Raw genomic sequence first — 45,870 nt, forward strand, 5'->3', positions numbered from 1 at the left:
GGGTGAGTTTGACCATTCCTTCCCCCCAATCCGGCGCCACCCCCTCCGTCGAAGCCGGGGCAGTTCCGCACTCCGGAGCCGAACAGCCGCGCACCTACCAGGTCCGCACCTTCGGCTGCCAGATGAATGTCCACGACTCGGAGCGGATGTCCGGCATGCTCGAGGCCGCCGGCTACGTCCCCGCGGAGGGCGACCATGCCGACGTCGTGGTGTTCAACACCTGCGCTGTCCGGGAAAACGCCGACAACAAGCTGTACGGAAACCTTGGCATCCTGGCACCTGTCAAGGCCGCCAACCCCGGCATGCAGATCGCCGTTGGCGGGTGCCTGGCCCAGAAGGACCGCGAGACCATCCTGAAGAAGGCCCCCTGGGTGGACGCCGTTTTCGGCACCCACAACGTTGGTGCCCTGCCCGCGCTCCTGGACCGGGCGCGGCACAACAACGAAGCCCAGCTGGAGATCCTGGAATCGCTGGACGTCTTCCCATCCACACTCCCCACCAAGCGTGATTCCGTCTACTCCGGCTGGGTGTCCATCTCGGTGGGCTGCAACAACACCTGCACCTTCTGCATCGTGCCGGCACTTCGGGGCAAGGAAAAAGACCGCCGGCCCGGGGAGATCCTCGCGGAGATCCAGGCGCTCGTTGACGACGGCGCCATCGAAGTCACGCTGCTCGGACAGAACGTCAACTCCTATGGTGTCGAGTTCGGCGACCGCCAGGCCTTCTCCAAGCTCCTGCGTGCCTGCGGGGACATCCAGGGGCTGGAACGCGTCCGCTTCACCAGCCCGCACCCGGCCGCGTTTACCGATGATGTCATCGCCGCCATGGCCGAAACGCCCAACGTGATGCCGCAGCTGCACATGCCGCTGCAGTCCGGCTCGGACCGGATCCTCCGCGCCATGAAGCGCTCCTACCGGTCCAGCAAGTTCCTGGGCATCCTGGACAAGGTGCGGGAACAGATCCCGCATGCGGCCATCTCAACCGACATCATCGTCGGGTTCCCGGGCGAAACCGAAGAGGACTTCCAGGCGACGCTGGACGTCGTGGAGAAGTCGCGTTTTGCCACCGCCTTCACTTTCCAGTATTCAAAGCGCCCCGGTACGCCCGCGGCCGACCTGCCGGACCAGCTGCCCAAGGCCGTGGTCCAGGAACGGTTCGAACGGCTCACCGCGCTGCAGGACCGCATCGCGGCGGAGGAAAACCGGAAGCAGCTCGGCCGCCGGCTCGAGGTCATGGTCACGGCGCAGTCCGGCCGGAAGTCAGAGGAGACCCACCGGTTGTCCGGCCGCTCCCAGGACCAGCGGCTGGTGCACTTCTCGGTTCCTGACGGAGCACCCGCACCCCGGCCCGGGGACCTCGTGACCGTGACCGTCACGGAGGCCGCAGCCTTCCACCTGGTGGCCGACCCGACGCTTGAGGACTACAGCCTGCGCCGGTCCCGCGCCGGAGACGCCTGGGACAGGTCCCAGGCCGACTCCTGCGGAGCCCCTGCTCCCGGTCCGGGCGCCGGAGCCAAGGGCGTGTCCCTCGGCATGCCGTCACTGCCGCTGCGCACCCGCTGACAGGTGGCTGCCCCGCCCGTCATCGCCGTCGTCGGTCCTACCGGCTCCGGCAAGTCCGACCTTGCCGTCAACCTTGCCCTGGAACTGGACGGTGAGGTCATCAATGCCGACGCCATGCAGTTCTACCGCGGAATGGACATCGGCACCGCCAAGATCAGCCCGGCCGAACGCAGGGGGATCCCGCACCATCTGCTCGACATCCTGGACGTGACCCAGGAGGCGAGCGTCTCGGACTTCCAGCAGCAGGCCCGCGAAACCATCGGTGCCATCCATGCGCGCGGCAAGCGGGCCATCCTGGTGGGCGGTTCAGGGCTCTACGTGCGCGCCGCACTGGACGTCCTCGAGTTCCCGGGCACGGATCCCCGGCTGCGCGCCCGGCTGGAGGCGGAGCACGCCGAACGCGGAACCGCCGCGCTGCTGGAGAGGCTCCGGGCCGTGGACCCGGTATCCGCGGAAAGGGTTTCCGACGCTCGCCGCATCATCAGGGCCCTGGAGGTGCACGAACTCACCGGCCGGCCCTTCAGTTCCTTCATGCCCCGGCGGGAGTACTATCAGGCGGCAACCCAGGTGGGCCTTGCCGTGGACCGGGAGGTACTCCGGGAGCGGTTGGGAGCGCGCGTGCACCGGATGGTTGATGCCGGCCTGCTGGACGAGGTCCGGCGGCTCGACGCCCGGGGCCTGCGCCAGGGCAAGACAGCTTCGCGCGCACTTGGCTATTCACAGTTCCTGCGGGTCGCGGACGGACTGTCATCCGTTGCTGACGCTGCGGAGGAAACCATCATCGCCACCCGGCAATTCGCCAGACGCCAACTGACCTGGTTCCGCGCCGACCCCCGCATCACCTGGCTGGACTGGCAGGACCAGGACCTGCCCGGAAAAGCGGCACAGCTGTGCGCCTAGGGCATGCGCCGGTTTCGGCCGCCGGAGCATCCGCCGCTACGCTTGGGACCATGAATGCTACCCCCGCAGAAACTCCCGGATCCGCCCTGCACGCGTTGAGCGGGCTCCGCTTTTCCAAGGGGCACGGCACCGGCAACGATTTTGTCCTGGTAGCCGATCCGGAAGGGACGCACGCTATCGGCGCAGACCAGGCCGCCGCGCTCTGCGACCGGCACCGTGGGATCGGCGCGGACGGCCTGATCCGGGCCGTGCCGTCCCGCTTCCTGCCGGAGGGCCGCGAACTGCTCAGCGACGTTCCCGGCGCCGAATGGTTCATGGACTACCGCAACGCTGACGGATCGCTGTCCGAAATGTGCGGCAATGGTGTCAGGGTCTTCGTCCACTTCCTCCGCACGGAGGGCCTGATCGACCTGCCCGACGGCGGCTCGCTCACCATCGGCACCCGCGGCGGGGTCAAAACCGTGGTCCGTACCGGGGACGGTTACGCTGTGGACATGGGGCCCTGGGAGTTCGTCTTCCCCGGCGAAGCCAGTGCCAAAGCCATGGACTCGCTGGTCACGGCCGAAGGGCTGGAAGTTGCCCGGCCCGCGCTGTCGGTCAGCATGGGCAACCCGCACACCGTGGTGGCCCTGGCTGAACTGTCCGAACTCGCGGGCACCCGGCTTTTCACCGCGCCAAAAGTCGATCCGGTACCCGCCAACGGAACCAACGTGGAGTTCGTGGTTCCGGCCGAGCCGCTGGTCCACGAGGGCGTTGGTTCGGTGACCATGCGCGTGCACGAGCGCGGGGTGGGGGAGACCCAGTCCTGCGGAACCGGTGCCTGCGCTGCCGCCGTCGCCATCCGCCATTGGGCCGGTGCGGAAGCCCCCGACGCCTGGCGGGTCCACGTTCCCGGGGGAGTGGTGGGTGTAAAGTTCTTCGCCGGCCCGGGCGGCCACGAGCATGTGGAACTCAGCGGCCCGGCCGTCATTGTGGCTAGCGGGACGCTTTCATAACTTTCAGGATCCGGAAGGACTTGGACGTCGACTCCCGGGTTACCGTGAAGGAGTCGTCAAGCTCGGTGGCCAGCCAACGCTGAAGCGAGTCCGACCCCAGGTTCTTCTGCACTACCAGCCACGCCGTGCCGCCGTCGGCCAGCCTGGGAAGCCACAGCTTGAGCAGGGCGTGCAGCTCATCCTTGCCGATCCTGATGGGCGGATTGGACCAGATGGTGTCGAAGCGGAGGCCCGGGTCCACGGCCTGGGGGGTGCTGGCGGCCACGTTGGACAATCCCAGCGCAGCCGCATTGTCATTCGTCAGTGCGATGCAGCGTTCGTTGACGTCCACGGCGTAGACTTTCGACCCCGGCGCACGCAGTGCCATGGTGAGGGCGATCGGACCCCAGCCGCACCCGATATCCAGCAGGTTGCCCTGGGGAGCCGGGTCCGGAACCTCGGCCAGGAGGACGGCCGTCCCCTTGTCAATTCCGTCCGGGCTGAAGATGCCCGTGGAGGTCTGGAGCCTGCGTGTCTCACCGGCCAGGTCGACGGTTAGCGGCTTTCGGGTGAAGGGGCCGGCGGGGGACGTGCTGAAATAGTGTGCGGACTCCATAACTGGCCAGAGTAGTTCCCCTTGCAGCGTAAAGGGAAACCGCGCAGGAGGCGCTCTGCTACGCTGAAAGGCATGTTCCTGATCTTCGAGTAGCCGGCACGGGCCACGCCCGTCCCGCAGCCTGTCCTCCAGCGACAGACCGTCCCCTCAGCGACGCAGGTTTCCACGCCTTCCGCTTGTGCACCGGCCAGGCCACCCCGTCTGCCCGGCCGCCGGACAATACTCGAAAGCCAGCATCCCGCTGCATTTCCCGCCATTCTCCGGCCTTTTCCAGCCCTGCCGCCAGCGTCCGGCGGCATCCCCGCGCCGGCATCGCAGCCGGCAGCAGATCAAACAGGAGAACTGCATGACCGCAGGCCGTCAGCCCAGCGCGAATACATTCCAACTTCCAACCAATCGGCACTATTCTGGAAGTGCCGAATCTTCAAAGGAGACCATGACCAGCCAGCCCAACACCGGTTCCGATCCAGCCGCCCAGGACATGAGTCCGCAGGAAATCCAGGCTGTTATCGACCGGATCCTCGCCAAGGACGTACCGGCCAAAAACGTCAGCACGCCCCGCGGTGAAGGCAGCGGCAATGGAAAAGCGGTGTTCGGAAGGGCGCAGGCAATTTCCAGCCTTGACGAAGAACATTCAACGTACGACGGCGACCAGCAGGACCTCGAGGAACGCCGTGCCCTGCGCCGCAGGGCGGGCCTTTCCACCGAACTTGAGGACGTCACCGAAGTCGAGTACCGGCAGCTTCGCCTGGAGCGGGTTGTCCTGGCCGGACTTTGGTCCGAGGGAACCCTTGCGGACGCCGAGAACTCGCTGCGTGAGCTTGCAGCCCTCGCCGAAACTGCCGGCTCCGAGGTCCTCGACGGGCTGGTGCAGCGCCGTGACAAGCCGGATCCCGGAACGTTTTTGGGTTCGGGCAAGGCGCAGGAGCTCAGGGACATCGTCATGGCAACGGGTGCGGACACGGTGGTGGTCGATGCCGAACTGGCCCCTTCCCAACGGCGCGCCCTTGAGGACATCGTCAAGGTCAAGGTCATCGACCGGACTGGCCTGATCCTGGATATTTTCGCCCAGCATGCCAAGAGCCGTGAGGGCAAGGCCCAGGTGGAGCTGGCGCAGCTGGAGTATTTGCTTCCCCGCCTGCGTGGCTGGGGTGAGTCGATGTCCCGGCAGGCCGGTGGCCAGGTGGGCGGCGCCGCCGCCGGCATGGGCTCCCGTGGTCCCGGTGAGACCAAGATTGAACTGGACCGCCGCCGGATCCGCACCCGCATGGCAAAGCTGCGGCGTGAAATTGCCGCGATGAAGCCTGCCCGTGAGACCAAGCGGGCCAACCGCCGTCGCAATGAGGTGCCTTCCGTTGCCATCGCCGGGTACACCAACGCCGGCAAATCCTCCCTGCTCAACCGGCTTACGGACGCTGGGGTCCTCGTGGAGAACGCCCTGTTCGCAACGCTGGATCCCACCGTCCGAAAGGCGGAGACTCCCGACGGCCTGGGCTACACCCTGGCCGACACCGTGGGATTCGTCCGTTCCCTGCCCACCCAGCTGGTGGAGGCCTTCCGCTCCACCCTCGAGGAGGTGGCGGACGCGGACCTGATCCTGCACGTGGTGGACGTTTCGCACCCTGATCCCGAGGGGCAGATCGCAGCGGTCCGTAAGGTCTTCAGTGAAGTTGACGCCCGCAAGGTCCCGGAGATCATCGTCCTGAACAAGGCCGACGCCGCCGATCCCTTTGTCGTTGAGCGGCTGAAGCAGCGCGAACAGCGGCACGTGGTGGTCTCGGCCCGCACGGGTGAGGGGATCCCCGAACTGCTGAAGCTCATCAGCGAATCGATTCCCCGGCCGTCCGTCCAGATGGACCTCCTCATCCCGTACGACCGCGGAGACCTGATCAGCAAGCTCCACGAGTCCGACGCCGAGATTCTGAGCGTGGACCATGTCGAGGCAGGTACCAGGACTGCGGTGAAGGTCCGGGAGGGCCTGGCGTCCGAACTGGAACCATTCGCCGTCAATGACTGAGCCCGCGGCGGGCGAAGCGGCGGCACAGACGCCCGGCGAGCAGTTCGTCATCGAACTGCTCGACCGGGCAGTCGCCGGCATGGGCGGACAGAGCCGCGCCGGACAACATGAGATGGCGCGGCAGGTGGCCCGGGCCATCGAAACGGGCGACCATCTGCTGGTCCAGGCCGGCACCGGCACCGGCAAGTCGCTGGCCTACCTGGTGCCGCTCATCGCCCACGCCCTGCAAAGCAACAAGCCGGCGCTGGTGTCCACGGCCACGCTGGCACTGCAGACGCAGATTGTGGGCAGGGACCTGCCGCGGCTGTTGAAGAACATCACGCCGGCGCTGGAGCGGCCCGTGAAGGTTGCCTTGGTCAAAGGGCGGTCCAACTACGTTTGCCGCCACAAGCTCGAAGGTGGTTTCCCCTCCGAGGAGCCGTCGGAAGGGCAGCTCTTCTCACTGGGTGAGGACACCAGCGTTCCGCACTTCGCCGCTGCCGTTGGCGGCCCGTCGTCGCAGCTCGGCAAGGAAGTGGTGCGGCTCCGCGAGTGGGCAGAGAAGACAACCACCGGCGACCGGGACGAGCTCCTGCCTGGTGTGACCGACCGGGCCTGGCGCCAGGTCTCCGTGACGTCCATGGAATGCCTGGGCGCCCAGAAATGTCCCCTGGCCGCAGAGTGTTTCAGTGAACTGGCACGGCAGGACGCGGCCGAGGCGGACGTTGTGGTGACCAACCATGCCATGCTTGCCGTCAGCGCTTTCGAGGGACTCGCGGTCCTGCCTGAATACGACGTCGTGGTGGTTGACGAAGCGCACGAACTGCAGGACCGGGTGACCGGCGCAGTCTCAGGGCAGCTTTCGGTCGCCATGGTCCACGCTGCCGCGGCCGGCGCCCGGAAGCACACTGCCATCACCGTTGACGCCTTGAACGCCGCCGCCGCCAATCTTGAGCTGGCACTCGCCGGGGCGCCAAGCGGCTTGCTGCCTAATGGCCTGAACGACGAGCAGCTTGACTGCGTGGATCAGTTGCGCGAGGCGTGCCGGGCCGCACTGTCCGATTCCAAGGGGGACAGCAACACCACAGCCGACGGCGGCCGGCAGCTCGCGCGGTCCCGCCTCATGCTTATTTTGGAACTGTGCGAGCGGCTCATCGCCGCCAGGGAAAACCGGGAAGTGGTCTGGTTTTCCCGCGTCAGCACATTCGATCCCGGACAGGGATACTCGCCGCCGGACGAGAACGCGCCGGTGCTGGTCAACATTGCGCCGTTGTCCGTAGCCGGAAGGTTGCGGGAGGGGCTCTTTGCGGGGCACACCGTGGTGCTGACGTCCGCTACCCTCGCGATCGGCTCGGCCTTCGAACCTGCAGCGGGGGGACTGGGCCTCCTGGGCGACGGGGCGCCCAGCTGGACGGGGGTGGACGTTGGGTCGCCCTTCGACTATCCCAAACAGGGCATCCTCTACGTGGCCGGCCACCTGCCCAAACCAGGGCGCGGAGTGTCTCCGGAGGCGCTGGAGGAACTGGAAGCGCTCATCAAGGCATCGGGCGGGGGCGCCTTGTGCCTCTTCTCCTCCCGCCGGGCGGCTGAAGAAGCAGCCGATGCCCTGCGGCCGCGGCTGGACATGACGGTCCTGTGCCAGGGCGAGTCGACCATGACCGCCCTGGTCAAGCAGTTCGCCGATGAACCCGACACGTGCCTTTTCGGGACCATGTCCCTGTGGCAGGGAGTGGACGTGCCCGGAGGCTCCTGCCGGCTTGTGGTAATCGATCGAATTCCGTTTCCGCGGCCGGATGATCCGCTCATGACGGCACGGTCGCGGGCCGTGGCACAGGCCGGCGGGAACGGATTCATGTCTGTGTCGGCCACACATGCCGCGATCCGGCTGGCGCAGGGGGCCGGCCGGCTGATCCGGTCAACGGGAGATAAAGGCGTGGTGGCCGTGCTGGACTCGCGGCTGGCCACCGAGCGCTATGCCGGTTTCCTCCGGGGCGCCCTGCCGCCGTTCTGGGCAACTACCGACCGGAGCAAGGCGCTGGCGGCGCTCAGCCGGCTGGGTGCCGACGCGTCGAGGTAACTGCGAAAGCCCGGAGACGGGCTCCGCAGTGCCCGCTGGAGCGTCGCCGGGACAGCCAGGTCCCCGGACATTCAGAGGGAGCGCAGGACAGAGACAACCTTGCCCATGATGGTGGCGTGGTCGCCCAGGATGGGTTCGTACTGGGTGTTCTGGGGGAGCAGCCACGTGTGGCCGTCGCGCTGCCGGAACGTCTTGACGGTTGCTTCGTCGTCGAGCAGCGCAGCAACGATGTCGCCATTGGCAGCGTCCGCCTGCCGACGGACCACCACCCAGTCACCGTCGCAAATGGCCGCGTCCACCATTGAGTCACCAGCCACCCTCAGCATGAAGAGTTCACCCTGGCCAACCAGTTGGCGGGGAAGGGGCATGACGTCTTCAACGAGCTGTTCCGCCAGGATCGGTCCACCGGCAGCAATCCGGCCCACCAGCGGAACCATCGCCGTATCGAGTGCGGTGGGCAGTGCAGCCACGGTGGCGCCACTCGAGGCAGCCTGCGGCGCGGGGGACGTGCCGCCCGCTTTGCCGCCGCCGTCCAGGGTGAGGGGCATCAGTACTTCCATGGCACGCGGCCGCTTGGGGTCGCGCCGGAGATAACCCAACTTCTCCAGTTGCGAGAGCTGGTGGGTCACGCTCGACAGGCTTGCCAATCCAACGGTGTCCCCGATCTCCCGCATGGAGGGGGGATACCCGTTCTCGTTCACTGAGCGCTGGATGGTTTCAAGGATCTTCTTCTGCCGGGGTGTCAGTCCCTTGGCGGTCCTCTTGGATTGCGGGGCGGTCCTGCCCCCGGCGGCTGCTGCTGCCATATTCGCCGTTGCCTTTCGCTTGCCGCCGGTTCTTCCGCTTTTGCTGTGCTGCAGCGCTGCCCGGAAGGACTCCCGCTGTCATTGTCAGACCCTGCTGTTCAACTTCAGTGGTGGTTGTTCTTTGGTTCAAAACTAGGCCAGCCACACTGCTTTTTCAAACATTTGTTCTAGCGAGTCTCGACATTGTTCGTTGATAAGTGCTAAAACTGAATCAAGCAAAGTTCGAATATGTGTTCTAACCAAGGCGCCAGTTATTCGAAGACGTGGCCGGAAAAGTTTCCGGCCGTCCCCGGATACCAGGCGTCGGGAGAACACCCGGGCAGCACGGCAGGTCCAGGAGGGCTCAGTTCATGTCAGCTATATCTCTTCACCAGGTTTCACTCCCGTCAGCACCCCTGCGGCTAACCCGCCGCGGCCGGATTGTCCTAATTGGCGTCCCGCTTGTTCTTCTTGCGGTGCTATTGCTGTCCCTGGCCGGCGTCTTCCATTCGCCCGCCAAGGCCTCCGATTCGGCCTCGGACCTGGCGGTCACGCCCACGCTCACCGTGACCGTGCAGCCGGGACAGTCCCTGTGGGCCATTGCCAGTGCGGTAGCGCCGGACCGGGACGCAAGGGACGTCGTGGCGGACATTGTCCAGCTCAACAACCTCAGGGCTGGGTCCGTTCTGCCTGGCCAGCAGCTGTTCGTCCCCACCCGTTGAGAATCCGCCTGTTTCGGGCGTGGTCTGCCCGGGACGAGTGGCCCGCCGCGGAGGGCGGAGACCCGTCACATTTTCCGGTCGTTGCCGAGGCAACTAAACTGTTCAGGTGAACGACCAGCTAGAACGTCTGAACCGGCTTCCCCTCCGCAGCAACCTTCGGGGCCTCACCCCTTACGGCGCGCCCCAACTGGACGTCCCCATCCTCCTGAACGTCAATGAGAACACCCATGGTGTTCCGGCTGACGTTCGGGCCGCCATCAGCGCCGCCGTCACGGAGGCCGCTGCAGGGCTCAACCGCTACCCGGACCGCGAGTTCACCAAGCTTCGGAAGGCTCTGGCGGAATACCTCGGACACGGCCTGGATGAATCCAACGTGTGGGCAGCCAATGGCTCCAACGAAGTGCTTCAGCAAATCCTCCAGGCGTTTGGCGGTCCGGGCCGGACCGCGCTGGGCTTCCCGCCCACGTACTCCATGTACCCCCTGCTCGCGAGCGGCACCGACACCCAGTACATCACCGGCGAACGCGGCGAGGGCTACGATCTCAGCGCAGAGTCAGCTGCCCGCCAGGTCCGGGAGCTGCAGCCGAACATCGTCTTCCTTTGCTCGCCTAACAACCCCACCGGCACCGGACTGGGGCTGGACGTTGTGGAAGCCGTCTACGACGCCGGCACGGACAGCCAGGCCATCGTCATCGTGGATGAGGCCTACCACGAGTTTGCCCACGACGGAACGCCCAGCGCCCTGACTCTGTTGCCGGGCAGGGAGCGGCTGATCGTATCCCGCACCATGAGCAAGGCCTTCGCCCTGGCCGGAGCGCGGCTTGGCTACATGGCCGCTGCGCCCGAGGTCACCGACGCCCTGCGGCTGGTACGCCTCCCGTACCACCTCTCTGCCATCACCCAGGCCACCGCGCTTGCCGCCCTGGAACACCGCGAAGCCCTGATGGCGGACGTACAGGACATCAAGGCCCAACGGGACCGGATCGTTGCCGAACTGACCAGGATGGGGCTCACGCCGGCTGCGTCCGACTCGAACTACGTGTTCTTCGGCGGCCTGGAGAATCCCCACCAGGTATGGCAGGAACTGCTGGATGCCGGAGTGCTGATCCGGGATGTTGGCATCCCCGGGCACCTGAGGGTCACTGCAGGTACTGAGGCGGAAACCACAGCCTTCCTTACCTCCCTGGAACGCATCCTTGCGGGCCGGGCCGCGCTTCGCGCCTAGACTTGATACTGCGGCGCTGGGCGCCCTGAACCACTTCTTCTCCCACTAAGGATCCTTCACCATGAGTCCAACCGGATCGAATACGGCCGCGGCCCGGACCGCCCGCATGGAGCGAGCCACCAGTGAGTCCTCCGTGCTCGTGGAGATCAACCTCGATGGAACCGGCGTATCGGACATCGACACCTCGGTGCCGTTTTACGACCACATGCTCACAGCCCTCTGCAAACACTCCCTGATCGACATGACGGTCAAGGCCACCGGCGACATCCACATAGATGTCCACCACACAGTGGAGGATGTGGCCATCACCTTCGGCGAGGTCCTGCGGACTGCCTTGGGCAACAAGGCTGGAATCCGCCGGTTCGGCGAGGCCACCGTGCCCCTGGACGAGGCCCTCGCGAACGCGGTGGTGGACGTCTCCGGGCGGCCCTACCTTGTCCACGGCGGCGAGCCCGCCGGCCAGGAGTACCACCTGATCGGCGGCCACTTCACGGGGTCACTGACCCGCCACGTCTTCGAAGCCATCACGCTGCACGCCGGCATCTGCCTGCACATGAACGTGCTGGCCGGCCGGGACCCGCACCACATCGTCGAGGCACAGTTCAAAGCCTTCGCGCGGGCCCTCCGCGCCGCCATCGAGCCCGATCCCCGCGTCGAGGGCATCCCCTCCACCAAGGGCGCGCTGTGAGCGGGCAGGTCCTCAAGGACGGGGCCATCATCGACCCCAAGGCGTCGCAAAAGCTGCCTTCCCCCGAGGGCAAGCCCACGGTCACGGTGCTGGATTACGGTTCGGGGAACGTCAGGTCAGCAGTGCGCGCCCTGGAACGGGCCGGCGCTGAAGTGATCCTGAGCGCCAAGCCGGAGGACGTCCTGAACGCGGACGGCCTGGTGGTTCCCGGCGTTGGCGCCTTCGAGACCGTGATGCGCGAGCTCAAGGCCGTGGATGGCATCCGGCTCATTGGCAGGCGTGTTGCAGGGGGACGTCCTGTCCTGGGCATTTGCGTTGGCCTGCAGGTCCTTTTCGAAGCCGGAGTGGAACACGGGACCGAAGCCGAGGGCATCGGCGAGTGGCCCGGCAAGGTGGAGGCCCTTCCCGCGGAAGTGGTTCCGCACATGGGCTGGAACACCGTCAAGGTTCCCGAGGGCTCCAAGCTCTTTGCCGGCGTCGAAAACGAGCGGTTCTATTTCGTGCACTCGTATGGCGTGCAGGAATGGAACTTCGACGTCATCCAGCCGCGGATGGCACCGCCCCTGGTCACCTGGTCCGAGCATGGCGCCCCTTTCATCGCCGCAGTCGAGAACGGCCCGCTGTGCGCCACGCAGTTCCACCCGGAAAAGTCCGGCGATGCCGGCGCACGCCTGCTCCGCAACTGGGTGGAAGGCCTGCGCAGGCCGGCCGGCACAGGGCCGGATTCCGGTGCAGCGTCAACCGACGCCGGCGGCGTCGCCTAGATGTGGTCCGTACTCCTGATGGGCCTCGCGGGTATCCTGATCGGCGGCGGGATCTCGTTCCGGCAGCAACGCAAGCCCCTGTGGACGCAGGTTGTGTTTTACGTCCTGGCAGCCATGTCGCTTCTCGCCGCCTACCTGCTGACACTGCCTGCCAGCTGACCGCCCCGTCGGCACGCCGGCCCTTGCCCGAACTGAAGAACCTACACCGAGGATGAGTATGACCACCGCACACGACCTGCCGGTCCTTGAACTTCTGCCAGCCGTCGACGTCGTCAACGGGCAGGCCGTCCGGCTGGTCCAGGGCGAGGCGGGCAGCGAGACCAGCTATGGCACGCCCCTTGAAGCTGCCCTCAACTGGCAGCAGCAGGGCGCCGAGTGGGTCCACCTGGTGGACCTGGACGCCGCTTTTGGCCGCGGTTCCAACGCGGACCTGCTGCGCGAGGTGGTGGCCCGGCTGGACATCAAAGTGGAGCTCTCCGGCGGCCTTCGCGATGACGAGACCCTGGAAGCAGCCCTCGACCTGGGCGTGGCCCGGGTCAACCTGGGAACCGCCGCGCTGGAGAACCCCGAGTGGACGGCGCGGGCCATCGACCGCTTCGGTGACAAGATCGCCGTCGGCCTCGACGTCCGCGGGACCACCCTCGCCGGGCGCGGCTGGACCAAGGAAGGCGGCGACCTGTGGGACGTCCTGGGCCGTCTTGAGGAGGCGGGCTGCGCCCGGTACGTGGTCACCGACGTGACCAAGGACGGTACCCTCCAGGGGCCGAATGTTGAACTCCTGCGCCAGATGGTAGAAAAGACCGGCAAGCCCGTCGTGGCATCCGGCGGTATCTCCAGCCTGGACGACCTCAAGGTTCTCCGCTCGCTGGTGCCCCTGGGAGTGGAGGGGGCCATCGTGGGCAAGGCCCTCTACGCCGGCGCTTTCACCCTGCCCGAAGCCCTCGACGTCGCCGGCCGCCGCTAGGCGCGGGGAAGCAGCCCGGCGATGCCCAGCTCCGAAGAACCGGTAAGCCCTCCGGCCCGCCGCCTGCCCGGTCATATAGCGGCGGCGCTGGCCGGCGCAGGCGGTGCCACGGATTCCGCGGGCCAGCCGTGGGCCGGCCGCAGCCTCGCCGGGGCTGACGCGAAGATCCACAACTTCGAGGACGACGACGGAACGGCCGACGCCGGGTACGTCGCCGCAGTTGCCGCGCTCCGTCAGGGGCAGGGCGACGAGGCGGGCGTCGTTGCCGCACTGGCCACGGCACGCGTCTTCATCCCCATCGTGGCCCAACTCGCCGAAGAGGCGGAAACGGACCACGGGTTGCACGGGGACAAACAGGCGGACATGGCGCTGGTGACGCTGAAGGCCGCCGATGGCAGGACCGCGCTGCCAGCGTTCACTTCTGCGGCCGCTCTGGCCGCGTGGCATCCGGAGGCCCGGCCGGTGGCGGTCTATGCCGCCCGGGCTGCGCTCTCGGCAGTCGCCGAAGGCGCCGAACTCCTGGTCCTCGACCCGGGTGCCGAGGTGACGTTCGTGGTGCGCCGGCCCGGCGTCTGGGCACTTGCCAAGCAGCACGGCTGGACCCCCTCCTACAGCGACCCCGAGCTGGCAGCCGAGATGGGGAACGCAGCCACCGGCTTCGCAGCCGTCCGGGGCGTTGAGCTGTTGCCCGGCAGGGGAGTGGCATCCAGGGCCGCCGACGGCTCCATAGTCCCTGGAGGTGGTACCGGGCCTGAACTGCAGGTGGTGCTGTACCTTGAGGACGGGCTGGACGCGGCCGGTGTCCAGGAACTGGTAGCCGGCCTGCAGACGGAGTGGTCCCGGAATGTATTGTTTGGGGAGCGCGTCGATTCCCTGGAAATCAAACTGAGGCGCGCTCCCGACTAGCCGCCAGCAGGACGGGTGATCCCCGCCAGGGCTGCGGCGCATCCTGAAGGACCGCTTTCGTGAATTTCGCTCTCTACCGGGAGTTGCTCTCCGTTCGGCCGATCCGCCGGCTGCTGCTGGTGGGCATCCTGGCCCGCATCCCGCATTCAGCCGCGGGCGTCCTGCTGACTCTGCACATCGTCCTCACCCTTGGCCAGGGCTACGCCGCAGCGGGCGCCGCAGCGGCCGTCATGACCATCGGCATCGCCTTGGGCGCGCCATGGCGGGGACGGCGCGTGGACACCGTGGGGCTGCGGACTGCGCTGATCCCTTCGGTCATCTCAGAGACGGTGATCTGGTCCATCGTGCCCCACGTGCCGTACCAGTGGCTCCTGCCGCTGGTCTTCGTGGGCGGCCTCCTCACCCTGCCCATTTTCAGCGTGGTACGCCAGTCCCTGGGCGTCTTGGCGGAAGGCGACCAACGGCGGACAGCGTTCGCCCTCGACGCCATCACCACGGAGTTTGTGTTCATGATCGGCCCGGCCGCCGGTGCCGTCGTGGCCACCAGCGGGCACACCACGGCGGGACTGACGGTGGTGGGCGTGGCCACGTCCCTCGCCGGGCTGTTCCTCATGTGGTTCAACCCGCCCACCCGCAGCGAGGGCCTGACGGTGGAATGCGCAGAAGACGAGCAGCATGCCGCCGAGGCCGCCGTGGTATCCACTGCACCGGCTCATGTTCAGGAAGCGGCCGCGGAACTGGCGCCGGCAGGCGCGGCCACCAGCGCGGCACAGGGCCTGAGGGGAAGGCTGGCCGGCGGGTTCGCCTGGTTCACTGCCACGGTCGCGGCGCTCTTCGCCGTTGCCGCCGGCGCGGGCATGGTCCTCAGCGGCACGGACGTTGGCATTGTCGCCGCCCTGGAAATAGGGGGCCACCAGAGCGAAATCGGCATCGTCTTCGTCTTCTGGTGCGCGGCGTCAGTGGTGGGCGGCCTGGTTTACGGCGCCATGCACCGGCCCGTTCCGCCCGTCATCCTGTTGCTTGGCATGGCAGCGCTGACCCTGCCCATGGCCTTCGCCCACGACACCTGGACGCTGGCCTTCATCTCCGTTCTGCCGGGCCTGCTCTGCGCACCCGTCCTCTCCGCAGCTTCCGAGAAAGTGGCCGACCTCGTATCGGAAGAGCGCCGTGGGGAAGCCATGGGCTGGTACGGCTCGGCGCTCACCGCCGGTGTCGCCCTTGGTTCCCCGCTGGCCGGGGTGTTCATTGACGTCATGGGCCCTTCCGGCGGCTTCGTGTCCGTCGGCGCCGCGGGGGTGGTGCTGTGCCTGGTGGGCCTGGCGCTCCAGCAGCGACGCCGCAAGGCCACCGCCTGATTTCCGCTATCGACTGCTCGCCATCGGTTCCCGACCCTCGCCGACGTGCACGCCTACCCACCGCCTGTACCCTCCGCGGAGAATTCCCGCGGGGAGAAACGACGACGGCGGGACGGCCTGCAAAAGGCCGTCCCGCCGTCGGGCGCTGCGTGGGGGAGTCCGTCCCTAGTTCACTGCCCCGGTGTACTTCTCACCCGGGCCCTTGCCCGGGGCGTCCGGAATCAGTGATTCCTCGCGGAAGGCCAGCTGGAGGGAGCGCAGGCCATCGCGCAAGGGTCCGGCGTGCTGGGAGCCGATTTCGGGTGCTGCTGCCGTCACCAGGCCTGCCAGCGCGGTGATCAGTTTGCGGGCCTCGTCCAGGTCCTTCAGTTCGGCTGCGTTGTCTTCAGCGGCGAGGCCAAGCTTCACCGCGGCGGCACTCATCAGGTGCACTGCGGCCGTGGTGATGACCTCGATGGCGGGGACCTCCGAGATATCCCGGATCTGTTGTGAAACGTCCGGGCCTGCGTCGCCGGGCTCGAAAACGTATGAATTACTGTCTGAGGTGCTCATACTGGTAAGCTTGACACAGACCGACTGGATGTCGTTATTTCAGGGATTGTCCCAAAACGATCAGGTTCCCAGCAGTGCATCACAGCGCTGACGGGAATTTTTTCTGTAGAATGGCATCCAGTTTGCAAGCGGAGTTCTCTCCCACCCGCGTCAGCCGCTGTCCCAGGTGTTCCTTTGGAACCTAGGGGGACGTAAGGTTGCCGGGTACCTGGTTGGCACGGCCCGGCATTTGCCGGTTTGTGCAGATGCGCCCCCCTGCGGGGTTGCTTCGCCAACCTGTTTGAGGCCTTCGATTGCTCCGGCAATTGGAGGCCTTCTCTGTTTGCCGGGACTCAACAACAAACACAGGAGCTTTAACATTAGCGAGCCAAGAATCAATGAGCGTATCCGCGTCCCCGAGGTGCGGCTGGTCGGACCTGCAGGTGAACAGGTAGGAATCGTCCGTATTGAGGATGCCCTGCGCCTGGCTGCCGAGTCCGATCTTGATCTCGTTGAAGTTGCACCTCAGGCGAAGCCTCCGGTGTGCAAGCTGATGGACTTCGGCAAGTACAAGTACGAGGCCGCAGTCAAGGCACGCGAAGCCCGGAAGAACCAGACGAACACTGTTCTGAAGGAAATCCGCTTCCGCCTGAAGATCGACACCCACGACTACGAGACCAAGCGCGGCCACGCCCTGCGCTTCCTCGGCGCCGGGGACAAGGTCAAGGCCATGATCCAGTTCCGTGGCCGTGAGCAGCAGCGTCCGGAGATGGGCATCCGCCTGCTTCAGCGCTTCGCGGACGACGTCGCCGAAGTTGGCGTGGTGGAGTCCAGCCCCCGTATTGATGGCCGCAACATGGTCATGGTGGTTGGCCCGCTGAAGAACAAGGCCGAGGCCAAGGCTGAAGCGCGGCGCGCTACGCAGCGTGCCGAAGCCAAGGCGCAGAACGAAGCCAAGGCTGCCGGGCGCGTTGACACCTCAGGCAAGGACCAGACCCCCATGACGCAGTCACTGGCGGACCTCCTGCCCGAAGGCTTCACGGTGTCCACTGAGCCGGAGGCCGCTGCAGAGGAGGCTCCCGTCGAGGCGCCGGTTGCCGCTGCTCCCCAGGAGGAGGCTCCGAAGCAGGAAGCCCCCAAGGCTGCTGCCCCGAAGCAGGAAGCCTCCAAGGCTGCTGCCCCGAAGCGGGAAGCTCCGAAGGCTGCCGCTCCGAAGGCGGCTGCACCGGCCGCCAAACCTGCGGCTGCCGCCACGCCGCCGGCCGCCGCGCCGTCGGCGCCGAAGCCCGCTGCTGTGCCGGCGCCGCCGAAGCCGGTGGCAAGGCCTGCCGCACCCAAGCCTGCTGCCCGCCCTGCCCCCAAGGCAGCGCCGAAGCCGGCCGGTAAGAAGACCAACTAGTTCACAGCTGGCGGAGGCTCCGTCCTCCGGCAGTCAGCAACCAGCATGCTGCCCGCAGGGGCCGCTGCGCGATAGAACTGCGGCCCCCGGGCCCGCAGAAACGTAAGGAGATCGGTTCCCATGCCGAAGATGAAGACCCACAGTGGTGCCAAGAAGCGCTTCAAGCTGACCGGCAGCGGCAAGCTGCGCCGCCAGCAGGCCAACCGCCGCCACTACCTGGAGCACAAGTCCAGCCGCCTGACCCGTCGCCTTGCCGGCGACAAGATCGTCTTCAAGGGCGACGCCAAGGTCATCCGGAAGATGCTCGGCATCTAGTTTCCAAGTGTTTTTTGGCGGGCCTTCCCCTGACGGCCCGCCACCTGCCAAACAGCCTTCTCAGGCCGCCGGACAACCGGCAACAGATGCTTGGGATCAGATTTTCGAAGGAGTACGCACGTGGCACGTGTGAAGAGGGCGGTCAACGCCCACAAGAAGCGCCGGGTTGTTCTTGAACGGGCGAAGGGCTACCGCGGACAGCGTTCGCGCCTGTACCGCAAGGCCAAAGAGCAGCTGCTGCACTCGTTTGTGTACAGCTACGGTGACCGCAAGAAGAAGAAGGGTGACTTCCGCCGCCTGTGGATCCAGCGCATCAACGCTGCTTCCCGCGCCAACGGCCTCACCTACAACCGCCTCATCCAGGGCCTGAAGGCCGCCGAGGTCGAGGTTGACCGCCGCATGCTGGCCGAGCTTGCCGTCTCTGACGCCAACGCATTCGCCGCACTGGTCCAGGTGGCCAAGGACTCCCTGCCGGCCGACACCTCCGCCAAGAAGGTTGCCGCAGCCTAGCAGCCGCTGCCGCCCCTCGCATGAGGGGCCAGTTCAGGAACCAGTGGCCGCAGCTACTACAGTTCTTGTATGAACGAAACCGGGCGCCCGCAAGATCTTCCACTGTCCAATCCCCGAGCCGATCGGGTGAGGGACGTGGCAAAGCTTGCAGGGCGCCCGGCCCGTTTAAAGCGCGGCCAGTTCCTGGCGGAGGGGCCGCAGGCTGTGCGTGAAGCGCTGAAACTACACCAGCAGCGGCTGTCAGCGGGCGCTCCCGGTGTGGTCACCGAGGTCTATGCCAGTGAAAGCTGCCTTGACCGGTTCCCGGAGTTCGAGGAGCTTGCCCAGGGCACCAACGCCCGGGTGGCCACCGACGATGTCCTGGCTGCCATGGCAGATACCGTGAACCCGCAGGGGATCGTGGCTGTCTGCCGCTTTGTGGACGTTTCCCTCGCAGAGGTGCTTGACGCCCGCCCACGCCTGATTGCGGTCCTCTGCCAGGTCAGGGACCCGGGCAACGCCGGCACGGTGCTTCGGGCGGCCGATTCCGCCGGCGCCGATGCCGTGGTTTTCACCGCTTCCAGTGTGGACATCTACAACCCCAAGGCTGTCCGCTCCACTGCGGGCTCGCTGTTCCACCTCCCCGTGGTGCTGGGCGCCGACCCGGCAGAACTTGCCGCCGACTGCAAGGCCCGCGGCATCGGCATTCTCGCCGCAGACGGCTACGGTCAGCTGGACCTGGACGTCCTGCAGGATGAGAGTGCCCGGCGCAGGCTGACCGGGGACGGGCTCCCATCCGCGTACGACCTCGCCGAGCCCACTGCCTGGTTCTTCGGGAATGAGGCGCAGGGGCTCTCCGACGAGGAGCTGGAGCTGGCGGACCACCGGGTGGCCGTCCCGGTATATGGCGCCGCGGAAAGCCTGAACCTGGGAACGGCCGCCACCGTGTGCCTGTACGCCAGCGCCCGCTCGCAGCGCCGTGCCGACGTCGCAGCGGGCGCGCCACACCCTGCGTAAGGGCGCACTGCGACGGTTGTTGGTCCGGACCTGAACCTCCGGTGTCGGCGCGCCAGATCGATTCCGGGCAAAGGAAAGGCCCCGGTTTTCCGGGGCCTATCGGTGATGTTTTTATACAGAACGGTCAGGGTGCGCGGCTGGCTTTTCCGCGTCCGGTGACTGCTCCGTAGATGCCGGCAACAATGAGGCCGCCGACGATAGCGAGAATCCAGGTGCCGAGGTCGAAGAAGGCAAGATCGCCCTTGTTGAACAGGAGGCTGCCAATCCAGCCGCCAACAATGGCTCCGACGACACCCAGGATGAGGCTGGTCACCCAGCCGCCGCCGACCCTGCCGGGCATAACGGCTTTAACAATGGCCCCGACAATCAGGCCCAAAATAATCCAAGCAAGAAAACCCATGTCTCCTCCTTATAATGACCGGGATTAATAGTCCCGATGAGCCTCAAGCTAACATAAGGGCCCCGCAAAGTCAGTAGCCCCAAAGGCGGCGTTGCCGCATCGTTAGGACCCGGTGGTGACCCAGTAAAAATGCCGGCCGCCGGCCCATGGTCCATGCACGGGCAGGTCAGGCAGTCAGTGGCCGTTTGCGTTCCAGCAGGCCGCTGAGGAGGGCGACGCCGAAACCGAGGACGGCGAGGACGGCGCCCACCAGCGCAGGGGCTACGAAGCCCCAGCCGAGTGCGATGACAAGGCCACCAAGGAACGCCCCCAAGGCGTTGGCGACATTGAGTGCGGCATGGTTGAGGGAGGAGGCCAGCGAGGGTGCGTCGGGCGAGGCGTCCAGCAGCCTGGTCTGCAGGGCAGGAATCAGCATGGAGCCGGAAGCTCCCACCACGAACACCATCACCATGGCGCTCCACTGCCAGTGGGCAGCCACCGCGTAGACCACCAGGGCCACGGCAATGGCAGGGAGGACCCGGTAGAGGGTGCCCATGACCGACCGGTCAGCCAGCCTTCCGCCCACGATGTTCCCTGCCACCATGCCAAGTCCGTACAGTGCCACCACAAGGGGCAGCAGGGCGGACGGGATGCCGGCCACGGCGGTCATGGTGTGGGCGATGTAGGTATAAGTGGCGAAGAAACCGCCAAAACCGACGATGCCCACAAGGAGCGCAAGCCACACCTGGAGCCGCTTGAGGGCACCGAGCTCGCGCCGGATGCTGGCATCCGGGTGCGCGTGCTGGAAGGGGACGAATCTCCAGACCATGGCCAAGGCCAGCAGGCCAATGGCGCCCACGAGGACGAACAGCAGCCGCCACCCGAAGGTCTGTCCCAGCCACGTGGCGAACGGCACGCCCACCACGTTGGAGACGCTGAGCCCGGCCATGACCATGGAGATGGCCCAGCCCCGCCGGGTGGGTGGAACCAGGGAAGCTGCGATGACCGCGGCGACGCCGAAGAACGCCCCGTGCGGCAGTCCTGCGGCAAAGCGCGAGACGAGCATCCACCCGTAGTCGGGGGCCATATAGGAACTAAGGTTGGCCACGGTGAAGAACAACAGGAGCCCCAGCGCCAGTTGCTTTCGGGGGAGCTTGGCGCCGACGGCGGCCAGCAGGGGAGCGCCAACCACCACTCCCAGCGCATACGCGGAGATCAGGTGCCCGGCTTCCGGCGTGCTGATCCCCAGCCCCAGCTCAACTTCCTTCAGGAGGCCCATCATGGTGAACTCGGTGACGCCGATTCCCACACCGCCCATTGCCAGGGCGAAGATGGCCATTCCGAGGTTGGTGGACTTGGCGGGGGCTGCCGTGGACGGGGAAATAACGCTGCTCATATGCCTGCTTCTCGTCAAGGGTGGATCTGGAACGGGGACGGATGCCACGGCAGTGGGGCGGGACGGTCCGGACAGTCTGGGAAACCCCTGGCAGGCAGGAGCTATTCCCGGCGCTCCGGCCGGACGGGCGTAAACTGACGTTCCTGGACCTTCCCATTGTGGCCCATAGAATGATCCGGTGACTGGACTGATACAGGTAGTGGGCGGAGCCGTGGTGGACAGTCTGGCGCGTCCGGAGACACTTCTGGTGGCTCGGCGGAGCGCGCCGGAGCACTTGGCAGGGCTGTGGGAGTTTCCAGGGGGCAAAGTGGAACCCGGTGAGGAACCCGAAACGGCCCTGAGGCGGGAGCTCGCTGAGGAACTCGGAATCGACGTGCGGCTGGGTTCCGAACTGGCTGCGGAAACAACGGACGGCTGGTCCCTCAACGAACGGGCCAGCATGCGGGTCTGGTTCGCCGAGGCCACCCGCGGCGAACCCCTGCCCCTTGAAGACCACGATGAACTGCGCTGGGTGGACCTGCGGGACCGGGACGCGGTCCTCGGCCTCCCCTGGATCCCGGCCGATTACCCGATCGTGACCGCCTTGCTGGACTCGGTAGCCGGAACGCTCCGGGAGCCCCTGCGCCTCGAATAGACTTCAAACCCGGCTGGTCAGAACAATGCGTCCTGGCCGGGCGGCCCTGGAGCGGCAGCGTCACAGCGGGAACCCCCGGACGCCGGGGCCGGAATGACGCCTGCCGGGTACTGGGCCTCCTCCACCCGGGGATCGTCCAGGTCCCGGTTGTCCAGGTCCCGGTGGCTGAAGCCGGAGGAATGTGAAAAGCCGTGGCGTGCCTTGAAGTAACGGACCCTGCCGGCCAGCCACATCCGGTATTCCTTAGACGCATATGAGCCGGTCCCGTACAAGCGCCGGTAACGGCCGGCCAGCTCGGGATGGTTGGCGGCGAGCCACTTCATGAACCAGTCCTTGGTTCCCGGCTTCAGGTACAGCGCCCCGGCGGTAACCCCGGTGGCACCGGCGGCCGCCAGGGAGCCGAACAGCGCATCGAGGGCTTCGTCGCTATCGGAAAGCCACGGGAGGATGGGCATGGCCATGACGCCGCAGGGCAAACCGGCTTCGCGGAGCCGGGACACCAGCCGGAGCCGTGCGCGGGGCCCGGGAGTGCCGGGCTCGATCGCTTCCGAGAGGGCCTCATCCGTCATCGCGAGGGAAATGCCGAGCCCCACCGGGACCTGCGTGGCAGCGCTCTTGAGCAGCGGAATGTCGCGCGCCAGCAGTGTTCCCTTGGTGAGAATGGACAGGGGAGTGCCCGACTCCGCCAGCGCATTGATGATTCCCGGCATGAGGCGGTACCGCCCCTCGGCCCGCTGGTAGGGATCGGTGTTGGTGCCCAGCGCCACCTGCTGGCGGGTCCAGGATGCCTTGTTCAGTTCCTTGCGGAGGACCTCCGCCGCGTTGACTTTCACCACCACCTGGCTGTCGAAGTCCCTGCCGGCGTCGAAATCCAGGTAGGTGTGGGTCTTGCGGGCAAAGCAGTAGACGCAGGCGTGACTGCAGCCGCGGTATGGATTAACCGTCCATTCGAACGGCATCTTCGATCCCGCCGGCACCCGGTTCAGGACCGATTTGGCGGTGACCTCGTGGAACGTGATGCCGGCGAACTCCGGCGTGGTGACGGAGCGGACCAGGCCGGCCAGCGGAAGCAGCGCCGGAGCGGCCGCCGCTGTGGGGTCGGGCGTGGGCACCAGGGCTTGCGCTTCCCATCTCATGCCTCCATTCGAAAACATGTTCGAATCGAAGTCAAGCCTGGCACGCTAGTGCCGCAACTCCCAAGTGACTGTCACTGTTGCCTCAACCCGGTTCAGGCCCGGTTCAACCGGGATGGACTCGGTGGCTGACGCCCGCTGCAGTCCCGCCACCGGTATGGGTCCCGGAGTGTGGTGCTGGTCTGCCATGGACAGCACCCTTCCTAGGGTGCCGGAGGCCAGGGCGGCGTACTGTCCGGCGGTGCGGAGCGCGTCCTGCCAGGCGGAGTCCCTGGCCTGTGCCCGGATTGCGGAGTCGTCGGAGAGGACCAGTTGCAGGCTGTTGAGCCGGGCAGAGTCCCCGGCCGCCGCCACGGCCCGGGAAACGATGCTCGATGCGCTGCCCATATCCCGCAGCCTCACCATAAGGCTGCCGCCAGCCACATAGCCCACGAGTTTCTGGCCTTCGCCGTCCCGCCAGGCGAGGTCCGCGCGGACGCTGAGCCCTGCAGACTGGATATCGGCGGAGGCCACGCCGCGGTCTCGAAGCGCCGCGCCCACTGCAGCCAGCGCCCCTCCGGCCGCTGCGAAGGCTTCCTCCACCGAGCCGGCGCGACACTCAACGCCTACGGAGACAAGCATCAGATCAGGGGCGGCTTCGGCCCATCCGGTTCCCGTCGCAGTGACCGTTCCCGCGCCGACTTCCACATGGGCGTCCCGGACCATCACATCCGCCTTCCCGCCAAGGGGTATCCGCCGGCGGCAAGCCCGGCCCGCCGCTCAAAAATGTTCGCCGTTCCCGGATTGCCGGCGCGCAGCACGGACCAGCCGGCAGCCGCCAGGTACAGCGGAATAAACGGCAGCCCCAGGCACCACGCATACTGGCTGCAGTGCCTTTCCTCATGCCCCAGGAGTGCCGGCTGGGACAACAGGTCCCGGGCTGTGCCGCGGCACAGCACCACGTTGCCCAGGGTGTAGGCCTGCGCAAATGGCAGCCGCCATCGGTATTCCGCGGCGATGATCATCCCGCGCGGTCCACGGCTGATCCGCGTCCGGGCAGCCAGGGCGACGGCGAGCCCGGCCAGGGTGCTTCCGTTGAGGAGGTTTGCTGCCCGCCTGAGCCGTTGGGCCGTCGTCGTGCCCTGAAAGGAACCCGCCCGCCGCCGCAAAGTCATGAGGCCATGGTAACCGGAGGGTTCAACTAGACTGGAGGGCAGTGGCCGCCGGTCCTGCCGGTGAGCCCTGACCTGGTCATTGAATGCCACTGACGTTCGGTATTCATCCATGACCTGCCGGCGACGGACGCGCCGCGCGGGACACCGCGCACGGTTGCCCCGACCGCCGGCAGCCACGACTCGTAGCTAAGAACAGTAGATGACTGAAACTTTGCCGGGCGCCGCCATTCCGAACCCCACGGATGAGGCCGCCATTAACGCCGCTGTAGACCAGGCCCTCACCGCCATCGCCGGTGCGGCCACTCTTGACGAGCTGAAGGCGGTGCGCCTTGCCCACAGCGGTGAGAAGTCCCCGCTCAGCCTTGCCAACCGTGAAATTGGCCGGCTGCCCAAGGACCAGAAGGCGCTCGCCGGAAAGCTGATGGGTGCCTCCCGCGGCAAGGTCAACAAGGCGCTCGCCGATCGCGCCGAAGTGCTGGAGGCTGAAAACGACGCACGGATCCTGGTGGAGGAAACCGTTGACGTCACGGCCGCCCCGCGCCGCCGCCGCGCCGGTGCCCGCCACCCGCTCTCCACCCTGCAGGACCGGGTTGCGGACATCTTCGTCGGCATGGGCTGGGAAATCGCCGAAGGCCCGGAGGTGGAATCCGAGTGGTTCAACTTCGATGCCCTGAACTTCAAGCCGGACCACCCGGCCCGGGAAATGCAGGACACCTTCTTCGTCGAGCCGCCCGAGGCGCACCTGCTGATGCGCACCCACACCTCCCCGGTACAGGTCCGTTCCATGCTGGAGCGCGAGGTGCCCATCTACGTGCTGTGCCCGGGCAAGGTGTTCCGCACCGACGAGCTGGACGCCACCCACACCCCGGTGTTCCACCAATTTGAGGGCCTGGCCATCGACAAGAAGCTGTCCATGGCTGACCTGCGCGGCACCCTGGAGCACTTCGCCCGGCAGATGTTCGGCGATGAGGCCCAGATCCGGCTGCGCCCGAACTACTTCCCGTTCACCGAGCCCTCCGCCGAGCTGGACATCTGGCACCCGGGCGCCAAGGGCGGTCCCCGCTGGATCGAGTGGGGCGGCTGCGGCATGGTCAACCCGAACGTGCTCCGCGCGGCCGGCATCGACCCGGACGTCTATTCAGGTTTTGCCTTCGGCATGGGCATCGAGCGGACCCTCATGTTCCGCAACGAGGTCGGCGACATGCGCGACATGATCGAAGGCGATGTACGTTTCAGCGAGCACTTCGGGATGGAGATCTAACAGTGCGTATCCCACTTTCCTGGCTGCGGGAATTCGCAGCAGTACCGGCCGGAGCAACGGCCGAAGACGTCATGGAAGACCTGGTCAAGGTCGGCTTTGAAGAAGAAGCCGTCCACCGTCCCACGGACACCCTCCAGGGCCCCGTGGTGGTGGGCCAGGTCCTCAGCCTGGTCAAGGAACCGCAGACCAACGGTAAGACCATCAACTGGTGCCAGGTCCGCGTAGTCCCCGAAGGCAAGGAACAGACCCTCACCGGGGACGGCATCGACCCGTCCGGCGTTCAGGGCATCATCTGCGGCGCGCACAACTTCGTTGAGGGCGACAAAGTGGTGGTCACGCTTCCCGGCGCCGTGCTGCCTGGCGACTTCCGCATCTCAGCCCGCAAGACGTACGGACACCTGTCCGCCGGCATGATCGCCTCGGTCCGCGAACTGGGCATCGGCGAGGACCACGACGGCATCCTGGTGCTGTCCCGCATCGGGCTGGACCCGGAAATCGGCACCGACGCGATGGAGCTCCTTGGCCTGTACGACCAGGCCGCGGAAATCAACGTCACCCCGGACCGCGGCTACGCCTTCTCCATCCGCGGCGTGGCCCGCGAATACGCGCACGCCACCGGCACCGCGTTCACGGATCCCGCATCCAAGGTCCAGGCACCGGCCGAACTGTCCGGCGGCTACGGCGTCAAGCTCAACGACGACGCCCCCATCTACGGCAAGGCCGGCTGCGACCGGTTCGTGGCCCGCACCGTCAGGGGCGTGGACGCCACCCGGCCCACCCCGCCATGGATGGTCTCCCGGCTCCGGCTCGCCGGCATCCGCTCCATCTCGCTGCCGGTGGACATCTCCAACTACGTCATGCTCGAGCTGGGCCAGCCCACGCACTGCTACGACCTGGACAAGCTCTCCGGCGACATCGTGGTGCGCCGCGCCTCCGCGGGAGAGAAGATCACCACCCTGGACGGCAAGGAGCGCACCCTTGACGCCGAGGACCTGCTCATCACCGACGACTCCGGCGCCATCGGCATCGCCGGCGTCATGGGCGGCGCGGCAACCGAGGTGAGCGATTCGACGTCGAACATCCTCGTCGAGTCCGCGCACTTTGACGACGTGTCCATCGGGCGGTCACGGCGCAGGCACAAGCTGCCGTCCGAGGCGTCCAAGCGCTTCGAACGCGGCGTGGACTGGCAGGTGGCGGGCATCGCCGCCCAGCGCGTGGTGGACCTCCTGGTGGAACTTGCCGGAGGCACCGCGGACGAAGCGGGAACCGACGTCGGGACCGCCCCGGACACCGTCACCATCGACCTGCCCGCCGGCTTCGCTGCCGCGCGGATCGGCATCGACTTCACTGAGCAGCAGATTGTGACGTCTCTCGAGGACCTTGGCGCCATGGTAGTGAAGAACGACGGCGGCTGGACCGTTACGCCGCCGAGCTGGCGGAGCGACCTTGAGACCAAGGACGACCTGACCGAGGAAATTGCCCGGCTGGTGGGCTATGACAAGATTCCCGCCACGCTGCCGGTGGCCCCTCCGGGCCGTGGCCTCACCCGCGTCCAGCAGCAGCGCCGCCGCCTCATCCAGGCACTGGCCGACGCCGGACTCACCGAGGTCCTGTCCTACCCGTTCGTCTCCAAGGCGGCCAACGACACCTTCGGCGTGGCTGATGAAGGAGGGGCGCGGGCCGCCCTCAAGCTGGCCAATCCGATCAGCGAGGAGCACGGCTTCCTGCGCACGTCCATCCTGCCCGGACTGATCGAGGTGGCCAAGCGCAACCACTCCCGTGGCTTCCGGGATCTCGCCCTGTTCGAATCCGGACTGGTGTTCCTGCCCGAGGGGACTGTGGGCACGGCCGCCATCCCGCCGCTGGGCGCCAAGCCTGCCGATGAGGTGCTTGACGGACTGTACGACGGTGTCCCGAACCAGCCGTTCCACATCGCTGCGGTCCTCACCGGCCACGATTCCCCGGCCGCCGCGTCCCACACGCCCCGCGCATGGGACTGGGCCGACGCACTGGACGTGGCCCGGCTTGCCGGCGACGTGCTGGGCGTTGACCTGGTGGTCAGCCAGGGCAGCCACCAGGCGTTCCACCCGGGCCGCACCGCCCGGCTGGCGCTGCGCACGGGGGAGACCGTTGGCTACGCCGGCGAACTGCACCCCAAGCTGCTGGCTGCCTCGGATATGCCCGCCCGTTCGGTGGCACTGGAACTCGATGCCGATGCCCTGTTCGAGGCCGCGCCCGACGTGATTGTGGCCCGCCACATCTCCACGTTCCCGGTGGCCACCCAGGACGTGGCGCTCGTGGTCCCGGCCGACGTGCCCGCCGACGACGTCCTTGCCGCCCTGCGGGAAGGCGCCGGCGAACTGCTGGAGGATGTGGCGCTGTTCGACGTCTATGCCGGCAAGGGCATCGAGGAGGGCAAAAAGTCACTGGCCTTCGGCCTGCGGTTCCGTGCTGCCGACCGCACGCTGACCGCTGATGAAGCCTCGGCGGCGCGTGAAGGCGCGGTTGCGCTGGCAGCCGAACGCTTCGGAGCTGTCCAGCGGTAGGCGGAGTCCCTACCGGACGCCAAAAGTCCCCGCAACCTTCGACGGTTGCGGGGACTTTTTGTTGGCCGGTGCCTACGGAACCAGCAGGACCTTCCCGGTGGTCTTACGGCCCTCAAGATCGCGGTGGGCCTGCCCGGCCTGGCTGAGGGGGTAGCGCGCGCCGATCCGGACCTTCAGGCTGCCGTCGGCAGCGGCGGCAAACACGTCGTCCGAGCGCCAGCGCCGCTCGGCCGCATCCCGCAGGTAATGGCCCACGGTGGGGCGCGTCAGGAACAGGGAACCCCCTGAGTTGAGGCGCTGCGGGTCAACCGGCGGGACAGGCCCGGAGGCTGCGCCGAACAGCACCAGCATTCCCCGGATCCGCAATGCGGAAAGCGAACCGTCGAAGGTGTCCTTGCCCACGCCGTCGTACACCACGTCCACCCCGGTGCCGCTGGTGATGTCCCTGACCTGCTCCGCAAAGCCGTCATAGCGCAGCACATGGTCTGCGCCGGCGTCGCGCGCCAGTTGCTCCTTTTCGTCAGTCGAGACCGTGGTGATGACTTCCGCGCCGCGCGCCTTGAGCAGCTGGATCAGCAGCAGCCCCACCCCGCCGGCCCCGGCATGCAGCAGGACTTTGTGGCCTGGCTCCACCTTGAACGTGGAGTTCATCAGGTAATGCGCCGTGACCCCCTGCAGCGGAAGGGCTGCCGCGGTGAAGACGTCCAGGCCTTTCGGGACCGGCAGCGCGGCGTCCTCATCGACCAGCGCGTAATCGGCGTAGCAGGCGATGCCTTCAGCGGTGGCAACCCGGTCGCCCACGGCGAAGCCCGTCACGCCGTCCCCCACGGCCTCCACAGTCCCCGCAGCTTCCGATCCGGGAGTAAAGGGGTAGGAAACTTTATAGGTGCCGCTGCGCTTGTAGGTGTCGATGAAATTGACGCCTGCCGCCCCGACTTTGATCAGCAATTGGCCGGGGCCCGGAGCGGGGGGCTCAACCTCCACATAGTCAAGGACTTCCGGTCCGCCTGCCTGCCGTGCGACGATTGCGTGCGTCATGGCTCTCCTTTCGCGGGTCCCGGCGTTTCCGGCCCCGGCTGCCGAGACCATCCTAGGGACACCCGCAGGCAGCGCGACAAGTGGGAGCCGCACGAAGCCAGAACGTTCATCATGCATAAATATCGGTAGGAATGCATAACTATTGCTGTATAGTCGGAGCATGACTATTTCTGTTGCGGTTTCGGGAGCCAGCGGCTACGCCGGGGGAGAGGTCCTGCGCCTCCTTGCGGGGCACCCTGGCGTGACCATCGGCGCCATCACGGCCCACAGCAATGCAGGTTCCCGGCTTGGTGAGCTGCAGCCGCACCTGCACGGGCTGGCCGACCGGATTCTCGAAGACACCACGGTGGCCAACCTCGCCGGCCATGACGTGGTCTTCCTCGCGCTGCCGCATGGTGCCTCCGCTGAAATCGCCGCCCAGTTGCCCGAAGGGACAGTGGTGATCGACGCCGGCGCTGACCACCGGCTCGAAGACCCTGCCGCCTGGGAAAAGTTCTACGGTTCCGCGCATGCCGGCACCTGGCCCTATGGGCTTCCGGAACTGCCCGGCCAGCGCGAAGCCTTGAAGGGTGCCACGCGCATTGCCGTTCCCGGCTGCTACCCGACGTCGGCCCTCCTCGCGCTGGCTCCCGGGTTCGCTGACCACCTGCTGGAACCCGACGACGTAGTGATCGTGTCCGCCTCCGGCACCTCCGGCGCGGGCAAGGCTGCCAAGGTCAACCTGATTGGCTCTGAAGTTATGGGCTCCATGAGCCCCTACGGCGTGGGTGGCGGGCACCGGCACACACCGGAAATCGAGCAGGGCCTGTCGAATGCGGCGGGGGAGAAAGTCACTGTTTCCTTCACGCCCACGCTGGCCCCGATGAGCCGGGGCATCCTGAGCACCGCCACCGCGAAGGTCAAGCCCGGCACCACCGCAGCGCAGCTGCGCCTGGCCTGGATCGAAGCGTACGAGGACGAGCCGTTCGTGCACGTGCTGCCCGAAGGCCAGTGGCCGACGACCAAGTCTGTCGTGGGTTCCAACCACGCGGCCATGCAGGTGGCATTCGACCCCCACGCGGGGCGTGTCGTCGTCACGTGCGTGATCGACAACCTGACCAAGGGCACTGCCGGCGGCGCCGTGCAGTCCATGAACATCGCACTCGGCCTGCCGGAAACCGCCGGCCTCAACCTGCAGGGAGTAGCCCCGTGACCATCACCGCACCCCAGGGATTCCGGGCCGCCGGCGTCACCGCCGGACTCAAGGCCTCCGGCAACCCGGACCTGGCCCTGGTTGTCAATGACGGGCCGTCCAAGGCCGCTGCCGCCGTCTTCACGAGCAACCGGGTGGCAGCAGCCCCCGTGCACTGGTCCCGCCAGGTAGTCTCCGACGGCCGCGTGGACGCCGTCGTCCTGAACTCGGGCGGCGCCAACGCCTGCACGGGGCCCACCGGCTTCCAGAACACCCACAGCACCGCCGAAAAAGTTGCCGAGGTCCTGGGCATCTCTGCGACCGACGTGTTCGTCTGCTCCACGGGCCTGATCGGCGAGCAGCTGCCCATGGACAAGATCCTTCCGGGCGTCGAGGCCGCAGCAGCGGCGCTCAGCACTGATGGGGGCCCGGCTGCCGGTACCGCCATCATGACCACCGACAGCGTGCCCAAGTCTGCCCTGTTCATCGGCACCGACGCCGACGGCCGGGAATTCAGCATCGGCGGCATCGCCAAGGGCGCCGGCATGCTGGCTCCCGGGCTGGCCACCATGCTGGTGGTGCTGACCACGGATGCCGACGTCCAGCCGGAAATGCTCGACGTCGTCCTCCGCGACGCCACCCGCGTTAGCTTTGACCGCGCCGACTCTGACGGCTGCATGTCCACCAACGACACCGTGGTTTTGATGGCGTCCGGCGCCTCGGGCGCCGTGCCGTCGGCAGAGGCCTTTGGCGCCGGACTCACGCAGGTCTGCGCCGAGCTGGCCCGGAAGCTGATTGCCGACGCCGAGGGAGCCAGCCACGACATCGCCATTCGCACATTCAACGCGGCCAGCGAAGCCGACGCCGAAACCGTCAGCCGCTCGGTTGCGCGCTCCAACCTGTTCAAGGCCGCCATCTTCGGGCAGGACCCCAACTGGGGCCGCGTGCTCTCAGCGGTGGGCACCACGGACGCCGCCTTCGAGCCCGACAAGCTCAACGTCGCCATGAACGGCGTCCAGATCTGCCGCGACGGCAGCATCGGCGATGACCGCAGCCTGGTGGACCTGGAACCCCGCGAGGTCCTGGTGGAGATCGACCTGCAGGCAGGCGATGCCGAGGCCACCATCTGGACCAACGACCTCACCCACGACTACGTCCACGAAAACAGCGCCTACTCCAGCTAAGGGCGTTGCCCTCCAGGCCCAGACCGCTGTGGAAAGTGACACCATGAACACCCAGACGCGTGAAACCACCAGCATGTCCGCTGCGCAGGACAAAGCAGAAACCCTGATCGAGGCCCTGCCCTGGATCCAGCGGTTCGCAGGCACCACCATGGTGATCAAGTACGGCGGCAACGCCATGGTCAACGACGAACTCCGGCGTGCCTTCGCCGAGGACATCGTTTTCCTCCACCACGTGGGCATCCACCCCGTGGTGGTACACGGCGGCGGCCCGCAGATCAACTCCATGCTGGGCCGGCTGGGCATCGAATCCGAGTTCAAAGGCGGCCTGCGCGTCACCACCCCCGAAGCCATGGACGTAGTCCGCATGGTCCTCACCGGCCAGGTGGGCCGCGAACTGGTGGGCCTGATCAACTCCCACGGACCCTACGCCGTCGGCATGTCCGGCGAAGACGGCGGCCTCCTCCGCGCCGTCCGGACCGGGACCGTGGTGGACGGTGAAGACGTGGATCTGGGACTGGTCGGCGAGGTGGTCGGCGTCGACCCCGCAGGCATCGTGGACATCCTCGCGGCCGGGCGGATCCCCGTGATCTCCACGGTGGCCCCGGAGATCGTCGACGGCGGCGACGGCGTGGCGGGCACCGCGCGGTTCCAGCCCACGGGGCAGGTCCTGAACGTCAACGCGGACACCGCAGCTGCCGCGGTCGCCTCGGCGCTGGGTGCTTCCAAGCTGGTCATCCTGACAGATGTCGAGGGACTGTATGCCAATTGGCCGGACAAGTCTTCCCTGATCTCCTCCCTCACGGCGTCGGAGCTGCGGGACATGTTGCCCAGGCTCGAATCGGGCATGATCCCGAAGATGGCCGCCTGCTTGAAGGCCGTCGACGAGGGCGTGGAACAGGCACACATCGTGGATGGGCGCCTGGCACACTCCATGCTGCTTGAAACATTCACGACGGCGGGCATCGGCACCCAGGTAGTCCCGGACGAGGAGATCAACGGATGAACACCGTGGAAAAATCATCAGTGAATGAGTTGGTGGAGACTACCGGCCACGCCGGCTCCGAGTGGCTTTCCCGCTACTCGAGCTCCCTCATGAACGTGTTCGGGACGCCGCAGCGGATCCTGGTCCGCGGTGCCGGCTGCCTGGTCTGGGACGCGGACGGCAAGGAATATCTTGACCTGCTGGGCGGCATCGCCGTCAACGCCCTGGGCCACGCCCACCCGTTCGTCACCTCGGTCATTTCCAGCCAGTTGGCCACCCTGGGCCATGTCTCCAACTTCTTCACCAGCCCCACTCAGGTGGCTCTGGCCGAGAAACTTTTGGAGCTGACCCACGCGCCGGCAGGGTCGAAGGTGTTCTTCAGCAACTCCGGCACGGAAGCGAACGAGGCCGCCTTCAAGCTCGCGCGCCGCAACACCGGCACCGGCGATACCAAGCGGACGAAGATCATCGCCCTCGAAGGCGCGTTCCACGGCCGGACCATGGGTGCGCTGGCCCTCACGGCCAAAGAAGCCTACCGGGCACCGTTCGAGCCGCTGCCCGGCGGGGTGGTGCACATCCCGTTCGGTGATATCACGGCGCTGGAGGCGGCAGTGGACGACACCGTTGCCGCCGTCTTCCTGGAGCCGATCCAGGGTGAAGCGGGCGTCCGGCCGCTGCCGCCGGGTTACCTCAAAGCTGCCCGCGAGGCCACGAGCAAGGCCGGAGCCCTGCTGATCCTCGACGAAGTCCAGACGGGCATCGGACGGACCGGCAAGTGGCTCGCCAGCGAGGATGCAGGAATCGTCCCCGACGCCGTCACGTTGGCAAAGGGACTCGGCGGAGGCTTCCCCATCGGTGCCCTGATCACCTTTGGCGAGCAGACGTCGTCGTTGCTCTCCGCGGGCCAGCACGGCACCACCTTCGGTGGCAACCCTGTTGCCACCGCTGCCGCACTGGCCACCCTGCACGCCCTGGAAAGCCAGAACGTGCTCGCAAACGCCGTCGCGGTGGGGGAGCACCTGCGCTCCGGGCTCGCTGCCATTCCGGGCGTGACCGAGGTCCGGGGCGAAGGGCTCCTGATCGGTTTCGACCTCGATGCCGACGTTGCGCCCGCCGCCGTGCAGGCCGCCCTTGATGCGGGCTTCATCATCAACAGCCCCGGCCCGCGGACTATCCGCCTGGCCCCGCCGCTGATCCTCACCGAGGCGCAGGCAGACACCTTCCTCGCCGCCTTCCCGGCAATCCTCCAAGCAGCTAAGGACGCCCAGTGACCACCGCAACCCGGCACTTCCTCAAGGACACCGACCTCAGCCCCGCCGAGCAGGCAGAGGTGCTGGACCTCGCCGCCCGCATGAAGGCGGCCCCCTACAGCGTGCAGCCCTACGCCGCGGAAGGCAGCGGCCGCAAGACCGTGGCCGTGATCTTCGACAAGACCTCCACCCGGACCCGCGTCTCTTTCGCCACCGGCGTTGCGGACATGGGCGGCAACGCCCTCATCATCAATCCGGGAGAAGCGCAGATCGGGCACAAGGAATCCGTGGAGGACACCGCCAAGGTGCTCGAACGCATGGTCTCCACCATCGTGTGGCGCACCGGGGCGCATGCCGGCCTCGTGGCCATGGCGGAGAACTCCAAAGTGCCCGTCATCAACGCCCTGTGCGACGACTACCACCCGTGCCAGCTGCTGGCCGACCTGTTGGCTGTGAAGGAGCACAAGGGCCAGCTCAAGGGGCTCACCATGAGCTACCTGGGCGATGCCGCCAACAACATGGCCAACTCCTACCTCCTGGCCGGGGTGACCGCCGGAATGCACGTCCGCATCGCCGGACCCGAGGGCTACCTGCCGGCCGCTGAAATTGTGGCTGCTGCCGAGGAACGCGCGGCGGAAAGCGGCGGCTCGGTGCTGATCACCAGTGACGCCAAAGAGGCCCTCCAGGGCGCAGACGTCGTCGCCACCGATACCTGGGTCTCCATGGGGCAGGAGGCGGAAAAGGAGGCCCGGATGCAGTTGTTCCGGGACTACTCCGTGGACTCCGACGCCATGGCACTGGCTGCGGATGACGCCGTCGTGCTGCACTGCCTGCCCGCCTACCGGGGCTACGAAATCTCCGCCGACGTCATCGACGGCCCGCAGTCCATCGTCTGGGACGAAGCGGAAAACCGCCTCCACGCCCAGAAGGCGCTGATGGCCTGGCTGATGCACCGTTCCGGCCTTGCGTTCGTGGACGGTCTTTCCCCCGTCGAGGGCACTGGGGAGAGCACGTTCTAGTGTCCGCCCAGCCGTCCTCCCCGGGCACCAGCCCGGCCACCAAGACAGCCCGGCAGGCGCGCATCACCGCGATCCTCACCGGGCAGTCCGTGCGTTCCCAGGCGGAACTCGCGGCGTTGCTGGCGGACGACGGCGTGCAGGTCACCCAGGCCACGCTGTCCCGCGACCTCGTGGAGCTGGGGGCCGTCCGCGTCCGCGGGAAGGAAGGTGTCCTGGTGTACGCCGTCCCTGGCGAGGGCGGCGAACGGGGTGCCAAGAGCGGCGTCACCCAGGAGATCCTGGATGCCCGGCTCGCGCGGCTGTGCAGCGAACTGCTGGTCACTGCCGAAGCCTCCGCCAACATCGCAGTCCTCCGGACACCGCCGGGGGCCGCGAACTTCCTGGCCCTGGCCATCGACCACTCGGTGATGCCGTCCATCCTGGGCACCATCGCCGGCGACGACACCGTCCTGCTGGTTTCCCGTGACCCGCTGGGTGGCCCGGACCTCGCCGCCCGCTTCCTGCAACTGGCTGAGGAAGCCGGGCAATAAGCTTGAAGACAACGAATCAACCCACCCCCAACAAGGAGCATTTAAAGTGACTGAACGCATTGTGCTGGCCTACTCCGGCGGCCTGGACACGTCCGTCGCCATCGGCTGGATCGGTGAAGCCACCGGTGCCGAGGTCATCGCCGTGGCGGTCGACGTCGGACAGGGCGGCGAATCGCTGGAAACCATCCGCCAGCGCGCCCTGGGCTGCGGCGCCGTCGAAGCCTACGTCGCCGACGCATCGGATGAGTTCGCCAACGAATACTGCGTGCCCACCCTGAAGGCCAACGCCCTCTACCAGGGCCACTACCCTTTGGTGTCCGCCATCTCCCGCCCGGTCATCGTCAAGCACCTGGTGAAGGCTGCCCGCGAATTCGGCGCCACCACCGTGGCCCACGGCTGCACCGGCAAGGGCAACGACCAGGTCCGCTTCGAAGTGGGCATCCAGACCCTGGGCCCGGACCTGAAGTGCATCGCACCGGTCCGTGACCTCGCCCTCACCCGCGACAAGGCCATCGCCTTCGCCGAGGAAAAGGGACTGCCCATCGAGACCACCAAGAAGAACCCGTACTCGATCGACCAGAACGTCTGGGGCCGCGCCGTCGAAACCGGCTACCTCGAGGACATCTGGAACGCTCCCACCAAGGACATCTACGACTACACCGCCACCCCGGAGTTCCCGCCGGCACCGGATGAGGTCACCATCTCCTTCGAAGCAGGCGTGCCCGTCGCGATCGACGGCGTCAAGGTCACCCCACTGCAGGCCATCAAGGAACTGAACCGCCGCGCCGGCGCCCAGGGCGTGGGCCGCATCGACGTCGTCGAGGACCGCCTCGTGGGCATCAAGTCCCGCGAAATCTACGAGGCCCCCGGCGCCATGGCACTGATCACCGCGCACAAGCACCTCGAGGACATCACCATCGAGCGCGAGCAGGCCCGCTTCAAGGCCACCGTTGGGCAGCGCTGGGCCGAGCTGGTCTACGACGGCCAGTGGTTCTCCCCGCTGAAGCGCTCCCTGGACGCGTTCATCGAGGACACCCAGAAGTACGTCTCCGGCGACATCCGCATGACCCTGCACGGTGGCCAGGCCATCGTCAACGGCCGCCGCTCGGACACTTCGCTGTACGACTTCTCGCTGGCCACCTACGACACCGGCGACACCTTCGACCAGTCCCAGGCCAAGGGCTTCATCGAGCTGTGGGGCATGTCCGCCAAGGTTGCCTCCGGCCGCGACATCCGCGTCGCAGGGGAGTAGCCCGCGTGGCTGAGCAGAAAACCGAGGCAACGAACGCAGGTGCGCTGTGGGGCGGCCGGTTCGCCGGCGGTCCCGCGGACGCCCTCGCGGCGCTGAGCAAGTCCACGCACTTCGATTGGCGGCTGGCCCGCTACGACATCGCCGGGTCCAAGGCGCACGCCCGCGTGCTCCACAAGGCCGGGCTGCTGGACGACGCCGAGCTGCAGGGCATGCTGGAAGCCCTCACCAAGCTGGACGAGGACGTGGCCTCCGGCGCCTACCTGCCGGCGGAGTCCGATGAGGACGTGCACGGTTCGCTGGAGCGTGGCCTGATCGAGCGGGCCGGCGCCCAGCTGGGCGGCAAGCTCCGGGCCGGCCGGTCCCGCAACGACCAGGTGGCCACCCTGGGCCGCATGTTCCTGCGCGACCACGCCCGGATCATCGCCCGTGGCGTGCTGGCCACGGTGGATGCGCTGGTGGAGCAGGCCAAGGCACACCATGGTGTCGCCATGCCTGGCCGCACCCACCTGCAGCACGCGCAGCCGGTCCTGCTCAGCCACCACCTCCTGGCCCACGCGTGGGCCCTGCTGCGCGACGTGCAGCGGCTTCAGGACTGGGACAAGCGGGCCGGGGTTTCACCGTATGGCTCGGGCGCGCTGGCCGGGTCCTCGCTGGGCCTGGACCCGGAGGCCGTGGCCGCCGACCTCGGGTTCTTTTCCGCCGTGCACAACTCGATCGACGGCACCGCCTCCCGCGACGTCTTCGCCGAGTTCGCCTGGGTCTGCTCGATGATCGGCGTGGACCTGTCCCGGATCTCCGAGGAAGTCATCTTCTGGGCCACCAAGGAGTTCTCCTTCGTCACGCTGGATGATTCGTACTCCACGGGGTCCTCGATCATGCCGCAGAAGAAGAACCCGGACGTTGCCGAGTTGGCCCGCGGCAAGGCAGGGCGCCTGATCGGCAATCTCACCGGGCTGCTGGCCACGCTCAAGGGCCTGCCGCTGGCCTACAACCGAGACCTGCAGGAGGACAAGGAACCGGTGTTCGACGCCGCCGACACCCTGGAGCTGCTGCTCCCGGCCGTGTCCGGCATGATCGCCACCCTGACCTTCAACACTGAGCGGATGGAGTCGCTGGCCCCGCAGGGCTTCGCGCTGGCCACGGACATCGCCGAGTGGCTGGTCCGCCAGGGCGTTCCGTTCCGCGAGGCGCATGAGCTCTCCGGTGCCGCCGTGAAGCAGGCAGAGTCCCGCGGCGTTGAGCTGTGGGACCTGACCGACGAAGAGTACGCGGCGATCTCGGAGCACCTCACGCCCGAGGTCCGCACAGTCCTCTCCACCGAGGGTTCGCTCAACAGCCGCAACTCCCAGGGCGGAACGGCGCCGGCCGCCGTCGAACGCCAGCTGGCCGCACTGGAAGGCGAGCTGGCCGGCGTGCGGGAGTACGCCGGGTAGGAAGCATTGTTGCCGAGGGTCCCGGGGTATTCCCCCGGGGCCCTCGGTGTCTGTGGCTAGGCTGGGACCATGAGCGAAACCTTCCGCAAGTTCCTTCGCACCCTGCCCGACTTTCCGTCCGACCTGCCGGGCTTCGACCCGGACAACGCTCCGCAGGACCCTGCATTGCTCTTCAAACAGTGGCTGGATGAGGCGATGGATGCCGGTGAGCGGCAACCGCATGCCTTCAGCCTGGCCACGGTCGGCGGAGACGCCAACGGCAAGCCGCAGCCATCCTCGCGCATGCTGATCCTGAAGAACATCGACGACGACGGCTGGCACTTCGCCACGTCCCGCACCTCCCGCAAGGGCCGGGAACTGGCGGAGTCGCCCCGGGCAGCGATGAACTTCTACTGGCCCGGGCTGGGCCGTCAGGTCCGCGTAGCTGGCGCCGTGACCGAACTGTCCACGGAGGCGTCCGCCGTTGACTGGCATGAGCGCCCCAGGGCTGACGGCACCGACAACCCGCACTGGCAGCTCTACGCCCTGCAGCCTGTCGAGATCGAGTTCTGGCAGGCCAGCAACGACGGCCATCACGTGCGCCACCGTGTCGGGCCGGACGGACGGCCGCTCTCCTGACGGCTCCGCTAGGCTGGCCGCATGACCTCTCCTTCTCCTGCCGCCCTGCTGGCTGGGCTGCACAAGGCCGCCACGGCGCTGACCGCCGCCATGGACCGCATCCCCGACGGTGGCGAACGCGCTCCGTCCACCCTTCCCGGCTGGAGCCGCGGACACCTCCTGGCCCACATCACCGGTATTTGTACTGCGTTGGGCCGCCAGGTGGAATACGGCCTGCGCGGCGAGACCGTGGAGCTGTACGACGGCGGCGTGGACGGCCGTAACCGTGCCATCGATCTTGCCGCCGGGCACAGCCTTCAGCAGCACCGGGACGATGTCGCCGCGGCCATGCAGCGGGCGCTCACCGCCTTCGATGCCTTGGACGGCGAGGAGTGGCAGACGCGCATCGCGTTCCGCGACGGCGTGATTTTCGACGCCGGCCTGGCGCTTTGGCGGGAACTGGTCATCCACGCCTCGGACCTGGACACTGGAGCAGGGCCCGAAACCTGGAGCAGGGAATTCTGCTCCCACCTCTTCGACTTCCTCGCCGCACGGATACCGGCCGACAAGCGGCTGGTGCTCCAGCCCGTGGCACTGCCGCCCCTGTCCCTCGGAGCCGGCGGCAGCACCGTCGTCGTCAGCGGGATGGTCACCGACATCGCCGCGTGGCTGGCCGGCCGCACGCCGTCCCTGGACAGCCTGCGGGCCACCGCCGCCGGCGACAGCGCCGACCTGCCGGGCCTGCTGCCCTGGCCTCGGCCATCCCGGACCCGAAGTAGACATTCGTTGCTCCATCACTTTTGGTCCCTAAGCGGGGGTTTTAGGGACCACAAGTGATAGAGCAACGGGTTCGGGGAGCTGCCGGCGTCAGGCGGCTTCGCGGGCCAGCAGGCTCTCCTTGATGCGCAGGCCCCAGCGGAAGCCGCCCAATGAGCCATCCGTCCGGATGACGCGGTGGCAGGGAACGAACAAAGCTGCCGCGTTGAAGGCGCAGGCACTGGCCGCGGCGCGGACGGCGCGCGGATTGCCTGCCAGTGCCGCGTACTCGCTGTACGTGACGGGTGAACCGGGCTTGACCTGGCGCAGGACGTCCCAGGCATGGGCGCGGAACGGGCCCGACTGCTGGAGGACGGGTACGGCCATGGCCGGTGCCGGGTCGCCGGTGTAGAAAGCCTCGACGGCGGAGGAGATGCCGCCAAGGGTTGTCACCTCGTCCACCGCGTCCGGGCGCAGCGCCGGATGGACCTGTCCCAGCAGCTCCGGAAGGCCCGCGGTCCAGCCCGAGGCGAGGACCATGCCGTCACGGGCGAGGATGGTGAAGGGGCCGTCCGAGGTGGACAGCTGCAGCATTTGGGCTTTCATGGCTTCCCTTTCACAGGAGCGGTGGTTGTGGCGGCAGGCCGGGCAGCGGCACGCCAAAGGTGCATGGTGGCGTAGGAGCGCCACGGGCTGGTCTCCCGGAAGTCCGGGCTCAAGGCACTCCCACCATTATCGAGGGCGCGTATCCCGTTCCGGACCGCGGCATCGTTGGCGAGGAAGATGTCCGGGGCGCCGAGGACCCGCATGGCGACGTACCCCACTGTCCAAGGCCCGACGCCGGGAAGCGGCAACAGTGCCGCGGTGAGGCCGGGGAGGTCGTCGCCGTACCCGAACTCCAGGCTCCCGCCGGCCATCGCGTTCGCAGCATGAAGCAGCGACTCGGTCCGGCGCCTCGGACCACGGAGCAGGTGTCCTGCCGCCGCGATCTCCGCGGCAGTGGGGAACAACCGGTCCAGCCGGTCTCCGGGTGCACCGGCGGGACTGCCCGCAGCCGACAGGTGGGTCAATGCCGTCCGGGCCGCGGCCACGGTGATCTGCTGGCCCACCATGGCGCGGACCAGCAGTTCCTGTGGATCCAGGGCGCCCGGCAGCCGCATCCCCGGAGCTTCGCGGACGGAGGTGGCCAGGCGTGGGTCGGCGGCCAGGGTCCCATCGATCGCCTCCGGGTCCGCGTCGAGGTCAAAGAGCCTCCGCACGCGGCTGAGCAGCACGGGCAGGTCGCGCAGGTCAACCGCGCCGACGGTGAGGGTCAGCGGCCGCCCCCGGGCGCCGTCGTCGTACTCCACCCGGAAACGGGCATCACCGTGGGGGAGCCTCAGCGTGCGGGCATAGGAGGTGGAAGTGCCCTCCTCGATCCCCGGGATGGCACGGACGGCCAGGAAGGAAAAGATGCCCGGATCGAACGGTGGGCGGTACGGCAGGCCCAATACCAGTGTGGTGGTGCCGCCGGACCCCGGGTGGCGGACGGTTTTGCGCAGGGCTGTGGGTGTCATGTCGAACACTTCGGCGATGGTCTCGTTGAACTGCCGCACGCTGCTGAAGCCGGCCGCGAATGCGACGTCCGCAAGCTTCATCGTGGTGGACACCAGCAGCGTGCGGGCGGTCTGGGCCCGGGCTGCACGCGCCAGGGACAGCGGCCCGGCGCCGAGTTCCTGGCCCAAAATACGGTTGAGCTGCCTCGGCGAATAGCCCAGGCGGGCAGCGAGGCCGCCCACCCCGTCCCGGTTGATCACGCCGTCATTGATGAGGCGCATGGCCCTGCCCGCAATATCCTGCCGGACGTTCCAGGCCGGAGTGCCCGGGACCGCCTCCGGCAGGCACCGCTTGCAGGCGCGGTAGCCGGCTTCGTGCGCGGCGGCCGAGGTCTCGTAGAACGTCACATTCGATGCTTTAGGGGTGCGGGCGGGGCACGAGGGCCGGCAGTAGATCCCCGTGCTGCGGACGGCGGTGAAGAACTGGCCGTCGAACCGGGGATCGCGGGCATCGATTGCCCGGTAGCGCTGCCAGAAGTCCATTCCTCCATCCTGCCAGTGGAGACGTACCGGTACTAGCGGAAATCGGACATGGCCGTGGGGGCGGAAAATCTCGCGCCGGGGCCTTGGCCACGCAGATGAAACCGGCAGCATCTGGGTAAGGTCAAGCAATGAACCAAAGCACTGGGGCAATGGAAGCACTGCGGGAATTCCTGTCCGCAGACGCCCGGGAGCTGGCCCCGCAGCTGCTCGGTGCCGTGCTGAACCACGAATCCCGGGATGGCGCCGTGTCCGTCCGACTCACCGAGGTGGAGGCCTACATGGGGCCCGAGGACTCGCTGCATCCGGACCCCGGCTCGCACACCTACCGCGGCCCCACGCCCCGCAACGCCCCCATGTTCGGCCCAGCCGGGCACCTCTATGTGTACTTCACCTACGGCATGCACCACTGCACCAATATCGTCTGCGGTCCGGCCGGCGTCGCGTCCGCGCTGCTGCTGCGGGCGGGGGAGGTGGTGGAAGGCATCGAGCTGGCACAGCGCCGCCGCCCGACGTCGAAAAGCCTGGCCGACCTGGCCAGCGGTCCGGCCCGCCTTGCCAAAGCACTGGGGTTGACGACGGCGGACAGCGGCCGGGACGCGCTGGCGCCGCCGTTCGCCCTGGAGCTTCCATCCGGACCCCGAGGGCCGGTCACTTCCGGCCCGCGCGTGGGCGTGGCGGGCGCCGGGGGTTCGGAGGAGTACGCCTGGCGGTTCTGGCTTGCCGGGGACCCCACCGTTTCCAAGTACAAGGCGGCGAAGCAGCGGATCCGCAGACCGGCTGGCGAGCCACCGGGGTTTCACCAGCGTTAACGGAAATGGTTGTAGAATGGACGGTCTGTCTTTCGCGATAGGGGAACGTTAATGCACGACGCCGAATTGGCCCACGAACGGGAGTATGTAGCCGGCCTGTATGCCCGGCTGGAGGAACTCCGGGAGGAGAAGCGCGGCCAGCTGGCGCAGGTCCGCCGTGCGGGAGCCGTGGGCACCATGCAGAACGTTTCGGAACGTGACGCGTTTGCCGCACTGTATGAGGACCGCCTGGCGCAGCTGGATGCTGTGGATGACCGGCTGGTCTTCGGCCGCCTGGACCTGGACTCCGGGGAAGCGCAGTACATTGGCCGCATCGGCCTCACCACCGAGGACCTGCAGCGGCTGATGGTGGACTGGCGTGCGCCCGAAGCCGGGCACTTCTACCAGGCCACCGCCTTCGACCGCCAGGGCGTGCGGCGGCGCCGCCACCTCATCCTGCAGGGACGCGAAGTGAAAGCCATCGAGGACGATGTGCTGGACGCCGCCATGCTCACCGATGACGAATCGCTCCAGGGCGAAGGTGCCCTCCTGGCCGCGCTGAACTCCAAGCGGACCGGCCGCATGTCTGACATCGTCAGCACCATACAGTCCGAGCAGGACCGCATCATCCGCTCCTCCATCTCCGGTGCGGTCGTGGTCCAGGGCGGCCCGGGCACGGGCAAGACTGCCGTTGCCCTGCACCGTGCCGCCTACCTGCTCTACACCCACCGTGACCGGCTCAAGAGTGCGGGCGTGCTGCTGGTGGGCCCGTCGTCGTCGTTCATGAAGTACATCGAACGCGTGCTGCCCTCGCTCGGTGAGACCGGCGTGGTCATGGCCAGCCTGGGCCGCCTGATGCCCGGGATCAACGCCGTACCCGAAACGGACGCGGACGTGGCCGCCATCAAGGGCCGCCTGGACATGGCTGCCATCGTGGCCAACGCCGTGTCCAACCGCATGCGCGTCCCAGCGCAGAACCGGATCCTGGAGGTGGACGGGCGCAAACTCACCCTGACGCCGCGGCAGGTGCGCCGTGCCCGGGAACGTGCCCGCGCCACCGGGAAGCCGTACAACGAAGCCCGTGTGACGTTCGTGAAGATCCTGCTGCGCGAGCTGACCGAGCAAATGACCGAACTGGTCGAAGCCGGGAACATCGGCAACAACGCCGACCGCTCCTACCTGGCCGAGGATGTGCGGACCGCCCGGGACGTGCGGATCGCCCTGAACCTGTGCTGGATGCCCATGACGCCGGAGAAGCTGATCTCCGACCTCTTCAGCAAGCCGGAAATCCTGGAGTTCTGCACCCCCAACCTGACCCCGGCCCAGCGGGCCCTCCTGCAGCGCCCGGCCGACGCCCCGTGGACCGAAGCGGATGTCCCGCTGCTTGACGAGGCCGCCGAACTGCTCGGCGAGCTGGACCCGGCTGCCGGGCGCGGGCTGGCACAGCAGGAGCACGACCGTGCCAGGGACCTCGCCAACGCGAAGCAGACCCTGGTCAATATGCAGGCCGCCGGCGTGGACCCGCTGATGTCCGCGGAGGAGCTTGCAGAGCAGAACCGGGAGCAGGAATCCCGGCAGACCGCCGCCGAGCGCGCCACGAGCGACCGCACCTGGGCGTTTGGACACATCGTGGTGGATGAGGCCCAGGAACTGTCGCCCATGCAGTGGCGGCTGCTGGTGCGGCGGTGCCCCCTGAAGTCGTTCACCATCGTGGGTGACATCGCGCAGACCAGCTCCGTGGCCGGCGCCAACTCCTGGCAGGGGGCGCTGGCCCCGATGTTCGGTGACCGCTGGCAGCTGGAGGAACTGACCGTCAACTACCGCACTCCGTCCCAGATCGCGGAGGCTGCCGTCAGGATGGCCAACGCGGCGGGCCTGGTGGTTTCCGCCCCTAAGGCTGTCCGCGAGGGGCGCTGGGAACCCATCATCGACGAAGTTGCGGCCGGCGCCGTGGTGGACCGGCTCGTTGAGGTTCTTCCGGAGGAACTTGGGGCGCTCGACGGCGGCCTGCTCGCCGTGATTGCCGACGGTGACCTCCTGCCCCAGGCTACGGCAGCCTTGCGCGCCGTGTATGGGCGACGGATCGGCAGCGGGGCCGGGAGCTACGAACAGGACATCGTGGTCATCAGCCCCCGCGAGGCCAAGGGCCTGGAGTTCGACGGCGTCGTGGTCCTGGAACCATCCACCATGCTCAACCACGAACACGGCAAGGTAGGGGATCTCTACGTGGCCATGACCCGCGCCACCCAGCGGCTGCGCCTGATCGCGGCCCAACCCGTACCCGCCGGGATTGCCGGCTGACAGGGCCTTCGGCGTTACTGCTAACTTAGGAAGCGTGCCAGAACTGAACAACCTCGAACCGCAGCGCAACGACCCCACTTTCGCCAACATTTGGCAGGAACTGAAGTGGCGTGGGCTGGTCCATGTCTCCACCGACGAAGCAGAGCTGGAAAAGCTCCTCGCCAACGGGCCCGTTACGTACTATTGCGGCTTCGATCCCACCGCGCCGAGCCTGCACCTGGGCAACCTGGTCCAGCTGCTGGTCATGCGCCGCCTCCAGCTCGCCGGCCACAAGCCGCTCGGGCTCGTGGGCGGCTCCACCGGCATGATCGGTGACCCGCGTCCGACGGCGGAACGCACGTTGAACACCAAGGACACCGTGGCGGAGTGGGTCGGCTATCTCCAGGCCCAGGTGCAGCGCTTCCTCAGCTTCGACGGGGACAACGCTGCCAGGATGGTGAACAACCTGGACTGGACGGCGCCCTTGAGCGCCATCGACTTCCTGCGGGAAGTGGGCAAGCACTTCCGGGTGGGCACCATGCTGCGCAAGGACGCCGTGGCATCGCGACTGAACTCGGACGAGGGCATCAGCTACACGGAGTTCAGCTACCAGATCCTGCAGGGCATGGACTACCTCCAGCTGTACCGCGATTACGGCTGTGTGCTGCAGACGGGTGGCTCGGACCAGTGGGGCAACCTCACCAGCGGCACCGAACTGATCCGCAAGGTGGAGGGCAAGAGCGTGCACGCCCTGGGGACGCCGCTGATCACCAACTCGGACGGAACCAAGTTCGGCAAGAGCGAAGGCAATGCCATCTGGCTCGACGCCGGCATGTGCAGCCCCTACGCCTTCTACCAGTTCTGGCTCAATACGGCAGATGCCGATGTGGTGGACCGGCTCAAGGTGTTCACCTTCCTCACGCGTGCGCAGATCGAAGAGATTGCCGTGTCCGTGGCCGAGCGTCCGTTCGCCAGGGAAGGCCAGCGGAAGCTCGCTTTCGAAGTGACCTCACTGGTGCACGGCGTGGAAGCCACCGAGAAGGTGATTGCCGCGTCGGCAGCGTTGTTTGGCAACGGGGACCTTTCCGCGCTGGACAAGGCGACCCTCCAGGCGGCCACTTCCGAACTTCCCACGACCACCGTGCAGGTGGATGAAATGGGGATCGTGGACCTGCTGGTGGCGTCCGGACTTTCCGACAGCAAGTCCGCTGCACGCCGAACTGTGGGGGAGGGCGGCGCCTACGTGAACAACGAGAAGGTGTCCGATCCTGAAGCCGTGATTTCCGAATCCGAACTTCTGCACGGGCAGTACCTGTTGCTGCGCCGGGGCAAGAAGAACCTTGCCACCGTTGAAGTGCTGGTTCCCTAGCACCTTCCGGACCTTCATGCACGCCCTTCGGCAGCCGATTTGCACGGCTGCCGGGGGGCGTGTATTGTTTTCTGAGTCGCCGCCGCTGAGCGGTGACAAACCCCCAACTAATGAGAAGCAATTCTTGCCGCGGATTACGCGGACTTGGAGAAATTGCTTCTTATTCTGCTGGGCGGATTCATTCCACCGAGTGAATTCCGGGAAAATTACCGGATTTGCAAAAGTGAATATGAATGAAATAAGATAAAAACATCGCAGCGAAGAAATACGGAATAGAAATTCTTTGAATTGTTTCCGCGAGTATTCGATATGTGTCTGTTGTTTGAGAACTCAATAGTGTGCCAAGTTTGTTGAT

At 67.1% G+C, this 45,870-nt stretch carries 44 protein-coding genes; 33 read left to right on the forward strand and 11 right to left on the reverse strand.

Features of this window, described 5'->3' with window-relative positions; genetic code table 11:
• Positions 1-2 precede the first annotated feature (2 nt).
• The 3 genes from miaB to dapF are packed head-to-tail and all read left to right on the forward strand — an operon-like array spanning position 3 to position 3,457.
• Positions 3-1,562: a tRNA (N6-isopentenyl adenosine(37)-C2)-methylthiotransferase MiaB gene (miaB, locus tag VXJ37_RS13580; RefSeq protein ID WP_331323546.1), complete on the forward strand. Its 1,560-nt coding sequence runs from the start codon at positions 3-5 to the stop codon at positions 1,560-1,562.
• Positions 1,563-1,565: 3 nt separating this feature from the next.
• Positions 1,566-2,462, forward strand: a complete 897-nt coding sequence (miaA, locus tag VXJ37_RS13585; protein ID WP_331323547.1) for a tRNA (adenosine(37)-N6)-dimethylallyltransferase MiaA — start codon at positions 1,566-1,568, stop codon at positions 2,460-2,462.
• Between the two features lie 50 nt (positions 2,463-2,512).
• Positions 2,513-3,457, forward strand: coding sequence for a diaminopimelate epimerase (dapF, locus tag VXJ37_RS13590; protein WP_331323548.1), 945 nt, complete (start codon positions 2,513-2,515; stop codon positions 3,455-3,457).
• Here the strand turns inward: dapF and VXJ37_RS13595 are convergent.
• A complete protein-coding gene (locus VXJ37_RS13595; RefSeq protein WP_331323549.1) occupies positions 3,438-4,052 on the reverse strand; it encodes a class I SAM-dependent methyltransferase in 615 nt (204 codons plus the stop codon). The two genes, dapF and VXJ37_RS13595, sit on opposite strands and share 20 nt — an antisense overlap.
• Before the next feature lie 436 nt (positions 4,053-4,488).
• Here VXJ37_RS13595 and hflX point away from each other — a divergent pair, with 436 nt between their 5' ends.
• Together hflX and VXJ37_RS13605 are read left to right on the forward strand one after the other, a co-directional pair.
• The gene (hflX, locus tag VXJ37_RS13600; RefSeq protein WP_331323550.1) at positions 4,489-6,069 is read left to right on the forward strand and encodes a GTPase HflX; all 1,581 of its coding nucleotides are present in this window, start codon (positions 4,489-4,491) and stop codon (positions 6,067-6,069) included.
• On the forward strand, positions 6,062-8,125 hold the full coding sequence (locus VXJ37_RS13605) for an ATP-dependent DNA helicase (RefSeq protein ID WP_331323551.1): 2,064 nt from the start codon (positions 6,062-6,064) through the stop codon (positions 8,123-8,125). Before hflX ends, VXJ37_RS13605 begins: the two co-directional genes overlap by 8 nt.
• Positions 8,126-8,196: 71 nt before the next feature.
• On the opposite strand, the gene lexA is transcribed toward VXJ37_RS13605, so the two are convergent.
• The gene (lexA, locus tag VXJ37_RS13610; protein ID WP_331323552.1) at positions 8,197-8,931 is read right to left on the reverse strand and encodes a transcriptional repressor LexA; all 735 of its coding nucleotides are present in this window, start codon (positions 8,929-8,931) and stop codon (positions 8,197-8,199) included.
• A gap of 350 nt (positions 8,932-9,281) precedes the next feature.
• Between lexA and VXJ37_RS13615 the strand changes: the two genes are divergently transcribed.
• The 8 genes from VXJ37_RS13615 to VXJ37_RS13650 all read left to right on the forward strand — a co-directional run bounded on the left by VXJ37_RS13615 (position 9,282) and on the right by VXJ37_RS13650 (position 15,534).
• Entirely contained in the window at positions 9,282-9,632 is a 351-nt protein-coding gene (locus VXJ37_RS13615; protein ID WP_331323553.1) for a LysM peptidoglycan-binding domain-containing protein, read from the forward strand.
• 106 nt (positions 9,633-9,738) lie between these two features.
• Positions 9,739-10,857, forward strand: coding sequence for a histidinol-phosphate transaminase (locus VXJ37_RS13620; RefSeq protein ID WP_331323555.1), 1,119 nt, complete (start codon positions 9,739-9,741; stop codon positions 10,855-10,857).
• Positions 10,858-10,918: 61 nt separating this feature from the next.
• The gene (gene hisB, locus VXJ37_RS13625; protein WP_331323557.1) at positions 10,919-11,545 is read left to right on the forward strand and encodes an imidazoleglycerol-phosphate dehydratase HisB; all 627 of its coding nucleotides are present in this window, start codon (positions 10,919-10,921) and stop codon (positions 11,543-11,545) included.
• On the forward strand, positions 11,542-12,309 hold the full coding sequence (hisH, locus tag VXJ37_RS13630; RefSeq protein WP_331323558.1) for an imidazole glycerol phosphate synthase subunit HisH: 768 nt from the start codon (positions 11,542-11,544) through the stop codon (positions 12,307-12,309). The genes hisB and hisH overlap by 4 nt, the downstream gene beginning before the upstream one ends.
• A complete protein-coding gene (locus VXJ37_RS13635; protein WP_331323559.1) occupies positions 12,310-12,468 on the forward strand; it encodes a hypothetical protein in 159 nt (52 codons plus the stop codon).
• A 58-nt stretch (positions 12,469-12,526) separates the two neighbouring features.
• Positions 12,527-13,273, forward strand: a complete 747-nt coding sequence (gene priA, locus VXJ37_RS13640) for a bifunctional 1-(5-phosphoribosyl)-5-((5-phosphoribosylamino)methylideneamino)imidazole-4-carboxamide isomerase/phosphoribosylanthranilate isomerase PriA (RefSeq protein WP_331323561.1) — start codon at positions 12,527-12,529, stop codon at positions 13,271-13,273.
• A 21-nt stretch (positions 13,274-13,294) separates the two neighbouring features.
• Positions 13,295-14,179 (forward strand): SseB family protein, encoded by an 885-nt coding sequence (locus VXJ37_RS13645; protein ID WP_331323562.1) that lies wholly within the window; start codon positions 13,295-13,297, stop codon positions 14,177-14,179.
• 59 nt (positions 14,180-14,238) lie between these two features.
• Entirely contained in the window at positions 14,239-15,534 is a 1,296-nt protein-coding gene (locus VXJ37_RS13650) for an MFS transporter (protein ID WP_331323563.1), read from the forward strand.
• 165 nt (positions 15,535-15,699) lie between these two features.
• Here VXJ37_RS13650 and VXJ37_RS13655 read toward each other — a convergent pair whose 3' ends face one another.
• The gene (locus VXJ37_RS13655; RefSeq protein ID WP_141940802.1) at positions 15,700-16,086 is read right to left on the reverse strand and encodes a DUF1844 domain-containing protein; all 387 of its coding nucleotides are present in this window, start codon (positions 16,084-16,086) and stop codon (positions 15,700-15,702) included.
• Positions 16,087-16,486: 400 nt separating this feature from the next.
• On the opposite strand from VXJ37_RS13655, the gene infC reads away from it, so the two are divergent.
• From infC to VXJ37_RS13675, 4 genes are all read left to right on the forward strand, one after another.
• The gene (gene infC / locus VXJ37_RS13660; RefSeq protein WP_440589810.1) at positions 16,487-17,464 is read left to right on the forward strand and encodes a translation initiation factor IF-3; all 978 of its coding nucleotides are present in this window, start codon (positions 16,487-16,489) and stop codon (positions 17,462-17,464) included.
• Between the two features lie 120 nt (positions 17,465-17,584).
• The gene (gene rpmI / locus VXJ37_RS13665) at positions 17,585-17,779 is read left to right on the forward strand and encodes a 50S ribosomal protein L35 (RefSeq protein ID WP_009358635.1); all 195 of its coding nucleotides are present in this window, start codon (positions 17,585-17,587) and stop codon (positions 17,777-17,779) included.
• Positions 17,780-17,899: 120 nt separating this feature from the next.
• On the forward strand, positions 17,900-18,289 hold the full coding sequence (gene rplT, locus VXJ37_RS13670) for a 50S ribosomal protein L20 (protein ID WP_018763610.1): 390 nt from the start codon (positions 17,900-17,902) through the stop codon (positions 18,287-18,289).
• Positions 18,290-18,358: 69 nt separating this feature from the next.
• Positions 18,359-19,285 (forward strand): TrmH family RNA methyltransferase, encoded by a 927-nt coding sequence (locus VXJ37_RS13675; RefSeq protein ID WP_331323565.1) that lies wholly within the window; start codon positions 18,359-18,361, stop codon positions 19,283-19,285.
• 124 nt (positions 19,286-19,409) lie between these two features.
• On the opposite strand, the gene VXJ37_RS13680 is transcribed toward VXJ37_RS13675, so the two are convergent.
• Positions 19,410-19,685, reverse strand: a complete 276-nt coding sequence (locus tag VXJ37_RS13680) for a GlsB/YeaQ/YmgE family stress response membrane protein (protein WP_142134490.1) — start codon at positions 19,683-19,685, stop codon at positions 19,410-19,412.
• A 166-nt stretch (positions 19,686-19,851) separates the two neighbouring features.
• Positions 19,852-21,060 (reverse strand): MFS transporter, encoded by a 1,209-nt coding sequence (locus VXJ37_RS13685; protein WP_331323566.1) that lies wholly within the window; start codon positions 21,058-21,060, stop codon positions 19,852-19,854.
• Between the two features lie 178 nt (positions 21,061-21,238).
• Here VXJ37_RS13685 and VXJ37_RS13690 point away from each other — a divergent pair, with 178 nt between their 5' ends.
• Entirely contained in the window at positions 21,239-21,694 is a 456-nt protein-coding gene (locus VXJ37_RS13690) for a (deoxy)nucleoside triphosphate pyrophosphohydrolase (RefSeq protein WP_331323567.1), read from the forward strand.
• A 17-nt stretch (positions 21,695-21,711) separates the two neighbouring features.
• Here the strand turns inward: VXJ37_RS13690 and VXJ37_RS13695 are convergent, their stop codons facing one another.
• The 3 genes from VXJ37_RS13695 to VXJ37_RS13705 are packed head-to-tail and all read right to left on the reverse strand — an operon-like array spanning position 21,712 to position 23,981.
• Positions 21,712-22,830: an Rv2578c family radical SAM protein gene (locus tag VXJ37_RS13695; RefSeq protein ID WP_331323569.1), complete on the reverse strand. Its 1,119-nt coding sequence runs from the start codon at positions 22,828-22,830 to the stop codon at positions 21,712-21,714.
• A 45-nt stretch (positions 22,831-22,875) separates the two neighbouring features.
• Positions 22,876-23,532, reverse strand: a complete 657-nt coding sequence (locus tag VXJ37_RS13700) for an SIMPL domain-containing protein (RefSeq protein WP_331323570.1) — start codon at positions 23,530-23,532, stop codon at positions 22,876-22,878.
• On the reverse strand, positions 23,532-23,981 hold the full coding sequence (locus tag VXJ37_RS13705; protein WP_331323571.1) for a hypothetical protein: 450 nt from the start codon (positions 23,979-23,981) through the stop codon (positions 23,532-23,534). Before VXJ37_RS13705 ends, VXJ37_RS13700 begins: the two co-directional genes overlap by 1 nt.
• A 199-nt stretch (positions 23,982-24,180) precedes the next feature.
• Between VXJ37_RS13705 and pheS the strand changes: the two genes are divergently transcribed.
• On the forward strand, positions 24,181-25,242 hold the full coding sequence (gene pheS, locus VXJ37_RS13710; protein WP_331323572.1) for a phenylalanine--tRNA ligase subunit alpha: 1,062 nt from the start codon (positions 24,181-24,183) through the stop codon (positions 25,240-25,242).
• A gap of 2 nt (positions 25,243-25,244) precedes the next feature.
• Positions 25,245-27,788, forward strand: a complete 2,544-nt coding sequence (gene pheT, locus VXJ37_RS13715) for a phenylalanine--tRNA ligase subunit beta (RefSeq protein ID WP_331323573.1) — start codon at positions 25,245-25,247, stop codon at positions 27,786-27,788.
• Positions 27,789-27,860: 72 nt separating this feature from the next.
• Here pheT and VXJ37_RS13720 read toward each other — a convergent pair whose 3' ends face one another.
• Positions 27,861-28,826, reverse strand: coding sequence for a quinone oxidoreductase family protein (locus tag VXJ37_RS13720; protein WP_331323574.1), 966 nt, complete (start codon positions 28,824-28,826; stop codon positions 27,861-27,863).
• Positions 28,827-28,986: 160 nt separating this feature from the next.
• On the opposite strand from VXJ37_RS13720, the gene argC reads away from it, so the two are divergent.
• The 10 genes from argC (at position 28,987) to VXJ37_RS13770 (ending at position 39,081) form a co-directional block, all read left to right on the forward strand.
• On the forward strand, positions 28,987-30,018 hold the full coding sequence (gene argC, locus VXJ37_RS13725; protein WP_331323575.1) for an N-acetyl-gamma-glutamyl-phosphate reductase: 1,032 nt from the start codon (positions 28,987-28,989) through the stop codon (positions 30,016-30,018).
• Positions 30,015-31,181 carry a bifunctional glutamate N-acetyltransferase/amino-acid acetyltransferase ArgJ gene (argJ, locus tag VXJ37_RS13730; protein WP_331323576.1) on the forward strand — a complete coding sequence of 389 codons (1,167 nt, stop codon included), beginning with the start codon at positions 30,015-30,017 and terminating at the stop codon, positions 31,179-31,181. Before argC ends, argJ begins: the two co-directional genes overlap by 4 nt.
• 43 nt (positions 31,182-31,224) lie before the next feature.
• Positions 31,225-32,184: an acetylglutamate kinase gene (gene argB, locus VXJ37_RS13735; protein ID WP_331323578.1), complete on the forward strand. Its 960-nt coding sequence runs from the start codon at positions 31,225-31,227 to the stop codon at positions 32,182-32,184.
• Complete coding sequence (locus VXJ37_RS13740; protein ID WP_331323579.1) at positions 32,181-33,434, forward strand: acetylornithine transaminase; 1,254 nt, start codon at positions 32,181-32,183, stop codon at positions 33,432-33,434. The genes argB and VXJ37_RS13740 overlap by 4 nt, the downstream gene beginning before the upstream one ends.
• The gene (gene argF / locus VXJ37_RS13745; RefSeq protein ID WP_331323580.1) at positions 33,431-34,432 is read left to right on the forward strand and encodes an ornithine carbamoyltransferase; all 1,002 of its coding nucleotides are present in this window, start codon (positions 33,431-33,433) and stop codon (positions 34,430-34,432) included. Before VXJ37_RS13740 ends, argF begins: the two co-directional genes overlap by 4 nt.
• Positions 34,432-34,962, forward strand: a complete 531-nt coding sequence (locus tag VXJ37_RS13750) for an arginine repressor (RefSeq protein WP_159632296.1) — start codon at positions 34,432-34,434, stop codon at positions 34,960-34,962. Before argF ends, VXJ37_RS13750 begins: the two co-directional genes overlap by 1 nt.
• Before the next feature lie 46 nt (positions 34,963-35,008).
• Complete coding sequence (locus VXJ37_RS13755; RefSeq protein ID WP_331323581.1) at positions 35,009-36,214, forward strand: argininosuccinate synthase; 1,206 nt, start codon at positions 35,009-35,011, stop codon at positions 36,212-36,214.
• Positions 36,215-36,219: 5 nt separating this feature from the next.
• The gene (gene argH / locus VXJ37_RS13760) at positions 36,220-37,647 is read left to right on the forward strand and encodes an argininosuccinate lyase (RefSeq protein WP_331323582.1); all 1,428 of its coding nucleotides are present in this window, start codon (positions 36,220-36,222) and stop codon (positions 37,645-37,647) included.
• A gap of 69 nt (positions 37,648-37,716) precedes the next feature.
• On the forward strand, positions 37,717-38,265 hold the full coding sequence (locus VXJ37_RS13765; protein ID WP_331323583.1) for a pyridoxine/pyridoxamine 5'-phosphate oxidase: 549 nt from the start codon (positions 37,717-37,719) through the stop codon (positions 38,263-38,265).
• A 21-nt stretch (positions 38,266-38,286) separates the two neighbouring features.
• The gene (locus VXJ37_RS13770) at positions 38,287-39,081 is read left to right on the forward strand and encodes a maleylpyruvate isomerase family mycothiol-dependent enzyme (RefSeq protein WP_331323584.1); all 795 of its coding nucleotides are present in this window, start codon (positions 38,287-38,289) and stop codon (positions 39,079-39,081) included.
• 30 nt (positions 39,082-39,111) lie between these two features.
• Here the strand turns inward: VXJ37_RS13770 and VXJ37_RS13775 are convergent, their stop codons facing one another.
• Positions 39,112-39,606 (reverse strand): methylated-DNA--[protein]-cysteine S-methyltransferase, encoded by a 495-nt coding sequence (locus tag VXJ37_RS13775; RefSeq protein ID WP_331323585.1) that lies wholly within the window; start codon positions 39,604-39,606, stop codon positions 39,112-39,114.
• Positions 39,603-41,078 carry an AlkA N-terminal domain-containing protein gene (locus VXJ37_RS13780; RefSeq protein ID WP_331323586.1) on the reverse strand — a complete coding sequence of 492 codons (1,476 nt, stop codon included), beginning with the start codon at positions 41,076-41,078 and terminating at the stop codon, positions 39,603-39,605. Before VXJ37_RS13780 ends, VXJ37_RS13775 begins: the two co-directional genes overlap by 4 nt.
• 128 nt (positions 41,079-41,206) lie before the next feature.
• On the opposite strand from VXJ37_RS13780, the gene VXJ37_RS13785 reads away from it, so the two are divergent.
• The 3 genes from VXJ37_RS13785 to tyrS are packed head-to-tail and all read left to right on the forward strand — an operon-like array spanning position 41,207 to position 45,515.
• Positions 41,207-41,887, forward strand: a complete 681-nt coding sequence (locus tag VXJ37_RS13785; protein ID WP_331323587.1) for a DNA-3-methyladenine glycosylase — start codon at positions 41,207-41,209, stop codon at positions 41,885-41,887.
• A gap of 51 nt (positions 41,888-41,938) precedes the next feature.
• Positions 41,939-44,167 (forward strand): HelD family protein, encoded by a 2,229-nt coding sequence (locus VXJ37_RS13790; RefSeq protein WP_331323588.1) that lies wholly within the window; start codon positions 41,939-41,941, stop codon positions 44,165-44,167.
• 34 nt (positions 44,168-44,201) lie between these two features.
• Positions 44,202-45,515 carry a tyrosine--tRNA ligase gene (gene tyrS, locus VXJ37_RS13795; protein ID WP_331323589.1) on the forward strand — a complete coding sequence of 438 codons (1,314 nt, stop codon included), beginning with the start codon at positions 44,202-44,204 and terminating at the stop codon, positions 45,513-45,515.
• The last annotated feature ends 355 nt before the right edge of the window (positions 45,516-45,870 follow it).

Source organism: Pseudarthrobacter phenanthrenivorans, assembly GCF_036455295.1.
Classification (GTDB): Bacteria; Actinomycetota; Actinomycetes; order Actinomycetales; family Micrococcaceae; genus Arthrobacter; species Arthrobacter phenanthrenivorans_C.

Bases quoted from the DNA above. Each gene is read 5' to 3' on its own strand.
- dapF (WP_331323548.1), top strand. From the start codon at position 2,513: ATGAATGCTACCCCCGCAGAAACTCCCGGATCCGCCCTGCACGCGTTG.
- VXJ37_RS13595 (WP_331323549.1), bottom strand. From the start codon at position 4,052: ATGGAGTCCGCACACTATTTCAGCACGTCCCCCGCCGGCCCCTTCACC.
- hflX (WP_331323550.1), top strand. From the start codon at position 4,489: ATGACCAGCCAGCCCAACACCGGTTCCGATCCAGCCGCCCAGGACATG.
- VXJ37_RS13605 (WP_331323551.1), top strand. From the start codon at position 6,062: ATGACTGAGCCCGCGGCGGGCGAAGCGGCGGCACAGACGCCCGGCGAG.
- lexA (WP_331323552.1), bottom strand. From the start codon at position 8,931: ATGGCAGCAGCAGCCGCCGGGGGCAGGACCGCCCCGCAATCCAAGAGG.
- VXJ37_RS13615 (WP_331323553.1), top strand. From the start codon at position 9,282: ATGTCAGCTATATCTCTTCACCAGGTTTCACTCCCGTCAGCACCCCTG.
- hisB (WP_331323557.1), top strand. From the start codon at position 10,919: ATGAGTCCAACCGGATCGAATACGGCCGCGGCCCGGACCGCCCGCATG.
- VXJ37_RS13635 (WP_331323559.1), top strand. From the start codon at position 12,310: ATGTGGTCCGTACTCCTGATGGGCCTCGCGGGTATCCTGATCGGCGGC.
- priA (WP_331323561.1), top strand. From the start codon at position 12,527: ATGACCACCGCACACGACCTGCCGGTCCTTGAACTTCTGCCAGCCGTC.
- VXJ37_RS13645 (WP_331323562.1), top strand. From the start codon at position 13,295: ATGCCCAGCTCCGAAGAACCGGTAAGCCCTCCGGCCCGCCGCCTGCCC.
- VXJ37_RS13655 (WP_141940802.1), bottom strand. From the start codon at position 16,086: ATGAGCACCTCAGACAGTAATTCATACGTTTTCGAGCCCGGCGACGCA.
- rpmI (WP_009358635.1), top strand. From the start codon at position 17,585: ATGCCGAAGATGAAGACCCACAGTGGTGCCAAGAAGCGCTTCAAGCTG.
- VXJ37_RS13675 (WP_331323565.1), top strand. From the start codon at position 18,359: ATGAACGAAACCGGGCGCCCGCAAGATCTTCCACTGTCCAATCCCCGA.
- VXJ37_RS13680 (WP_142134490.1), bottom strand. From the start codon at position 19,685: ATGGGTTTTCTTGCTTGGATTATTTTGGGCCTGATTGTCGGGGCCATT.
- VXJ37_RS13685 (WP_331323566.1), bottom strand. From the start codon at position 21,060: ATGAGCAGCGTTATTTCCCCGTCCACGGCAGCCCCCGCCAAGTCCACC.
- VXJ37_RS13695 (WP_331323569.1), bottom strand. From the start codon at position 22,830: ATGAGATGGGAAGCGCAAGCCCTGGTGCCCACGCCCGACCCCACAGCG.
- VXJ37_RS13700 (WP_331323570.1), bottom strand. From the start codon at position 23,532: ATGGTCCGGGACGCCCATGTGGAAGTCGGCGCGGGAACGGTCACTGCG.
- VXJ37_RS13705 (WP_331323571.1), bottom strand. From the start codon at position 23,981: ATGACTTTGCGGCGGCGGGCGGGTTCCTTTCAGGGCACGACGACGGCC.
- pheS (WP_331323572.1), top strand. From the start codon at position 24,181: ATGACTGAAACTTTGCCGGGCGCCGCCATTCCGAACCCCACGGATGAG.
- VXJ37_RS13720 (WP_331323574.1), bottom strand. From the start codon at position 28,826: ATGACGCACGCAATCGTCGCACGGCAGGCAGGCGGACCGGAAGTCCTT.
- argC (WP_331323575.1), top strand. From the start codon at position 28,987: ATGACTATTTCTGTTGCGGTTTCGGGAGCCAGCGGCTACGCCGGGGGA.
- argB (WP_331323578.1), top strand. From the start codon at position 31,225: ATGAACACCCAGACGCGTGAAACCACCAGCATGTCCGCTGCGCAGGAC.
- VXJ37_RS13740 (WP_331323579.1), top strand. From the start codon at position 32,181: ATGAACACCGTGGAAAAATCATCAGTGAATGAGTTGGTGGAGACTACC.
- VXJ37_RS13765 (WP_331323583.1), top strand. From the start codon at position 37,717: ATGAGCGAAACCTTCCGCAAGTTCCTTCGCACCCTGCCCGACTTTCCG.
- VXJ37_RS13770 (WP_331323584.1), top strand. From the start codon at position 38,287: ATGACCTCTCCTTCTCCTGCCGCCCTGCTGGCTGGGCTGCACAAGGCC.
- VXJ37_RS13775 (WP_331323585.1), bottom strand. From the start codon at position 39,606: ATGAAAGCCCAAATGCTGCAGCTGTCCACCTCGGACGGCCCCTTCACC.
- VXJ37_RS13780 (WP_331323586.1), bottom strand. From the start codon at position 41,078: ATGGACTTCTGGCAGCGCTACCGGGCAATCGATGCCCGCGATCCCCGG.
- VXJ37_RS13785 (WP_331323587.1), top strand. From the start codon at position 41,207: ATGAACCAAAGCACTGGGGCAATGGAAGCACTGCGGGAATTCCTGTCC.
- VXJ37_RS13790 (WP_331323588.1), top strand. From the start codon at position 41,939: ATGCACGACGCCGAATTGGCCCACGAACGGGAGTATGTAGCCGGCCTG.